General features: G+C 45.3%; 57 protein-coding genes and 1 pseudogene (1 of these 58 only partly in view). 17 read left to right on the plus strand and 41 right to left on the minus strand.

Annotation, left to right across the window (positions count from 1 at the left end; all coding sequences use genetic code 11):
* Nucleotides 1–1,323, plus strand: partial view of a DUF5689 domain-containing protein gene (locus tag ABXS70_RS20890; protein ID WP_342556239.1) — the final stretch only. 1,428 nt of this gene lie to the left of the window's left edge; only the last 1,323 of its 2,751 coding nucleotides appear in the window; its start codon lies beyond the left edge, outside the window; the stop codon is at nucleotides 1,321–1,323.
* Nucleotides 1,324–2,433: 1,110 nt separating this feature from the next.
* Here the strand turns inward: ABXS70_RS20890 and ABXS70_RS20895 are convergent.
* From ABXS70_RS20895 to ABXS70_RS20915, 5 genes are all read right to left on the minus strand, one after another.
* The gene (locus ABXS70_RS20895) at nucleotides 2,434–2,694 is read right to left on the minus strand and encodes a hypothetical protein (protein ID WP_342554455.1); all 261 of its coding nucleotides are present in this window, start codon (nucleotides 2,692–2,694) and stop codon (nucleotides 2,434–2,436) included.
* 421 nt (nucleotides 2,695–3,115) lie between these two features.
* A complete protein-coding gene (gene phnE / locus ABXS70_RS20900; RefSeq protein ID WP_342556238.1) occupies nucleotides 3,116–3,925 on the minus strand; it encodes a phosphonate ABC transporter, permease protein PhnE in 810 nt (269 codons plus the stop codon).
* Nucleotides 3,925–4,782 carry a phosphonate ABC transporter, permease protein PhnE gene (gene phnE, locus ABXS70_RS20905; RefSeq protein WP_342554454.1) on the minus strand — a complete coding sequence of 286 codons (858 nt, stop codon included), beginning with the start codon at nucleotides 4,780–4,782 and terminating at the stop codon, nucleotides 3,925–3,927. The genes phnE (ABXS70_RS20900) and phnE (ABXS70_RS20905) overlap by 1 nt, the downstream gene beginning before the upstream one ends.
* Nucleotides 4,779–5,576, minus strand: a complete 798-nt coding sequence (gene phnC, locus ABXS70_RS20910; RefSeq protein ID WP_342554453.1) for a phosphonate ABC transporter ATP-binding protein — start codon at nucleotides 5,574–5,576, stop codon at nucleotides 4,779–4,781. Before phnC ends, phnE (ABXS70_RS20905) begins: the two co-directional genes overlap by 4 nt.
* 152 nt (nucleotides 5,577–5,728) lie before the next feature.
* Entirely contained in the window at nucleotides 5,729–6,715 is a 987-nt protein-coding gene (locus ABXS70_RS20915) for a phosphate/phosphite/phosphonate ABC transporter substrate-binding protein (protein ID WP_366290523.1), read from the minus strand.
* A gap of 276 nt (nucleotides 6,716–6,991) precedes the next feature.
* Between ABXS70_RS20915 and ABXS70_RS20920 the strand changes: the two genes are divergently transcribed.
* Nucleotides 6,992–8,614, plus strand: coding sequence for a bifunctional UDP-sugar hydrolase/5'-nucleotidase (locus tag ABXS70_RS20920; protein WP_366290526.1), 1,623 nt, complete (start codon nucleotides 6,992–6,994; stop codon nucleotides 8,612–8,614).
* A gap of 140 nt (nucleotides 8,615–8,754) precedes the next feature.
* On the opposite strand, the gene ABXS70_RS20925 is transcribed toward ABXS70_RS20920, so the two are convergent.
* The 6 genes from ABXS70_RS20925 to ABXS70_RS20950 all read right to left on the minus strand — a co-directional run bounded on the left by ABXS70_RS20925 (nucleotide 8,755) and on the right by ABXS70_RS20950 (nucleotide 16,405).
* Nucleotides 8,755–9,072, minus strand: a complete 318-nt coding sequence (locus ABXS70_RS20925) for a hypothetical protein (RefSeq protein WP_342554450.1) — start codon at nucleotides 9,070–9,072, stop codon at nucleotides 8,755–8,757.
* Between the two features lie 116 nt (nucleotides 9,073–9,188).
* A complete protein-coding gene (locus ABXS70_RS20930) occupies nucleotides 9,189–10,550 on the minus strand; it encodes an MATE family efflux transporter (RefSeq protein WP_342554449.1) in 1,362 nt (453 codons plus the stop codon).
* A 231-nt stretch (nucleotides 10,551–10,781) separates the two neighbouring features.
* Nucleotides 10,782–11,204 (minus strand): MarR family transcriptional regulator, encoded by a 423-nt coding sequence (locus tag ABXS70_RS20935; RefSeq protein WP_342554448.1) that lies wholly within the window; start codon nucleotides 11,202–11,204, stop codon nucleotides 10,782–10,784.
* A gap of 269 nt (nucleotides 11,205–11,473) precedes the next feature.
* Nucleotides 11,474–13,315 (minus strand): ABC transporter ATP-binding protein, encoded by a 1,842-nt coding sequence (locus tag ABXS70_RS20940; RefSeq protein ID WP_342554447.1) that lies wholly within the window; start codon nucleotides 13,313–13,315, stop codon nucleotides 11,474–11,476.
* Nucleotides 13,296–15,089 carry an ABC transporter ATP-binding protein gene (locus ABXS70_RS20945; RefSeq protein ID WP_366290531.1) on the minus strand — a complete coding sequence of 598 codons (1,794 nt, stop codon included), beginning with the start codon at nucleotides 15,087–15,089 and terminating at the stop codon, nucleotides 13,296–13,298. The genes ABXS70_RS20940 and ABXS70_RS20945 overlap by 20 nt, the downstream gene beginning before the upstream one ends.
* Before the next feature lie 263 nt (nucleotides 15,090–15,352).
* Nucleotides 15,353–16,405: a CotH kinase family protein gene (locus ABXS70_RS20950; protein ID WP_366290534.1), complete on the minus strand. Its 1,053-nt coding sequence runs from the start codon at nucleotides 16,403–16,405 to the stop codon at nucleotides 15,353–15,355.
* Nucleotides 16,406–16,748: 343 nt separating this feature from the next.
* Here ABXS70_RS20950 and ABXS70_RS20955 point away from each other — a divergent pair, with 343 nt between their 5' ends.
* The 4 genes from ABXS70_RS20955 (at nucleotide 16,749) to ABXS70_RS20970 (ending at nucleotide 19,655) form a co-directional block, all read left to right on the plus strand.
* On the plus strand, nucleotides 16,749–17,417 hold the full coding sequence (locus tag ABXS70_RS20955) for a hypothetical protein (RefSeq protein WP_366290536.1): 669 nt from the start codon (nucleotides 16,749–16,751) through the stop codon (nucleotides 17,415–17,417).
* A 65-nt stretch (nucleotides 17,418–17,482) separates the two neighbouring features.
* Nucleotides 17,483–17,620, plus strand: a complete 138-nt coding sequence (locus ABXS70_RS20960; protein ID WP_342554443.1) for a hypothetical protein — start codon at nucleotides 17,483–17,485, stop codon at nucleotides 17,618–17,620.
* Nucleotides 17,621–18,976: an arsenic transporter gene (locus tag ABXS70_RS20965; protein ID WP_366290539.1), complete on the plus strand. Its 1,356-nt coding sequence runs from the start codon at nucleotides 17,621–17,623 to the stop codon at nucleotides 18,974–18,976. It begins immediately after the preceding gene.
* Nucleotides 18,977–18,989: 13 nt separating this feature from the next.
* A complete protein-coding gene (locus ABXS70_RS20970) occupies nucleotides 18,990–19,655 on the plus strand; it encodes a DUF2642 domain-containing protein (protein WP_366290542.1) in 666 nt (221 codons plus the stop codon).
* Between the two features lie 112 nt (nucleotides 19,656–19,767).
* Here the strand turns inward: ABXS70_RS20970 and ABXS70_RS20975 are convergent, their stop codons facing one another.
* Nucleotides 19,768–20,508, minus strand: coding sequence for a nuclease-related domain-containing protein (locus tag ABXS70_RS20975; protein WP_342554440.1), 741 nt, complete (start codon nucleotides 20,506–20,508; stop codon nucleotides 19,768–19,770).
* A 242-nt stretch (nucleotides 20,509–20,750) separates the two neighbouring features.
* Entirely contained in the window at nucleotides 20,751–21,644 is an 894-nt protein-coding gene (locus ABXS70_RS20980) for an NAD(P)-dependent oxidoreductase (RefSeq protein WP_366290545.1), read from the minus strand.
* A gap of 277 nt (nucleotides 21,645–21,921) precedes the next feature.
* Here ABXS70_RS20980 and ABXS70_RS20985 point away from each other — a divergent pair, with 277 nt between their 5' ends.
* From ABXS70_RS20985 to ABXS70_RS20995, 3 genes are read left to right on the plus strand one after another with little or no spacing between them, the layout of a single operon-like run.
* The gene (locus ABXS70_RS20985) at nucleotides 21,922–23,058 is read left to right on the plus strand and encodes an endospore germination permease (protein ID WP_366290548.1); all 1,137 of its coding nucleotides are present in this window, start codon (nucleotides 21,922–21,924) and stop codon (nucleotides 23,056–23,058) included.
* Nucleotides 23,015–24,520, plus strand: a complete 1,506-nt coding sequence (locus ABXS70_RS20990) for a spore germination protein (protein ID WP_342554437.1) — start codon at nucleotides 23,015–23,017, stop codon at nucleotides 24,518–24,520. Before ABXS70_RS20985 ends, ABXS70_RS20990 begins: the two co-directional genes overlap by 44 nt.
* Complete coding sequence (locus tag ABXS70_RS20995) at nucleotides 24,517–25,680, plus strand: Ger(x)C family spore germination C-terminal domain-containing protein (RefSeq protein WP_342554436.1); 1,164 nt, start codon at nucleotides 24,517–24,519, stop codon at nucleotides 25,678–25,680. Before ABXS70_RS20990 ends, ABXS70_RS20995 begins: the two co-directional genes overlap by 4 nt.
* A 261-nt stretch (nucleotides 25,681–25,941) precedes the next feature.
* On the opposite strand, the gene ABXS70_RS21000 is transcribed toward ABXS70_RS20995, so the two are convergent.
* Genes ABXS70_RS21000 through ABXS70_RS21010 form a run of 3 tightly spaced genes read right to left on the minus strand, consistent with a single transcriptional unit; the run spans nucleotide 25,942 to nucleotide 27,290 of the window.
* The gene (locus tag ABXS70_RS21000) at nucleotides 25,942–26,445 is read right to left on the minus strand and encodes a hypothetical protein (RefSeq protein ID WP_342554435.1); all 504 of its coding nucleotides are present in this window, start codon (nucleotides 26,443–26,445) and stop codon (nucleotides 25,942–25,944) included.
* A 60-nt stretch (nucleotides 26,446–26,505) separates the two neighbouring features.
* Nucleotides 26,506–26,907, minus strand: a complete 402-nt coding sequence (locus ABXS70_RS21005) for a hypothetical protein (RefSeq protein ID WP_366290553.1) — start codon at nucleotides 26,905–26,907, stop codon at nucleotides 26,506–26,508.
* Between the two features lie 20 nt (nucleotides 26,908–26,927).
* Nucleotides 26,928–27,290 carry a hypothetical protein gene (locus ABXS70_RS21010; RefSeq protein ID WP_342554433.1) on the minus strand — a complete coding sequence of 121 codons (363 nt, stop codon included), beginning with the start codon at nucleotides 27,288–27,290 and terminating at the stop codon, nucleotides 26,928–26,930.
* 128 nt (nucleotides 27,291–27,418) lie between these two features.
* Here ABXS70_RS21010 and ABXS70_RS21015 point away from each other — a divergent pair, with 128 nt between their 5' ends.
* Entirely contained in the window at nucleotides 27,419–27,952 is a 534-nt protein-coding gene (locus tag ABXS70_RS21015; protein WP_342554432.1) for a hypothetical protein, read from the plus strand.
* A 190-nt stretch (nucleotides 27,953–28,142) separates the two neighbouring features.
* On the opposite strand, the gene ABXS70_RS21020 is transcribed toward ABXS70_RS21015, so the two are convergent.
* Nucleotides 28,143–28,427, minus strand: coding sequence for a hypothetical protein (locus ABXS70_RS21020; protein ID WP_342554431.1), 285 nt, complete (start codon nucleotides 28,425–28,427; stop codon nucleotides 28,143–28,145).
* Nucleotides 28,428–28,669: 242 nt separating this feature from the next.
* Between ABXS70_RS21020 and ABXS70_RS21025 the strand changes: the two genes are divergently transcribed.
* The 3 genes from ABXS70_RS21025 (at nucleotide 28,670) to ABXS70_RS21035 (ending at nucleotide 31,839) form a co-directional block, all read left to right on the plus strand.
* Nucleotides 28,670–29,989: an MFS transporter gene (locus ABXS70_RS21025; protein WP_342554430.1), complete on the plus strand. Its 1,320-nt coding sequence runs from the start codon at nucleotides 28,670–28,672 to the stop codon at nucleotides 29,987–29,989.
* Nucleotides 29,990–30,143: 154 nt separating this feature from the next.
* The gene (locus tag ABXS70_RS21030; protein WP_342556237.1) at nucleotides 30,144–31,070 is read left to right on the plus strand and encodes a DUF2268 domain-containing protein; all 927 of its coding nucleotides are present in this window, start codon (nucleotides 30,144–30,146) and stop codon (nucleotides 31,068–31,070) included.
* The gene (locus tag ABXS70_RS21035; protein ID WP_342554429.1) at nucleotides 31,045–31,839 is read left to right on the plus strand and encodes a MerR family transcriptional regulator; all 795 of its coding nucleotides are present in this window, start codon (nucleotides 31,045–31,047) and stop codon (nucleotides 31,837–31,839) included. Before ABXS70_RS21030 ends, ABXS70_RS21035 begins: the two co-directional genes overlap by 26 nt.
* A gap of 100 nt (nucleotides 31,840–31,939) precedes the next feature.
* Here the strand turns inward: ABXS70_RS21035 and ABXS70_RS21040 are convergent, their stop codons facing one another.
* From ABXS70_RS21040 to ABXS70_RS21065, 6 genes are all read right to left on the minus strand, one after another.
* Complete coding sequence (locus ABXS70_RS21040; protein WP_342554428.1) at nucleotides 31,940–33,235, minus strand: galactokinase family protein; 1,296 nt, start codon at nucleotides 33,233–33,235, stop codon at nucleotides 31,940–31,942.
* A 404-nt stretch (nucleotides 33,236–33,639) separates the two neighbouring features.
* Nucleotides 33,640–34,131 (minus strand): copper amine oxidase N-terminal domain-containing protein, encoded by a 492-nt coding sequence (locus ABXS70_RS21045; RefSeq protein WP_366290559.1) that lies wholly within the window; start codon nucleotides 34,129–34,131, stop codon nucleotides 33,640–33,642.
* A 74-nt stretch (nucleotides 34,132–34,205) separates the two neighbouring features.
* Nucleotides 34,206–34,460, minus strand: a complete 255-nt coding sequence (locus ABXS70_RS21050; protein ID WP_342554426.1) for a helix-turn-helix domain-containing protein — start codon at nucleotides 34,458–34,460, stop codon at nucleotides 34,206–34,208.
* Nucleotides 34,441–34,620, minus strand: a complete 180-nt coding sequence (locus ABXS70_RS21055; RefSeq protein ID WP_342554425.1) for a YvrJ family protein — start codon at nucleotides 34,618–34,620, stop codon at nucleotides 34,441–34,443. Before ABXS70_RS21055 ends, ABXS70_RS21050 begins: the two co-directional genes overlap by 20 nt.
* Nucleotides 34,621–35,250 (minus strand): sigma-70 family RNA polymerase sigma factor, encoded by a 630-nt coding sequence (locus tag ABXS70_RS21060; RefSeq protein WP_366290564.1) that lies wholly within the window; start codon nucleotides 35,248–35,250, stop codon nucleotides 34,621–34,623.
* A 243-nt stretch (nucleotides 35,251–35,493) separates the two neighbouring features.
* Nucleotides 35,494–36,264, minus strand: coding sequence for a hypothetical protein (locus ABXS70_RS21065; RefSeq protein ID WP_366290567.1), 771 nt, complete (start codon nucleotides 36,262–36,264; stop codon nucleotides 35,494–35,496).
* Between the two features lie 83 nt (nucleotides 36,265–36,347).
* Between ABXS70_RS21065 and ABXS70_RS21070 the strand changes: the two genes are divergently transcribed.
* From ABXS70_RS21070 to ABXS70_RS21085, 4 genes are all read left to right on the plus strand, one after another.
* Nucleotides 36,348–37,067: a hypothetical protein gene (locus ABXS70_RS21070; protein WP_366290570.1), complete on the plus strand. Its 720-nt coding sequence runs from the start codon at nucleotides 36,348–36,350 to the stop codon at nucleotides 37,065–37,067.
* Between the two features lie 214 nt (nucleotides 37,068–37,281).
* Nucleotides 37,282–37,881: a sigma-70 family RNA polymerase sigma factor gene (locus tag ABXS70_RS21075; protein ID WP_366290573.1), complete on the plus strand. Its 600-nt coding sequence runs from the start codon at nucleotides 37,282–37,284 to the stop codon at nucleotides 37,879–37,881.
* On the plus strand, nucleotides 37,829–38,803 hold the full coding sequence (locus tag ABXS70_RS21080) for a DUF4367 domain-containing protein (RefSeq protein ID WP_366290576.1): 975 nt from the start codon (nucleotides 37,829–37,831) through the stop codon (nucleotides 38,801–38,803). Before ABXS70_RS21075 ends, ABXS70_RS21080 begins: the two co-directional genes overlap by 53 nt.
* Before the next feature lie 479 nt (nucleotides 38,804–39,282).
* Nucleotides 39,283–40,128 (plus strand): DUF4367 domain-containing protein, encoded by an 846-nt coding sequence (locus tag ABXS70_RS21085; RefSeq protein WP_366290579.1) that lies wholly within the window; start codon nucleotides 39,283–39,285, stop codon nucleotides 40,126–40,128.
* Nucleotides 40,129–40,288: 160 nt separating this feature from the next.
* On the opposite strand, the gene ABXS70_RS21090 is transcribed toward ABXS70_RS21085, so the two are convergent.
* The 18 genes and pseudogenes from ABXS70_RS21090 to ABXS70_RS21175 form a co-directional block, all read right to left on the minus strand.
* The gene (locus ABXS70_RS21090) at nucleotides 40,289–40,420 is read right to left on the minus strand and encodes a hypothetical protein (RefSeq protein ID WP_366290582.1); all 132 of its coding nucleotides are present in this window, start codon (nucleotides 40,418–40,420) and stop codon (nucleotides 40,289–40,291) included.
* Between the two features lie 72 nt (nucleotides 40,421–40,492).
* On the minus strand, nucleotides 40,493–40,666 hold the full coding sequence (locus tag ABXS70_RS21095) for a hypothetical protein (RefSeq protein WP_366290584.1): 174 nt from the start codon (nucleotides 40,664–40,666) through the stop codon (nucleotides 40,493–40,495).
* 77 nt (nucleotides 40,667–40,743) lie between these two features.
* Complete coding sequence (locus tag ABXS70_RS21100; RefSeq protein ID WP_366290587.1) at nucleotides 40,744–41,211, minus strand: hypothetical protein; 468 nt, start codon at nucleotides 41,209–41,211, stop codon at nucleotides 40,744–40,746.
* A 57-nt stretch (nucleotides 41,212–41,268) separates the two neighbouring features.
* Nucleotides 41,269–41,907, minus strand: a complete 639-nt coding sequence (locus tag ABXS70_RS21105) for a hypothetical protein (protein ID WP_366290590.1) — start codon at nucleotides 41,905–41,907, stop codon at nucleotides 41,269–41,271.
* Nucleotides 41,908–41,921: 14 nt separating this feature from the next.
* Nucleotides 41,922–42,233 carry a hypothetical protein gene (locus ABXS70_RS21110; RefSeq protein ID WP_366290593.1) on the minus strand — a complete coding sequence of 104 codons (312 nt, stop codon included), beginning with the start codon at nucleotides 42,231–42,233 and terminating at the stop codon, nucleotides 41,922–41,924.
* Nucleotides 42,234–42,393: 160 nt separating this feature from the next.
* A complete protein-coding gene (locus ABXS70_RS21115; protein WP_366290595.1) occupies nucleotides 42,394–44,838 on the minus strand; it encodes a DEAD/DEAH box helicase family protein in 2,445 nt (814 codons plus the stop codon).
* Nucleotides 44,822–45,148 carry a nucleoside triphosphate pyrophosphohydrolase gene (locus tag ABXS70_RS21120; RefSeq protein ID WP_366290598.1) on the minus strand — a complete coding sequence of 109 codons (327 nt, stop codon included), beginning with the start codon at nucleotides 45,146–45,148 and terminating at the stop codon, nucleotides 44,822–44,824. The genes ABXS70_RS21115 and ABXS70_RS21120 overlap by 17 nt, the downstream gene beginning before the upstream one ends.
* A 190-nt stretch (nucleotides 45,149–45,338) precedes the next feature.
* Nucleotides 45,339–45,824 (minus strand): hypothetical protein, encoded by a 486-nt coding sequence (locus ABXS70_RS21125; RefSeq protein ID WP_366290601.1) that lies wholly within the window; start codon nucleotides 45,822–45,824, stop codon nucleotides 45,339–45,341.
* The gene (locus ABXS70_RS21130) at nucleotides 45,824–47,056 is read right to left on the minus strand and encodes a WXG100 family type VII secretion target (protein WP_366290604.1); all 1,233 of its coding nucleotides are present in this window, start codon (nucleotides 47,054–47,056) and stop codon (nucleotides 45,824–45,826) included. The genes ABXS70_RS21125 and ABXS70_RS21130 overlap by 1 nt, the downstream gene beginning before the upstream one ends.
* A gap of 124 nt (nucleotides 47,057–47,180) precedes the next feature.
* A pseudogene (locus ABXS70_RS21135) lies at nucleotides 47,181–48,917 on the minus strand (DEAD/DEAH box helicase family protein); the annotation flags it as partial.
* A 333-nt stretch (nucleotides 48,918–49,250) separates the two neighbouring features.
* Nucleotides 49,251–50,279, minus strand: coding sequence for a hypothetical protein (locus tag ABXS70_RS21140; RefSeq protein WP_366290607.1), 1,029 nt, complete (start codon nucleotides 50,277–50,279; stop codon nucleotides 49,251–49,253).
* Nucleotides 50,280–51,059: 780 nt separating this feature from the next.
* Nucleotides 51,060–52,091, minus strand: coding sequence for a hypothetical protein (locus ABXS70_RS21145; RefSeq protein WP_366290610.1), 1,032 nt, complete (start codon nucleotides 52,089–52,091; stop codon nucleotides 51,060–51,062).
* A gap of 32 nt (nucleotides 52,092–52,123) precedes the next feature.
* Nucleotides 52,124–53,125, minus strand: a complete 1,002-nt coding sequence (locus ABXS70_RS21150; RefSeq protein ID WP_366290613.1) for a hypothetical protein — start codon at nucleotides 53,123–53,125, stop codon at nucleotides 52,124–52,126.
* The gene (locus ABXS70_RS21155; RefSeq protein ID WP_366290616.1) at nucleotides 53,100–53,690 is read right to left on the minus strand and encodes a sigma-70 family RNA polymerase sigma factor; all 591 of its coding nucleotides are present in this window, start codon (nucleotides 53,688–53,690) and stop codon (nucleotides 53,100–53,102) included. Before ABXS70_RS21155 ends, ABXS70_RS21150 begins: the two co-directional genes overlap by 26 nt.
* A gap of 276 nt (nucleotides 53,691–53,966) precedes the next feature.
* A complete protein-coding gene (locus ABXS70_RS21160) occupies nucleotides 53,967–54,452 on the minus strand; it encodes a hypothetical protein (RefSeq protein ID WP_366290619.1) in 486 nt (161 codons plus the stop codon).
* The gene (locus ABXS70_RS21165) at nucleotides 54,452–55,498 is read right to left on the minus strand and encodes a hypothetical protein (RefSeq protein WP_366290622.1); all 1,047 of its coding nucleotides are present in this window, start codon (nucleotides 55,496–55,498) and stop codon (nucleotides 54,452–54,454) included. The genes ABXS70_RS21160 and ABXS70_RS21165 overlap by 1 nt, the downstream gene beginning before the upstream one ends.
* Nucleotides 55,499–55,767: 269 nt before the next feature.
* Nucleotides 55,768–56,007 carry a hypothetical protein gene (locus ABXS70_RS21170; RefSeq protein WP_366290625.1) on the minus strand — a complete coding sequence of 80 codons (240 nt, stop codon included), beginning with the start codon at nucleotides 56,005–56,007 and terminating at the stop codon, nucleotides 55,768–55,770.
* Between the two features lie 18 nt (nucleotides 56,008–56,025).
* A complete protein-coding gene (locus ABXS70_RS21175) occupies nucleotides 56,026–57,240 on the minus strand; it encodes a WXG100 family type VII secretion target (RefSeq protein WP_366290628.1) in 1,215 nt (404 codons plus the stop codon).
* Between the last annotated feature and the right edge of the window lie 431 nt (nucleotides 57,241–57,671).

Genomic DNA, 57,671 nt, shown 5'->3' on the forward strand with positions numbered 1-57,671 from the left:
CCAGGCACGAATGGTAATGCCAGCTTGCGTCTTCGCCTGAACGGCAGCAACCTGATTACCAATGCGGTAAGCATCGCCAATGTACCTGCACAGCCGCTGCCGGAAGAAGAGGGTCCGATTCCAGCAGCGATCTCTGTTGCGGAAGCACGCACCAAAGCGGTTGGCACTACAGTAACCGTTGAAGGTGTTGTGACCACCAAACCGGGTTCTTTTGGCGGACAATCCTTCTATCTTCAGGATGAAACAGCCGGAATCTATGTTTTCCAGCACACGAGCGGATTCGATGTAGGTGACAAAGTGAAAGTGACTGCACCAACAACGATCTACAATAGTGAGTTCGAGTTAACCGACGTGGTTGCGATTGAGAAAACAGGAACAGCTGCTGTTCCTGCTCCGACTCTCGTTACTGCGATTAATGATGCCAACCAAGGGCAGCTCGTCCAGTTGAAAAACGTAACGATCCAAAACATCATCAGCGCCACGCCTGCCGGTTCATTTGAATTTGATGCGACAGCTTCTGACGGGACAAGCACACATGTGCGTGTGGATACACGTACTGGTGTAAGTGAAACGACTTTCCCTTATACGGCTGGTGACAAGATTGATATCACAGGCATTTCAGCTATTTTCAAAGACGTATTTCAATTGAAACCGAGAAGCTCGAATGACATTGAAGCTGCGGAAGAACAAGGTGGAGGCGAAGGACCTTCCACTCCAGCTGAAGGAGCGCCGGGCAAACCGGTACTTTCTTCCGATAACGGATATGCGAGCGGCTTGTCCGACGGTTCATACAACGTTAGCATGAATCTGTGGTGGGGCGAAAACGCAGCCGAGTACAAGCTCTACGAGAACGGTGTGCTGGTGGATACGCAAAAATTAACGGCTGCTTCACCTGCTGCACAGTTTGCTAAAACGGCGATTACAGGTAAAGCCAACGGGACTTACACCTATGTTGCTGAGCTGATCAACGATAAAGGTACAACCCGCAGTGACGAGCTGACGGTTCGGATCGCGCATGCAGCTCCCGGTAAAGCCGTATTGTCTCAGAACAACTGGGATGGTGATGGCGAATATACGGTTACCATGAACCTCTGGTGGGGTACCAATGCATCCGAATACCGTCTCTATGAAAATGATGTACTCATTGATACCCAAACGTTGAATGCTGCATCACCGTCTGCTCAAACGGCCAAGACGGATCTAAGCGGTCGTGCGAACGGAACGTATACGTACCGTGCCGAGTTGATCAACGCCGCAGGTATGACCAGTACCGAAACGGTTACTGTTCAGGTGAACAAAGCAGTTTTGCCTTTGGCAAGCTAGTTTAGAAATAACAGCAAGATGACGAGTAGAATAGGAGCAGTATTAGACAGTATGAGGATTAGGTATAGGGATGGGAGTGTACGCAGAGACGTCAGCAGTAATGAACCAAGCAGCAAATCCAGTAACAAGTTTAGTAATGAGTAAAGTAACAAAGACTGTTACCAATAGTGACAAATAAACTAAAGAAACGATACGAAGACATTAAGGTAGATCGTAAGGTAAACAGTAAAAAAAAGCATCAACAAAAACCGTAATGTAAAAAAACGAAACTACACAGTCCGTGAAAAAGGCAGTGTTGGTTTCGTTTTTTTCGTTACACATCTAATGCTGGTGCTGCAAATTTTATGATAGTTTTACGAATTCAGCGCTAGCGTCGCGAAATCAGTGAGAGTGCTGCGAGTTCAGCGCTTGTATCACATAATCAGTGATACACATCTTTATAATCTTTTCGCAACCGCTTGAAGAATCGTTTAGTATTTATTTGCAAACGTCAACAGACGCTGAGTCATTGAGAAGAAGCGAATCACCATCTAAACAGGCTCCCTCCGCGCTAACGATTCTGAAAGACCTTATTTGCTCGTTTTTGCCACATTTCAAATCCTAACGATCTTCAGCGACGCTATTTGGTTGTTTTTCAGCTCCTGGAGGGTGAAAATGGGCTAAATGCAGCAAATAGCGTCACTACGAATCGTTAGAATATTAAAGAGAGCTTTTTGGGCTAAATAAGGCTCCTGGAGATCGTTAGCGGTCACCTAGGTATTAAAATAGACCACACCCTCCTCCTCCTCAAAGGCTAGCTCACCAACTAGTTTCATACTCCCCTCATCCTCAAACACTGACTCATCTGGTACTCCGCACCCGCAATCCATCTACTCTGACATTCTAGCTGGGAGCACAATTAGACTTCGAACCATACTTTAGCTCACCCTAACTCACCTTAACTCACCTTACTTTTTGCAATTTTCTTCGTTACTTCACTTCACTTAACCTCACGTCACACACCTTGCCTTTTTTACTAACCGATTGCTTCGATCTGTCTATAAAGTTACTCCTTACGTTTCACTGCTAAACGCGCTGCACAGGATTCTCTTTCATCCGAGTATTAAAAAGTCATTTCAGGCGCAGTTTCTCATCACTTTGCCTTACAAATAGGATGCTGTTCCATACTGCACAATAAGCAGCTAAAGCCATCACACCAATGACAAAAAACAGGTTCATCTGCGTGAACGAATAGCTGCTCCCGGTAAAAACAATGAGAACGGCACTAATTCCGATGTTCTCGCGATTATATTTTTGAAACTTCTGAAAGATCATTCTGTAGAGCAGTAAAAGTGCCATAAACATGATCCATATCAAATAAAATATCCCCATATGCCGGGCCACCTTCTCTCAAACAACTTGGGTCTTTAAAACCTAAAACCTTATAATCAACAGCTCCATATGTACGTTTCAACCAGCTCTATGCTAAAATCATCTGACCTCGCCATTCTGACCTTTTTTCTCATCTTTCCCCTCCTCTATCAAAAATGTATAACTCTACCGTATCATAATTTCAATGTACTTCTAAACTATAATTCCGAAAAAGTTTTTAAATAAATCGTTATTTTACAAATGAGCAGAGCTGTTCGAGTCGTGCGCACTCATATCCTCTCCCATAATTAAATGACATCATCAAAGAAGCAGCTCCATGCCGATGCATGGGCTGCTTCTCATCATAGACTGCGGAATGAACCTGCTCAATCAGCCTTCTTCTTACTTTGAATTTCGGATGCCAGAATAGCTGCATGTTCTACTAAACCAGCTTCTTACGAATATATCCCGAGATCAGGTCAATGATGGTGATCATCACAATAATGCCGAGCAGGATGATGCCGACACGCGGCCAGTTACGTGTGCTGAGCGCAAAGATCAGCGGAGTTCCGATCCCGCCTGCACCGATTACACCGAGGATGGTGGCAGAACGCACATTGATCTCAAACCGATACAGCGTATAGTTCAGAAATCCCGGGATGACCTGCGGCAGAATGGCGAACCAGAGCTGCTGCATACGCGTTGCTCCGGAAGCCAGCAAAGCTTCAGACGGGCCGTAGTCCATATTTTCAACCTCATCTGAGTACAGTTTACCGAGCATCCCGATCGAGTGCAGTCCAAGGGCTAACACCCCGGCGAATGATCCGGGACCTACGGCCTTGATGAACAATAGAGCCATAATAATCTCGGGAAATGTACGGATAAAACTCAGCATCATTTTTCCCGCACCCGAGATCGCCCGATGACCGCTCATATTCCGTGCGGACCAGAAGGCAAACGGGATACACAGCACAGCGGAGATCACGGTGCCAAGTACAGAGATCGCGAGCGTATCCAGCAATCCTCGCAGCAGATCCTCTCCTTCAGGCAAATAGACAAAATTCCAATCGGGCGAGAAAATGCCCGCGATAATGGCTTTCATAATCTGCCCGGCTGTTTCCTTGAAACCGGTAAACGGCACGCCCGCAAGAGCCCACGCATAGACCAGAATTAACAGCAGCATGATAAGCCAGCGCAGCGGATTTTTCCGCGGCTTGGATCTTGGCCGAATACGGCTCACTTCATTATTCATCATAACAATTTCTCCCGCAGCTTAGTGCTCACATAGTCGATAATCAGAACGATAGCTAGTGTGAAAATAATAATGGTATTCGTCTTGTCGTACTCCAGGAATCCGAGCGTCGCTTCATAATAAAGCCCAATCCCGCCCGCACCGACCAAGCCAAGAATAGCCGCGGCACGTACATTAATCTCGAAGGCATACAGCACATAGGACGTGAACTGAGCAGCGAGTTGAGGAACGACACCGTACACGATGAGCTGGATCCGGTTCATACCCACAGCAGTCATCGCTTCAAGCGGCCCTTTGTCAATCGTCTCCAGTGTTTCATACGTGAGCTTGGCGATCAGACCCAGCGAGAATACAGCCAGCGCGAGGATACCCGGAACCGGGCCCAAACCAAATACAGCGACGAACAAAGCGGCCAGCAGCAGGTCCGGGATCGTACGAATCAGATTCAGCAGCAAACGGGCCGGATAATAGATCCAGCGGCTTGGCGCCAGATTCCCCGCACAGAGGATCGAGATGGGAATTGCAAAAATCGCACCGATGGTTGTTCCCAGCAGTGCCATACGGATCGTTTCCAGCATCCCCTGCACGATATTGTCAAAATAACTCCAGCGCGGCGGAAACATCTCCTTCAGCAGCTTCCACATCTCCGGAAATCCCGTGAACAGCTCTGTAACCCCGGCACCTGTCTGCTTCGCACTTGCCCACAAGAGCAGCAAGATGATGACCAGCGTCAGCAGATGTTTTGTTTTCCCCGGTGGTTTGGGGCGATTCACAATCTGTCCTAGGCGGGACCCAGGTTCCTTACCTGCACCTGCGCGCCCTTCATGTTCAAGTGAAACGTTGGTTTGTCCCTTCATACCAGCACTTCTCCCTGCTCATGCACGGTCTGCTTGTCCAACAATTCATCGGCGAGGATCGGTCTGCCATAAATTTCAGCAAAGCGCTCATCCGTTGCTTCTTCCACCGGACCGTCAAAAACGACTTCCCCTGCACGCAAACCGACAATACGTGTTGCATACTCTCTCGCCAGATCAATAAAATGCAGGTTAACAATCGTTGTAATCCCGAGATCCTGATTGATCCGTTTCAGGTCATCCATGACCTGTTTCGTCGTCAGCGGATCAAGGGATGCAACCGGTTCATCGGCCAAAATAATTTTTGCTTCCTGAGCCAGCACACGAGCAATGGCCACACGCTGCTGCTGTCCGCCAGACAATTGATCTGCACGGGAATAAGCTTTCTCGGAAATATTCACCCGATCCAAAGCGTCAAAGGCCAGTTCAACATCTTCTTTTGGAAAACGTCCCAAAATGGTACGAAGTGTAGAATGATACCCTACCCGACCAGCCAGTACATTACGCAGCACGCTGGATCGTTTCACCAGATTGAAGCTTTGGAAGATCATGCCGATATCCCGCCGGATCATGCGCAGGCGCTTGCCCTGCGCCTTGGTGATGGAGCTTCCGTTGATCAGAATTTCACCTTCACTGATATCATGCAGCCGGTTAATGGATCGCAGCAGCGTGGATTTGCCTGCACCAGACAACCCGACCACGGCGATAAATTCTCCCTGCTTCAATTCCAAATTTATGTTGTTCAGGCCTTTCGTGCCGTTTGCATACGTTTTGGTCACATTGTGAAGCTCAATCATCCCGTTACTCCTTCTTTCATCCATAATATTTATATCGTTTCCGTTGTTCCCAGCAGAAACTTGTAATAACGGCACAAGCCAGAACAGCGTCAATTACGCTGAACTGGCCTGTTCACTGTGCAAAAGTCACGAATGGCTTGTTGGATCGAAAACTACTCGGTTTTCACTTTCTCGTTATACTGGCGCACGATATCAAACTTGCTGTCATCGGACTCCACATAACCTTCGTGCGTGTAGATTTCTTTGATGATCTGGTGACCTTCTGTATCTTTGCCGATATCGATGAAGGCTTGTTTGATCTTCGCTGTCCAATCTGCGTTCATGTCGGTACGAACGGCGATCGTATCGTTAGGAATAGGCTCAGTGAAAGCAAGAACACGTGTGTCTTTGAATACATTCGGGTAGTCTTTGGACACCGTGTTACGGGCATCCTGGAAAATCGCTGCTGCATCTACATCCCCGTTCAACACGGCAAGAACAGCTTGGTCATGGCCTTTAACGGTTACAGGCTGTACGTCTTTCAAAGGATCAATGCCGCGATCCAGCAGCAGGGCTGCCGGCCATACATAACCAGCGGAAGACGTCACGTTCTGGTACGCCATTTTTTTGCCTTTCAGATCCTCAACCGACTGGATCGGGGAGTCTTTTTTCACAATAATCATGGATTTATACGAATCGGCCAGCTGCTCTGTCGGAGCACCCGTCTCATCATTAACGCCATAACGCTGTGCCTGCAGAATAACTTGTGCTGCCCCTTTTTCCTTCGCTAGCACATAAGCCGTTGGAGGCAGGAAACCTACATCTACTTTTTTGGAAGCCATAGCCTCAATGATCGTGTTGTAATCTGTCGATACGCTGACTTTCACCGGGATACCCAGCTTGTCTCCAAGCAATTTTTCCAGCGGTTTAGCCTTCGCTTCAAGGGTGTCTGCATTCTGGGAAGGAACGAATTGCACCGTCAGTTCCGTAGGTGCATAACCTTCAGCGGTCTTGTCTTTCTCTGCCGTTTCGGTTGATGTGCCGGACGCGCTTGAATTGGCTTCCGCGCCGTTTGACGAATTGGATGCAGCGTTAGACCCACATGCACTCAGGAACAGTACCAAAATCAACAATGGTAAAAATAAAGCAGACTTCTTCAATCGAACACCCTCCAAAAGTTTTTCTGATTTTCATTACTTGTCTACTATAATTGGCAAATATTTGCGTGATGTGAAACGGAATTTGGAGTTTTGTAAAGTTTCCTGTCAGGCTGTCAGCGGGACATTCTTCTGTTAAAATAGGCTCATTATGGTCGATCATCAAGGACGAAACACGTATAAAATAAGGCCTGCTGCCTGTCGTTCAGGCTGTTTCTCTTTGCTGTATCTGCTGTTTGAACCATATATCTAAACTTATATATTAGAGGAGATTGTAAAATGACACGCATTCCCCCTACAGCCAGCCTGGATATTCTGTTCACCAGTGACCTTCACGGGGCGATTCGCCCGATCCATTACAATACCAACGCATATCGTCATACCGGTCTTGCCCTGCTGGCTTCTCTGATTCGCCGGGAACGCGACCGCTCGCCTGAACTGCTGCTCATCGATAACGGAGACCTGCTTCAAGGGGCTCCTCTGGCTTCTTATGCAGCCTCCCACACACCTAAAACCCAGATTCATCCTTTCATTAATGTGTTAAACGAGCTGGGTTACGATGCCGCAGTACCGGGCAATCATGAGTTCAACTACGGGCAGGAAATGCTGCGCCGAGCGATGGCAGACTCCTCGTTTCCATGGCTTTCCGCCAATATTGTTGAAGAATCTGCAGCTGCCCCTGATGGGAAGGATATTCCTGCTTTTGGACATCCATATGTCATCAAGATACTCTCTTCGGGAGTTAAACTCGCACTTCTCGGTGCCACCACACATTACATCCCTAACTGGGAGCATCCGAAAAATATTGAAGGGCTGCACTTCCTGGACGCACTGGAAACCATTCGTACGTGGGTGAAGTATATTCGTGAATATGAACAGCCCGACGTACTGGTGGTCAGTTATCATGGAGGTTTTGAATGTGATCTGGAGACAGGTGAACCTGCAGAGCGCTTAACCGGGGAAAATCAGGCATACGCCATCTGCCGGGAGATCGAAGGGATCGACGTGCTCCTGACGGGTCATCAGCACCGCCAGTTAACAGCCGAAATCCATGGTGTAACAGTCATTCAGCCCGGATTTAATGGCAGCGGAGCAGGTCATGTATCCGTACAGCTTCAGCAGTCTCCAGACGGCAGGTGGGAAGTTATGGGCAAAACAGCACGGCTGCTGCTGCTGGAAGAACATCCTGATCTACAACCTGATCCGGTCGTTATGAAGCTGACGGATGATCTGGAAGCGATGGCACAGACATGGCTGGATCAGCCCATCGGCGAAGCAGCTGCGAATGAGGATTTATCGATATCCAGTGCCGCACAGCTCCGGCTTGAAGCACACCCCTTTATTGATTTTGTACATCAGGTACAGCTGGAGGCGACAGGGGCTCAGCTTTCCAACACCGCTATGCTTAGCGAAGAAGCCCGAGGATTCGGTAATCAAATTACGGTACGCGACGTGTTATCCAACTTCATCTACCCCAACACGCTGACTGTGCTTGAACTTAGGGGACGGGATATTCGGGAGGCTTTGGAGCAGACTGCACGTTATTTCGAACTGGACACTTCCGGGAAGGTGATCGTAAACCCGGCATATTTGCAGCCCAAACCGCAGCACTATAACTATGACATGTGGGCTGGCATCGAATACGAGCTGGATATTTCCAAGCCTGCAGGCAGCCGTGTCGTGAAGCTGGAGCGTGGAGGCAAACCGCTGGAGATGGATGGCACGTATTCTGTGGTGATGAACAGCTATCGTGCGGCAGGCGGAGGAGATTATGCAATGTATCCGGGGAAAAAAGTACTGCATGAAGGTGCCGCAGATATGGCTGCACTGGTGGAGGATTATATTCGCAGACATCAGCCTCTTGAGGTCAGATCCAATCATAATTGGAAAGTGATCTGCTGAAATTTGGCGGAGAGTAACGTAGGCAGTTATGAAGAAAGGACAGAACCGTAGTTTACCAGGTTCTGTCCTTTCTTACTTGCATAAGCAATTTAATTAACGAGGGCTAAGCCTATGTTTAGACGGGTTAGAGCAGCATGTGTTTACTGAAACATCGTATCCGAGATCAAGACCACAATGAGAAAAGCAGCTGCCCAGACCAGCATCAGATTCGCTGTTGCTGTTGCCCATTTGCTTTTGCCAGCATGATAGAATACCCAGCATATCAGTGAGAATAACACACCAAAGGGATATGTGGCCATCAGGATGGCTGCTGTGGTATCCAAGAATGGATGTGTACCGGACTCCCGAAAGGCATACAAGTACAAGCTCATCATCAGCACGAAGGGATAGGCAAACAGGGTTAGACCGTAAATAATATTGAGTAATATAAGTCGATATGCCAGTTTAGGATTTTTCAATTGAGATACAGCCCTCCTTGTGAACTCCGAGCTCATACCAGTATATCACTTGTTCACACCAAGTCATGGTATACTTTTCCATTTTACGATTAATATTTATCCCTATACATCTTCTTTCAAACAGCGGCCCGTTCCTGCAGCCTATCAATCCGTTTGTAATGATAAGCGAACAGGATGAGGCCCAGCACACTCGTAATGACCTCCGTTACTGTCATAGACCAGATGATGCCTGTAAGACCGAAGGATTGGTGGAAAATGATAATGACCGGGATAAACAGCGTGCCCTGACACACAGCCATGATATTCGTTGGAATCCCTTCCCCTACTGCTTTGAAGATGCCGGTAAACAGTCCTGTTAATCCGGTGAACAGAGCAGAGATCAGCATTGCCACCAGAATCGAACCTCCGGCCTCCAGTACTGCGGCATCCGTAGAGAATAACCGGATTATAGATTCTTTGAATACATAAACGACACCTATAAAAAGAACAGCAATTCCGATGATATACAGCGCGGCCTGCTTATATGCAGCTTTCAAACGGTCGAACTTCTGACTCGCGAAACTGTGTGCGACCAGCGGAATAATCCCCATAAAGATTCCCATCGTAATAAACTCGGGAAGCTGTACAATCCGTAAAGCAATGCCAAATCCAGCTACAATGCCATCTCCATAGATCATTGCGTAGTGGTTGAGCAGCAGCGTAGATACGATAAGAAAAGAGGTCTGCAGCAGTTCAGATACACCGATCTTGAATACTTCCATTTGATCTTTAACTTGAAGTTTCCAATGTCCCAGAAATCCTCTTAAATTCTCGCTGCGGCGGGATAAAAACCAAACATAATAGGCTGCGGAACAAGCATTCGCTAATACAATGGATAAGGCGGCTCCAATCACATGCCAGTTCAATATCAGAATAAACAGGACATCCAGAACGATGCTGGCTGCAATGCTGATGAACATGCCTATCATGGATTCTTTTGAAGCACCCTCCGACCGAACCAGCTGCTCCAGTGTGAAATTGAGAATAACGATAGCTCCGCCTGCCAGAAGTGTAATGGCATATTGACTTGTGTACTCATACACAGCTTGATCTGCACCTAATCCATGGACAATGGGAGAGGTAAACAGCCAGGCAATCAGCGCAATCAGCAGTCCAATACCCACGCTGGAATAAAAGGAATACCCTGCGACCCGCTTCGCTTTTTCCTTCTCTCCCATCGCTGCCAGTCTTGTAATGAATGTGCCCCCGCCCACGCCGAACATATTGCCAACAGCCATTAATACCGTAAAGATCGGCAATCCGAGGGTAATTGCGCTAAACATGCCCGTATCATGCACCAGACCGATAAAGAACGCGTTGATAAGGTTATATAACGTTCCCGCAGACATGCCAAGCATCATCGGGATGGACAGATGCATAATCGACTTGTGTACAGGCGCTTTGTCCAGATAATAAGAGTTTGAATGTTTTTCTTTCATTAGTAACTCTCCACCTTTCTTAACTCTTTAACAATTAGAATTCTAAGTATTAATTCAAAAAAACGTACCACATCAATATCTTTTCACTTCAGCGTATAAAAAAACTACAGATCACAGGGCATCTCCTTACATCCACAACAGATTAGTAGAATGTTAATAGTTTGAATTCTAAGCTTTTGGTTGTGAGCAGTTCACCTGCTCTGTTCGTACCTTGATCATCTTTGACCGAACTTATAAATTCTGATTAACCTTAGTCAGCAAACGCATTAATAGTGCCTGTTCTTCATCCGTCAAACTTTTCACAATCTCACTCTCTACGGCAGCAAACATCCGCTCAACGTCATGGATCACCTGCTCGCCCTTGGGCAGTACGTACAGATTTTTCTGCCGTTCATTATCAGCAGGAATTTTACGAACGATATAACCGTTCTTCTCCAGTCCTTTTAACATACTTGTAATCGTTGCATCTCTGCGGTTAAATACGTCAGCTAATTTCTTCTGGATTAATCCTTCGTCCTGATGTTCATAGATATAGCCAATAACTCTTCCCTGCTGCGCATTTAATCCCAGTTCGTTGACCTGATCATCAGCTTTGCGTTTGATCTTCATACCAATGGTTTGAAACAAGTCCGAATACGGTGTGTTTTTACGCATGCATCTTCCCCCTGTTCTTCTTATGTTTACGTTTAAAATATCACATCCCAATCGGGTTCAATCCCTAAATATTAGATATCTAAGTGTTTACGAACTAAATATACAGCGCCATTTCCTCTCTGTCAAGCAGCACCGATCTCTTTTTCTTTCCTGCACAATAAAAAAAGGATTGAAGCCCCTTTCGGTCTTCAATCCTTCTGTTGTTAAACTCCCCGTTCTGTCTGCGCTTCAGTCCTGCATCGGGAGAACAAGCAACGCTCTCGGGCCGCCTATTGCGCCTTCTTCCGCAGCTGGCTGTGATACAGCTCACTATAAAATCCACCCTGCTGAAGCAGCTCCTCATGTGATCCCTGCTCCAGCAATCGTCCGTCCTTCAGCACCAGAATCCGGTCTGCTTGACGGATCGTGTTCAGCCTGTGAGCAATGACAAAACTGGTGCGGCCCTGCATCAGACGCTCCAGCCCTTCCTGAATTTTGATCTCGGTCACGGTATCAATGCTGCTGGTTGCCTCGTCCAGTACCAGAATGGACGGATCAGCAAGAATAGCGCGGGCGATGGCAAGCAGCTGCTTTTGCCCCTGGCTAATACCGCTTCCATCGGCCTGAAGCACCCGATCATAACCATTCTTCATCCGCATAATAAAGGAGTGCGCATTCGCCAGCTTGGAGGCAGCTTCCACCTCTTCATCGGTTGCATCCAGGCGCCCGAATCGGATATTTTCCCGAATCGTTCCCTGAAACAAAAATGAGTCCTGCAGTACAAATGCCATATGAGAGCGTAAACTTTCACGCCGAATGGTCGTCATATCGTGTCCGTCAACCGTAATTGTGCCGCTGGTTGGATCATAGAAACGGGATAGAAGCTGGATCAGCGTTGTTTTCCCTGCCCCTGTTGGGCCGACCAGCGCGATCATCTCGCCCGGCTTCGCTTCAAAGCTGATACCGCGCAGAATATCACGCCCTTCATCATATCCGAATGACACCTGATCAAACCGGACACTGCCCTCCATGTTATCCAAGGCTGTGGCCGCCCCTTCATCCTTCGTTTCCTCATCCTCATCCAGCACTTCGAACACCCGCTCCGCCCCTGCAATCGCAGACAGCAGCGTGTTCCACTGATTCGCCAGATCATTTAACGGGCGTGTGAATTGACGCGCATATTCTACAAAGATAATAATGACCCCTACCGTTACGGAGCCTTGAATTGCCAATATCCCCCCAATCCCCGCTACTATGGCAAAGCTCAGGTTATTGAGTCCATTCATCAGTTTTGGAATAAAACCGGATATCGTCTGTGCCCAGAATGCGGAGATCCGGATGCGCATATTCCGTTCCTCAAAACCGCGAACGACGCGTTCTTCCTGTGAGAAGGCTTTAATAATGCGCTGCCCGGATAACGTTTCCTCGATATACCCGTTGAGTTCCCCAAGATTGCGCTGCCGCTCTTTGAAAAGCGGACCTGTTCTGCGCGTAATCCAGCGCATACCGAGAGCCATAAGCGGCACAACGATGAAGGTGAGCAGTGTCAGCAGCGGGCTGAGCCACAGCATCACACCTAATGTGCCGACCAGCGTTAGCACACTTGAAAAAATCTGAATGGCCGAGCTGTTCAGCGTGCTGCTGACATTCTCGATATCATTGGTAACCCGGCTCATAATCTCGCCCTGCTGACGTCTGCCAAAGAACGGAATCGGCAGTTTATGCAGATGAGCAAACAGATCAAAGCGCATACGGAATACCGTCTCCTGAGCAATCTCGATCATCCATATATTCTGCAGCCAGGATGTAAGGGAAAAGAGTATATACACCGCTGCCAGACCCAGAAGAAACCAGGTCCAACTGGAGCTGTTCGCCTCACCAGCGATGAATTGGTCAACTGCTGCGCCGACCATATAAGGTCCGAGCAGAGCCAAAGCGGAGCTGGCAAACACCATCAGCAGTACAAGCGAAAGCTTGACCTTGCGGCGAGAGAGGTAACCCCAGATGCGTCCAAGTGTGCCCGACCAGTTTTTGGCTCGCGCCTTCGGTTTGCGCTGGCCTCCTGAACGGAGTGACTCCGAATCAAGTGCAGGCCGAGGCTGGCGGAACGGCTCAATGAGTGCTTTGAACATACTGTGCGCCCTCCCCGTATTGTGATTCATGAATTCGGCGGTACAGCTCCGACGATTCCATCAAGTCTTCGTGTTTACCCTGCCCGATCAGCCGTCCGTCATCCAGCAGCAGAATGAGATCTGCCGAGGTGGTCGAACTGATCTTCTGCGTAATAATAAACGTGGTACATGAAAGCTCCTCCAGTGCGTTCAGCAGTCGCCCTTCGGTAGCTACATCCAGTGCGCTTGTGCTGTCATCAAGTATAAGAATGCTTGGGCGGCGCACCAAAGCTCTCGCAATGGATAAACGCTGTTTTTGGCCACCCGACAGGTTGACTCCACGCTGACCAAGCTGTGTATCGTATCCATTCGGCAGCTGCTCAATAGTCTCATGAATCTGAGCCCGCTTTGCGGCTTCCACAATCTCTTCCATTGTGGCATCTTCTCGTCCCCAAGCAATATTGTCTCGTACAGAACCAGTGAACAGAACAACTTCTTGCGGAACATAACCGATGGACTTGCGAAGCGTCGGAAGATCCAGCTCTGACGCATCCACAGCATCAATACGAATTTCACCCTGTTCTTCCGTATACAGTCGTGGAATCAGCTGTACCAGAGAGGATTTCCCTGATCCAGTTGCCCCCATAATGGCAATTCGCTCCCCTGCTTTGGCTGAGAACGAGATGTCTTCCAGTACTTGGATCTCACTATTCGGATAACTGAAGCCCACTCCGCGGAACTCAACTGCTCCTTGTACAGTGCGCGGCTCTTGGCTATTTCGTGCAGAGCCGTCGCTGTCCGAATAACGAAAAGAGTTTGTGGAACCCGTACGCTCCGTCTCTGACATATCCTCCGTTTCAAACACTTCATTCAGACGCTGTGCTGAAGCGCTCGCCCGTGAAAATGTTACCAAAATCCAGGAAAGCATCGATAACGCTCCAATCGTACGCAGCAGATAATTAATGACCCCGACAACTTCACCAACGGTAGCCGAATTCGAAACAATATCCTTGCGTCCAAACCATAACACGGCGATGATACAGCCATTCATCATCAGCAGCATGAACGGCATCGTTGTCTCCGTGAGACGCAGCGCGGAGATTGTGCCTTTCATCAGCTTGCCGCTGTATCCGGCAAATCGTTCAATCTCGTGGCCCATCCGCACGAACACACGGATCAGCCGAATGCCTGTCAGATTCTCCTGGATGATGCTGTTCACGGCATCCAGTCTGCGCTGCACATTGCGGAACAGCAGCGCTGCCTTTTTAATCATCCAGATGACAACCACGAGCAGCACCGGCACCATGACAACGAGCAGCAGGCCCAGTCTCGGATTCACCACTATAGCCATAATCATACTTCCGATTACTACGAGCGGAACACGGGTCATGAAACGCAGACTCATGAAGATCGTATCCTGCACCTGAGTCACATCCCCGGTTAAGCGGGTGATTAGCGATGATGTGGCAAATCGGTTGAACACCGCATAGGAAAACGTTTGCATCTTGTCATACAGCTTCTCTCTTAGGTCATACCCAAACCCCAGACTGGCATGGGAGGCAAAAAATGAGCTTGCAATCCCGGCGGCAAACGCGATGACCGCACTGCCAACCAATACACCACCCCACATCCAAACGACGCCCAAGTCTCCCTGCTGGATGCCGCTATCAATGATTTTGGAGATCAGATACGGCTGCGCCAGCTCCACCGTTAATTCAATCAGCATCATGACTAACGCTGCAATGGCGGCGACCCGGTACTTTTTCAAGTGAACAAACAGCTTGAGCATTCCCATTCCTCCGGCCCGGAGCACGTTACATGGCGATACTGCATCATATTTACACCATAAGCTCCGTTATTCTCTTTCTTTAAAGCTATGTAAAATTTCACGTAACCCATACGACTATTATATCGCATTTTCCAGCTGTACATCGTTACGTTCTTCTCATTTTTAGTATTAACCTTAATTTTTAACCTGAAATCGACTGCACATTATAACATGCTGACTATAAACCAAACAAAATACCCAAGTCAGCGCTGCCCGCTGCCTGGGTATCTTTAGAGCTGATTCAACGCAGTGCCCACATGCTCCCGGCGCTCCTTCACATACGTACGAATCTTCTCGGGTTCATTCAGAAAGACGTTCATCGGCCATTTCATGTAAGGGTCATTCTTCACATCTTCCTTGATCTCATCGTGCAGACGGTATACCAGCGGCATGACCTTCTTCTCCGTAAATGCATTCTCCAGAAGCTGATGCATCAGCCTCTTATACTGCCCACGATACACACGGAATGCCAACAGCCTGCCCGTCAGTTTGTTGTATCCCTGAATGCGAACCAAATTCGGATTGACCTTTACACCGTAACAATTTCTTCCCCAAGTCCCTTCGTAGTCCCAAGGCAGAATGCCGTATTTTCGATTCCTGGCTTGTTCATACCATGTATAGTTCTGATGAAATCCGTCAAAGTTGCCTGTCAGCACAGCCCCGCTTAACCAGCGCATATAGTTGTCAATATCCACTCTCGATTGCAAAAAACGGAATAAATCCATTTTCGACTTGGCATTTAATTGTTGTATAAATCTGCGCAGCCTTCTGCGATCCTCCATACTGCCCCGAATCAGGCTGTATCCCGACAGCACGTTTGTTCCCGATTCAGATGAACTGGAGGAGTGTGCAAAGTCGGCACGGTCGTTGACGGCATAGAAAATACTCCGGACCGGCATTCTCCTTTGACGAAAAAAAGAGGACTTCACCCCTTCGATTCGTAAATACACCCCTTCAAGCTGGCCATTGAGATATAGTACACAGTGGCGCGAAGCAGGGGCTGGTACACGAATCGATTCAAAAAATTGGAACGAAAGGGCGTTCCGCAGCAGTGACGGGTCATCGTATTCTGCATTGAAGTGGTACGTGCGGCTGGATGTACGAACCTCGAATGATTTTTTGACATAAGCACGTGTATGTCCTCCCCGGTACCGAATTCGAATGGGAAGCTGCTTACCATCTATATGCATCGTTCCATTTACAAACGTTTCTGACCATATATTCGATGTTAACTGCTGGTATTCGTTCGCAGAGACATGGATGTGGTAGACAGGTAGAGTCATTTCCATCCGCCTTTCGATCACTTGTGGAATTAGCCCGTAGACTGTTACACCATCCTATGCACATACACATCAGGACGGAAGGGCGATTGTACAGCCTTTTTTAGGAACCATATGCAAATTCATATGTAAAATTAGCTGATAAAACGTAACAGCAATCTATAAATTACCATTTCTTTCATAGATTCCTGCCAATTTACTATATAAATAGTGTTCTGCTGGTTCCTCCGATGTTACGTACACATATGATTAAACTACAGACAGACTCCAATGACGAGTGGAAGGGATTCATATAACAACCGTCATCGGCCTATCTGAACTTATATCAGGGAAGGGGCAATATACAATGTCTATGAACGGTCATGGATTGAGAGGTTTAGTCGGAAGAGAAGTCAAGGTCAATCGTGGAGGACCCGATTCGGTACAAGGTACGCTGATGGATGTGCGCTGGGACTATATGGCAGTGAGCTGCAAAGAAGGTATCGTGTATGTAAATGAATCTCATGTCAAAAGCATTACGGACACTGGCCGTTCCGGCGGAGTTAGAGGACCCATGGGGAATCCGATTCCATCCAACACATTCCTTGGAGTTATGCAGGCACTTCGCTTCCGCCAAGTACAGATCAACCGTGGAGGTCCTGAAAAAGTGGAAGGTATCCTGGCCGATGCCAACCAAAGCCAATTGATTCTGACTTTAAAAAATCAGGAGATCATTCGTATTCCGCTGCAGCACGTAAAATCCGTCTCTCTGGTTCGCGGAAGCAGCAATAATAACAACAGTAACAACACAAGCCAAGGGAACAAAACACAAAATACGCAATCCGGCGGCAATCGTTCCCAAGGGAATCGCAGTACGGGCAGCCAAGCTTGCAGAAATAAATCCCAAGGGAACAAAAATCAGGGAACTAAATCAAACAACAAGTCATGGGGAAACCAGTCTCACGGAAATAAGTCTGGTGGCAGCAAATCACGGGGAAATCAATCTCGTGGAAACAAGTCTGGTGGCAAACGTTAATTCAGCAAGGTAGTTCAACGATAATGAGGAGTTAATTTACTGCCAGTTTAAAGGGGGGAATGATCATGCTGATCTTTATTGCAATCGTCTTGACAGGTGTGCCTTTGTACTGGATCGTTATGCCGGGAAGGCCTGCCCCGACTCACGAACATCTGATTCCATCTTCACAAGGACTTCTCCCCCTGGGAGGTGAATCACAGTAAATGCCAGATTACCAGTTGTGGTTAACCTTCGGGGTATTCATCATCACGGTTATTTTTCTCATGTGGCGGCCGGGCGGATTAAATGAATCTATACCCACTTCGCTTGGTGCCCTGCTTCTTGTTATAACCGGTGTGAGCAGTCTAACTCATATCCTGGGTATTTTCGAAATTGTATCTGGTGCAGCAATCACGATTCTCTCTACCATTGTTATGTCCATCATTCTGGATAGTATCGGCTTTTTTCGCTGGATTGCTGTCAATATGATTGAAAAGGCACGCGGCTCCGGCTTCCGATTATTCTGGCTCATTCTATTACTCTGTTTTCTCATGACCATCTTCTTTAACAACGACGGCAGCATTCTGATCACTACCCCCATTATCATTCGAATTTGTGTCATGCTGCGTCTGAAAATGCATCAGCAGCTGCCCTACCTCATCTCCGGTGCACTCATCGCTACAGCTTCCAGTGCCCCCATCGGACTAAGCAACCTTGCTAACCTGATCGCCTTGAAGATGGTGGGATTAAATCTGAACACCTACACTCAGATGATGTTTATACCATCCATGCTCGGGATTACCGCCATGACTCTCCTGCTGCTCTACTATTTTCGCAAAAGCATACCCAGAGCTATCCACCATTTTCCGATATCTATGCAAAACGCATCTGGTTCAGGTTATCATCCGCTTCAGACGACTGAATCCGACAACTTCAAAAACAATGTAGACTGGTGGTTGTTCCGTGTCTGTATCGGAATTGTAGTGTTCATCCGGGCAGGATATTTTCTGGCGGAACAATTCGGTATACACATGGAGATCGTCGCCATCACCGGTGTGGTTCTCATGCTTGCTGTACGATGGTACCGTACACGCTCCGGACTGAAGGACGTCATCACGCAGACGCCATGGCATATTCTTCTCTTTGCCTTCAGTATCTATATTATCGTGGATAGTCTTCACCGAGCCGGAATGACAACATGGATTACTGAATTCACAGGTCCGATTGCAGCGAATGGAAATGCCAGTCTTATTGCTGTATCCGGTTTACTGCTGACGGTGCTGTCTAATTTGTTCAATAATCTTCCCTCGGTCATGATCGGAACATTTGCTGTTACTGACCTTCATTTGAGTGATGCCCAGCTGCATCTGGCGTACCTTGCCAATATATTAGGCAGTGACATTGGAGCATTATTGACCCCTATAGGCACACTAGCTACCTTAATTTGGATGTATATATTACGGACTCACCATATTCGAGTTTCATGGAAACAGTATATGAAGGTGACCTTCATTGTGATACCCATCAGTTTAATAATCAGCCTGTTTTCCTTATATATTTGGGTGGCTGTACTGTTTTGAGAGGAGGTATACTGTGAAACTTGCAGCGATGTTAGGTAAAAACATTGAATTTGAGCTATCCGGCTGTAAGCTGCTTATCCAGGGTGAGGTCATAGATGCAGGTGAAGATATCATGGTCGTGTATGGTAATCAACGCTACATTTATGTGCCGCTCCATCATCTTCAAACGTTGCGTTTTATGAAATCAGAAGAAAATTCAAATCATATGGACATGCCCACACCAGATCCTGAAATGGATCATGACAATATCTCTTATCGAAAAGTGCTCATGAATGCTCGCGGAAAATTTAGTGAAATCTCCATCGGTGGACGAACGCTGCACGGCTATATTACCAGCATCATGAACGATTATTTCATTTTCTATTCTCCTTTGCACCAATCCGTCTATGTGTCTATCCATCACTTGAAATACATTATCCCTTCTCCTGCCAACAGCAGACCTTATGCAATGGATTATCAGCATTTCCCGATACAGCCCTCTTCGATCTCGCTGTCTCGCACCCTCGATCAACAGCTGCAAAAAATGACAGGAGAACTTGTCATCCTGAACCTGGGTTACAAACCCGAACAGACAGGATTGCTGAAAAGTATAAGCAATAGAATGCTTGAAGTCATTGATGCCGAGGGTTCCGCACGCTTCATGCATACCAGCCATGTTCAAACCCTTCATCTACCTTGATGGGAATTAGAATACCAACAGGGATATTCCGGAGATTGGCATTATGCCCCGGAATATCCCTGTTATATGTTTGCTGAATCCGAAATCGAGACTCCTGTCATCTGACTGCTGATTACTTGATCCCTTTCGCCTTCGCCATGTGCTCGGCCCGAATCAGATGATCCGTTGAATTCGCTGTGTTCAGTATGTTCCAGATCGCCTGAATATCCTGCTCTGGGTACAAAGTTTCAGGGAGCTCTGTCTCCAGCCGTTCTGTCTTGCGCTGAATCGTCTCCACCAATTCATGATCGTAGATTACCATTTCATCGGAATTGACATACCTTACGGCTGGATCAACGCTGATTCGGCAGCGATTCGTGAATGTCACCATGGAGACAAGTCTCACACGTTTGTACTCTCCAAGATGTGCTTGAATGGCTTCAACATGAGCACGGTGCTGCATCAGCGGATTGTACATTTTGACACGACTGCTGCTCACCGACCAATTCGCTTCCCGCCGGCCGCCGCGAATCTCTCCGGTTGTCAGGTTCCGGGTTTCGATGACAAAGATTGCCCGCGGCCCAATGACCACATGATCAATCTGTGAATACCCCGAACGCGACTTCGGGTTGGTAACCAGAAGATCATTCAACACTTTATATTCACTGGGCAGACCAAGCAGAAGCTCGGAGGTCGTAGGTTCTTGCGGCACACTGATCCAATCCATATCCGACTTTTTCTTCTTGCGCCGACTGCGTACAAGACGTGGAGGAACAGCAGCTGCGGTTGACAGAGCTGAAGCTGTAACAGCATCGGTAAGTGGGCTCACAAGCTCTGGCTGCGTCTTGAACAGAGAACGAATTTTTTTGAACATGGGCAGACTCCATTCGATTTAGAGTGGCACATCCATTATGTAAACTTCTATTTCTTATGTCGGATTAAGTCGAACGAAAGTAAAGATGTTTTCCCTAAATTCATTTTTTACTTAAAAGTGCACGATATAATATACCCAAATCTGTGACTTTAGACACAGGTATATGTTCAAAATATAAAAAAAAGGCAGCATTCCCTTTTCCCTAAGCAAAAGAGTCCGCTGCCGTCTTCACATGTTGGCTTCTAGGCCTGGAGATAATACGTGTACAGCACTTGTGTACCTTTCTCATCCAAGCCGTTCTTCGATATTTCCTGATAGAGCGATTCCGCCAGAGCCAGTCCCGGTGTTTTCATGCCCATCGCTTGAGCAGACTCCAGTGCAATCCCCATGTCTTTGATAAAATGTTTCACATAGAATCCAGGCTCATAGTCGCCTGCGATCATACGCGGACCGAGGTTGCTGAGGGACCAGCTTCCGGCCGCGCCCGTCGCAATACTTTTCAGCACATTCTCCGCGTCCAGTCCCGACGTCTTGGCATAGGCGAGTGCTTCGCATACGCCGAGCATGCCAGAGGCGATCGCAATCTGGTTGCACATCTTGGTGTGCTGTCCGGCGCCCGCCTTGCCCTGCAGCACAATATTGGTGCCCATCTGCTCAAAGAGCGGACGAACTGCTTCAAAAGCTTCTGCGTCACCACCCACCATAATGGACAGCCTGCCGTCCCGTGCGCCGATATCACCGCCGGATACAGGCGCGTCCAGTGCATGCAGCCCTTTGGCGTTCGCGGCTTCGGCAATACGTGCAGCCAGCAGCGGGCTGGATGTGGTCATATCAATCAGATATGAACCCGGTCTGGCATGGGCAATCAGCCCTCCTTCTCCGAGGTATATCTCTTCCACATCTTTCGGATAACCTACCATCGTAATGACGACATCACACGCTGCAGCCAGTGCGGCAGGCGTTTCATGCCAGACAGCTCCCTCATTGACCAGGGCTTCGGCCTTGGCGGCAGTACGCGTGTATACATGGAGCGGATATCCCGCACGCTGAATATGACCCGCCATACTTTTGCCCATAACGCCTGTTCCGATAAACCCTACTTTAATCTCTTGAGGTGATTTTGTTGATTGTGTCATCGCAAGTTTCCTCCCTGTTCCTTGAGTAGTCCAAATGCTGCAGATGCTTGTCTGCAGTTCAGTTAGTATCCAGCATAAGCTAAACCAATCGTAAAACAATGAGTATCCAGCAAGATGAGCTAAGCCCGAGTCTGGCTCTTATACCGTATATGTTATAGCTTTCTTTCCACTACGTCCATCTCGGGCTGCTTTTTCTGTGAAAAAAATTGAAAAACGAATCATTATCTCATAGACTGTACAACCTAACGCAAACAGTTTGAAACGGAAGGGGATTGACATGAGTCAGGATAAAGGACAGATTACCATCTGGTTATCCATCTCCATCATTTTGCTCAGTGCCGGACTTGTCTGCCATGTCTTGTCGGTCCCGGCAATTCTGGATGCGGCCGGAAGGGATGGATGGCTCTCTGTTCTCGCAGCTGCACCACTGTTCCTGCTGTTCCTGGGTATGATGTACATCATTATCCGGCGGATCCGTGGACAGCGGTTGACCGATTGGATTGCCCGTGAGTTTGGCTTGGTGCCTTCGTGGATCTTTCGCATTACTGCGGCCTTATTATTGTTCTCGCTAGGCACACACACCTTATATGAAACCACGAACTGGACGGTATCCACTTACCTGCCCTTTACCCCAACCTATGTGCTGGCTGGTGGAGGCGCTTTGGTTGCTGCATGGTCCGCAGCCAAAGGCATCCGCTCGATTGCGATGACTTCCAGCATCCTGCTGCCTTTGGTGATTCTGCTTGGTTACTTTGTCATGTCTGCCAATATGAAATACAAGGACTACAGCGAGCTTTTCCCCATCATGGAACACGGCTGGACTCCTGTTATACGAGGTATGGTTTACTCCCTAGCGGGACTCATGGAGATCTGGGTGCTGATGCTCTTTCAACATGATATCAAAGGCAAGCTGCGCTGGTGGCATGTGCTGCTGCTTGGCCTCTTTATGATCAGTATGGCCATGGGGCCTACAATGGGAGCTATTGTCGAATTCGGACCGGATGAAGCTGCAAAACAGCGAAATAGTCCCTATGAACAGTGGAAGCTCGTCAATATCGGCAAGCTCTTTCAGCACGTTGATTTTCTTTCGATTTACCAGTGGCTCAGCGGCTCATTTGCCCGTGTTGCCATCTCTATATATCTGATTGTTGATCTGCTGGATATCCGCAGACCCAAAAAACGCTATACTGCCATTCTCTGTCTCACACTGATTATGTGTGCCCTGGCCATCCAGTGGTGGCGGATTGATTATGTCGATTATTATGTCGATCACATCCAATTTCCAGCCATGCTCTACTACGTGGCAGCAATCACCATTATTTTGACACTAGCCGCTCTGATTCATAAAAAGGACAAGGAGGCCCCTGCTCATGGCACAGCCGCCGCGAACAACACCAATCCGTCCGGAGACTGAACCGTTCCGTATCGATCAGCATTATTTGACGACCTATTTTGCAGGGTCCGATGACGTCATCATCGACAACCACTGGCTGGGTGACGGTCAGATGAAACTGGTTGTCGCTTACTGCAGCGGCATGGTCGATACTCAGATTATTCATGACATCATCCTGCCTGAGATGAAACGCACTTACGAAATCACACGTTTCATTCGCGTATCTGACATTGAAAAAAATATTAATCTGCAGTGGAACATCGTTGACCTTCACGATCCGCAGTACGGAACGGAACTTGTATCCCTTCGTGTTTTTGAAGGACACCTGCTTCTGTGTCTTCCTTCCCTGCAGGTTATGTGGAGCATTGATATTTCCAACATGCCTGCACGAACACCGGAAGAATCTACCACAGAAGTGTCAATCCGCGGAGCGAGGGATGGTTTTATTGAACCTCTTGCAGTGAATGTCGCTTTGATTCGGAGCAGACTGCGTACCGCCGAACTTGCCTGCAGCATCGAACTTATCGGATCGCGGTCAGCAACCAAAGTCGCTTTGATGTACATGAAGAACATCGCCAACCCGGAATTAATCAAGGATGTAAAACACCGTCTCAGCGCAATTCAGACCGAACGACTCATGACAGCAAATGAACTGGAGGAGCTGCTGTCGCCCGCCAAAATCACCCTGTTTCCACTTACTCATTACACCGGGAGACCGGATTTCGCAGCGGAATGCCTGCTGAATGGCCGCTTTGTTCTGATCGTGGACGGTAATCCCAGCGTAGTGATCGGACCCGTGAATCTGTTTTTGCTGCTCAAATCACCAGAGGATGCCAACTTTCCTTTTCTCCCAGTAAATATGGGACGGATGCTTCGGTTCATCGGTTTGTTCGTGACGATATTTTTGCCCGGTTTCTATATCGCCCTGACTTCTTTTCATATGGATCAAATTCCGTTTCCGCTTGTCGCTACGATATCCGTCGGTCGTATGGGACTGCCCATGGAATCTGGCATCGAGATGTTTCTCATCATGCTGCTGATGGAGCTGTTCCGGGAGGCAGGCGTGCGCCTGCCCAGTGCAATCGGACAGACGCTGACCGTGGTTGGCGGCCTGATCATTGGAGATGCTTCCATCCGGGCCGGTATGGTTTCTCCGCTTATGATTGTGGTCATTGCGGTCACAGTTGTGGCCGGTGCGACTATTGTCAATCAAGTCATGACCAGCTCTATTCTCATTTTGCGCTTTCTATGCTTTATCTTGGGGGCATCACTTGGGATCTACGGATTCATCTTGTCGATGATCCTGTTTTTAATCTACCTGACTGATCTCAAATCGTTCGGCATCCCATATCTGACTCCCGTAACACCGCTCAATATCAGACAAGCCATTACCTCCCTGTTCAAAGTCCCGACAGGCATCAGGAAACGCAGACCCGTCTACCTTGAAACGCAGAAACCGCGCAAGGACGGCAAAGGCCGATGAGCCGCATGCTGCGCCGCTGTCTGCTGGGTATATTGAGTCTGTCACTCTGTCTCATGAGCACGGGATGCTGGAGCGCATACGAGATTCAGCAGGTAGACTATGCGAAAGCAATCGGTATTGAATTTAAAGACGGGATGTACCACGTCTATGTACAGACTCTTGACTTTTCGAGTATCGCCAAAAGCGACAATTCTAGTAAAACGGCTGAATCTCCTCCAATCTGGGTTGGACACGCACAGGGAAAAACGATGAGTCTCGCCATGAACGAATTATGGCGGGCTTCCCAGCTTCACATCGCCTGGGGACATGTTACAGCGATTGTAATGGCAGAAAGTGTGCTGAACAATCGGCACATTAAGGATGTATTCGATATGCTCGGGCGATTTCCAGAAGCGCGGTACACAACCTGGGTATACGGTACACGGGAGCCTTTGCTGGATATTTTGAGCACCGCATCAATCTATAACATGTCTCCACTGGACAGTATCCTGCATAATCCGATGCCCAGCTATTTGGAGAATTCGTTATTTGCCCCTGTACTCAGCTTCGAACTGATTGCCAAGCATAATGATCCGGCAACGACAACATACTTGCCTGCCATTGCTTTGAACAAGGAGCTTTGGCTGCAGAACAAGAAGGAGCATGAATTGTTTATTATTGAAGGCGCCTATTTCGAGAGGATGGGAGAACGATTTCGGTTTCTGCCGCGAAGCGAACTGCCCGGATATCACTGGCTGATCAAAGGAATGCGCCGAGCTCCGCTGCTGATCCAGAAAGGTGATGTGATCTATGGAGCACTCAGCGTTGGCCTGCCTACGATCAAGATTGAACCCATTATTCGCGGGGAACAGGTCACCTTTCGAATCGATGCCAAATATCTGACCGCGCTGTATGAATATCTCATCCCCATGACATACGACGAGATGACCCGGGTAAGTGAAGCGGCACTTAAGGAACAGATCATGGAAACCTATCGGAATGGCTTGAAACAGGGAGTGGATGTATATGGACTGCAGGAAAAACTGTATCGCAAAAACCCCAAGCTGTGGCATAAGTTATCCGGTAACGGGGAGAATTTGATTCTCACGGAGGATTCGATTGAAACGTTAAACATTCACCTCACGGTCCCTTATACAGGGAAATACAAAAGGAAAGTGTAACTAGAGAAGCCCTCCTGCTGATGACGAGACATGTGCAGCAGAAGGGCTATTCAGCCGCAATATCTGTCAATGCAGACTAGGGCGTGTCTTGAAACCTACTGAAGTGCATCTTTTACCCTCTTTCCGCCCCCTGCTGCGTCACTTCCCCTTGACGTGCCCCGGCACGCCTGCGGGAAACTTCCTTGCCTGGAACGAAAATTTGGCAAAATCTGCTTTCTTCAGCATTTTCAGACACGCCCTAGTGAATAATATATTTCACCATCACGACTTAGAGCGTGAATGCTGCACCTGTTCCAGCACCCAGCCTACGATTACAGAAAACGATACGCCAAACAGCAAAATGGGAAAGTTATAGTACAGTGTATTAGTATATTGATTCAGCCAGCCAAAGCGGTATACCGCTGATTCCGGATCATGTGTATAACCGTTAAGCTGCACACGCAAGTCCTCAAAAAAATGGATCTCCCAGAAGACGGACAGCACACATAATGCCAAGGCTGCAGTACAGATCACTGCATTGCCCCATCTCCCCCAGTACTCACGTTGATCACACATCCACCATTTGGTCAGATATGCAGTCCAGTAACATAAAATCAGAAAGGTAATCAGCGCCGGAACCAAAGCCAGAATGCCCAGATTACCATTACCGGATACCCCTTTACCCGCCTCATGCTGAATCGTCATTCCATGGACTGCGAAGACCATAAATATATTCCATAATAAAAAGATAAGATAGCGTTTATTAATCCGTTTAATTATCTTCATCTGTCCCCTCCCGTCTCTCCTGGTTCAGAGAGGAATAGACTACGCTGCCTGCCAAATGATTTATTGTAAAAAAGGTACTTTTGAAATATCCGTTCCCAGGTAATCAACCGCGATCCAGGCAAGGATCCATAACAAGGGCAGCTGCATGATCCAGTAAGGAAAGATATACCTCTTGATATAATAAGAGTACCAGCCTGATAGCAAGGCTGCAATAACAGCGATGGGATACGACATGAGAAGTTCCCCCATCAAACGACCTGCGACTTCAAACTCTGGAGGGGTCGGTGCAGCAAGGGACATTCCCATGGCAAATGCGATGAATGGCCACATTAGTAAGGTTAATCCGTAGATCAGCGTGAACATCATAATGTATATAAAACTTCTCTCTTTACTTCTGTTTATGGATTCATCAGGCAAAATCATAGCTCCCAATTCGTCATAGTAATTTTTTTTATAAAACAACTGTGCTTCTTTTCTCCAGCTCACTTCCCATAATAATGCATTACTCTTATTCGTGTAATGAGAATCAGCAGTTGCGGGATACACACAAAGATGATATACATCAGCACGATCAACCACAGATGGGCGATAAAATTTTCTGCGCCGAAGGAAGGTTTGGGACGTTCGATAAAGTACCACCACGCCGGAATGGCGGCGACCCACGTCATTGTTGTTGAAGCCAGCATGTCTTTCACATCACTCCACAAGAAACAAAACAAGGCGGCAAAAAATACAGGAAAAATCCATGAATCCAAAATAGGTCCCCAGGTTTGGAACATGAAAATGATCGCAGGATACATAAGTATAATCGCCCAGCGCCAGTATGGATTTTTATAAATCGTCATGTTTCCTCCCTTTTCCAATCATTTTATTAATTATATAAAAAGTTGTTTAGAAAGCTGCCTGAGATAGGCATGTTTTGGGAAGTATTAGCTCATACTACCTTCAGGAAAATACGGAAGGAGTGGACTGCATGAATTTAAAACGCACAGCAGTCATTGGTACCATCCTCGCTTGCACCTCCTTAATATGGGGATGCGGCAATGGTAACAATAATACAAACCATTCGGCAGTGAGTGAGTCTCGCCAGACGGAACAGGCCCAAAGCTGGGGAGACCCCAAACGTCTGGAAGCCTCTCATCTTGAAGCTCTCGAACGCATGGAGAAAGATCACATTCATCGCATGGTTTCCCTGAGCGCAAGTACCGATGGAGACCAGGTCATGACGACACTGGAACGTTCAAGCCAAAAACTTGAAGAGATGAGACCTCTCGCCGAGATGCTTCAATATGAAGGCCACCCTACGCTGCTTCAGCGTATTCAAGATATGTCAGGAGATATCGAAGGCTCCAAAAACGCTCTTACCCAGATGAAAAGCACGATAAAGACGGGAAAAATCAAAATTCAATCCGCGAAGACGGACGCTCTTCAGCATATCAACAGTTTTCGCGACTACCATGAATATGTAGAAGGTCAAGCCGTCAAGATCATGAGTCAAGATCAATAAAAAGTAAAGCCGGGCTTGTACCCCTCTCATGGCCAAAACAAACAGTTAGACTCGGAGATTTACATCTGCCGGTTCTAACTTTTTTTTATTTCTTATGCCTAGATAACAACATGAATGATAAAGGAATATTATTACAAATATAGGATGATGAAGGATATGTTGCCCTGATCGCTTTTGCTCTCACCTTGCCTTACTCCACCCAAAGGGATACCCAGATAAATGCACAGAAAAATACAACAGGCGCAAGTGCTCCAGTGGCGATCCATATCCAGAGTTTCCCCGGTTTAGCACTGCTCCATGAGTTCCTGATCGGGTTCAAACACTCTCTACACCACTTGGCAAACTTCAACTGACGGATCATACGGCTCATCACCCGCTCCCGCTCTTTCCCTTCGGGTACGTCCTCTAAAATACCGCGCAGTTCCTTATATAAACGAGCCTCTTCCTGACGGATCTTTACATGCGGCGTGCTCATGTCAATCCTCCTCATAATTAGAATGCTTAATTCCTTATCGTGGCTAATACCTCAATTAAATATAACACGGCAAAATGCAAAAAGTTTGATCTTAAGAAAATGGAGATCATATATCGATTAGGCTTACAAAATCAGGATTGAAATCCATTTTACAATAACATACATTGGTATTATAGCAAATTCACAGCCCTATCCTGCCTCATAAAAAGAAATCGACCTGCATCTACGAAACGGAGGAAGTAATGAAGATTGAATCCAACGCTGCGAAACATAATTACGCCAAGCTGTTCGGCGCATTTTCTCTTACTTTTCTAGGAGATGGATTAACTCTGGCCGCTGTACCTTGGCTTGTCTCTACTCTTACAGCAGATACGTTATATGCATCCCTTACGATGACCGCTTTACGGCTGCCCTGGCTCATTTTCAGCCTTCCGGTAGGAGTGCTTATTGACCGGTATTCACGCAAACATATGCTGGTTGGAGCCAGTTTTACCCGCATGATGTTTTTATTGATGTTAACGATATGTATCTGGGGAGGCTGGATCAGCATACCGCTGCTTGCCTTATTTATGTTCGGTATCGGTCTGAGCCGGGTTGTCTTTGACAGCACGGTACAGACCATTATTCCTCAGATGGTGGAAGAGAAAAAGCTGGAAAAGGCCAATGGCCAATTCACAGCAGGACAGCTGATCACCAGCGATATATTGGGCGTAGCCCTCGGAGGATTTATTATTACGATGCATATCGTCTATCCTTTTGCCATCGACACGGTAACGGCTGTCATCTCCCTGCTCTTATTAATGGGTATACGCGGCAGCTTCCGGCCTGCGAACTCGAAAGCTTCCCAGGCTCAGGAAAAAGCAGCGGAAGCTTCTAAGCAAACAACCGAAGATGAGTCAGAGCACCAAGCTCGTCCAATGAAAAACTGGAGACGTGAGATGTGGTCGGGCATCCAATATGTGTTTCAAGACCGTTTTCTACGGGGTCTGGCCATTTTGTCGGTTACGATTACACTGATGTTTTCGATGATTCTGGTGACTCAGATTTTCTTTGTACGCGAGGTGCTGAAACTTGAAGCTTATGCCTTCGGCATCCTGATCTCGATTGCAACGATCGGCAGCATACTCGGCAGTCAGGCTGTGGCTTACATGCGGAAACGCTGGAGTTCCAAGCAGCTCATTCTGTTATCCATTCTGTCGATGGGGCTGATGTATGGAGCAGTGGGTCTAACCTCCAATGCTTACATTGTCGGCGGTCTATACTTCTGTGCGGCCTTTTTCATCGTTGTTTACAACGTGACCCGTTCATCCATCCTGCAGCGCTCCGTCCCTAATGAACTGCTTGGGCGTGTAGGCAGCGTGTTTCGATTTCTGTCCTTTGGCATCAGTGCCATCGGCACCTTGCTGGGTGGATTACTCGTTCGGATGAGCGAAACATTTTTTGATCGTCTCTTCTCTCTGCAGCTGCCCTATCTGCTGCTCAGTGCCGTTTACATCGCGGCCTGCTTCCTGTTTGCATCCAAAATGCGCAATGTGCCTGAAAAACAGCATCCATCGATATAAGTATGAGGTTCGCCCTGTAACCCCTCAGATAAAACCAACCCATCCGGAACCCACAGCGGTTTCGGATTTTTATTACGCAGACATCCTTGACTGTCACGTAACGTTATCCCGGATAATGTGCTTAATCAAGTACAAAGGAGCAGATTAAATGTCTATAAAAATAACGGCGTTACGTTCAAATCAGGTCTACCGCAGCATCATACGAGCTGAACCGGCGGAAAAAGTGGAATTGTACCGTCAGGAGATGCTTCGTCCTTTTATGGGAAAATGGAATACACAGCACATCCCTTTCCACGCTCAGGAACCTGGCGGATTCGATGTGCTCACCATGAACAACTGGATGAATATCGCCCCTGAGGCGATCACATCTGACATAAACGAATCTTTGACGGCCATCTCTTCCGAGGCATTCTGGAAGCAGTGTCATGAGGCGGTTGAGGCAAGTCTGGGTGCATTTATGAAGGATGGCATCCCCCTTAACGTGTCCAATTATTTATACACCATTTTATTAGGCAATCCGGAGAGCCCGATGCTCGCAATGAATGAACGTATTAGCGGAGATGGCGGCATCCCCGGTTATATTATTGCGACTCTCGTCCCAAACGCGTATACTCTACCTCGCATTCCATCCGTGCTTGCTCATGAGTGCAATCATAATGTGAGATACCAGCATATCCAGTGGAATCAGGCAATTACGCTTGGAGAGATGATTGTCAGCGAAGGTCTTGCAGAGAATTTTGCCGCTTTCCTGTACGGGGAGGAGCTGCTTGGGCCATGGGTTACCAAGACAGATATGAACATGTTAAACACCATTATTAAACCGAAGATCAAAGATCAGTTACATGTGACCGGATTTGATCAGATTCATCCGTATCTTTACGGCGACGAGCTTGCAAGTCTGCAGCACTTTACACCTGTGGGCATGCCGTATGCGGCTGGATACGCCTGCGGGTATCACTTGATTCGATATTATCTGAACAAAACGGGCCAGCCGATTACGGAAGCCACCATTACACCGGCAAGTGCAATCCTTGCTGAGATCGAGGACTTTTGGCATGAAGAAACGATATTTCACCATTAAAGAAATCATGCAGATTACGGGAGTTACCAAGCGCACCCTGCATTATTATGATCAGACCAACCTGCTCAAACCGAGTAAAGTCGAAGCGAGCGGTTATCGGCTATATGATCAGGAAGCCATCGGCAGGCTGCAGACCATTCTGCTGTTCAAAGAAATGAATTTCTCACTGCAGGATATTGCGTCCGCGCTGAAACGATCCATCGATGAACAAAGGGAAATGCTGCGGACACATCGGGCTGCACTAGTTGAACGCAAAGTAAAGCTTGAAGCCACCATACGTCAACTCGACAATTATGTGGATGGGACAGATATTACTCAATTGGAGCTGTTCAGCGACTCGCCTATTCAGTCCATCCAAACACAGTATGAATCCGAAGCGAAGCTGATCTATGGAGAAACACAGAGGTTTCAGGAATATGAAGCCAATACAGCCAAACTTTCTGCAGTAGAAAAAGAACAAGCGTATCAGCAATTTGGTGCAGATCTGGAAAAAGTATTTCAAAAGCTGGCAGCACATCAAAGCTTCCCTCCTGATGCGAAAGAAGTACAAGAGGTTGTTCAGCAGTGGGCAAGTGCTCTCTCCCGCTTCATGACCTGTGATGCCGAGATACTGCGCTGCATTGCAGCGGTTTATACGACGGATTCACGGTACATCACTTATTTCCGCCAATTTGGCGATGAGAGTTTTTTACATTTTCTGGTTGAGTCCATCACAGCATTTTCAGCAGCACCCAATGATACCCTGGACCTGCCGGAATTCCAGAAGTAAATAAACAGCTGTGTGTATTTCTGGGTCAAATGAATTAAAAATGAGCAAAAAGGCGGTCAAGAAGGAATTCCCTCTTAACCGCCTTTAGCTGTATTTACTTTTATGCCTGTTTCAGAACGGCATTCAAGCAGATTGAACCGTGCTGACGCACGTTAACGACAATAACTGGAGTATCCAGCATACCGCGCATCCAGTTCATATATTCATCTGCTTTTTCATTGGGTACAATGGCCAGAATAACTCCTGCAAATCCACCACCATGTACACGACATGCGCCATCGCCAAGATTGCTCAGGTAGTTCTCCGTCAATGCGAGTGCCACAGAAATTTCCTGCTCACGAACTGCCCCGCTTTGATACACGTTCTGCAGCCATTTCCAAGACGAGTTACCGGATGCAGTGATCAAGGACAAGAAGTCATTAAAACGTCCTTCGCGCAGCGCAGACACCTGTCCGTCCACGCGTTTATTTTCTTCCAGGAAGTGCAGTGCACGCAGTACCGCCCGGTCTCCAGCATCCTCACGAATCGCAGGCAGCTTCGCATAGATGTTCTCCTCTGTAATTTCGCGAACATATTCAGCACCCAGTGCCTTCGCAACGGCTCTCATCTCGTTTGGAACAGCCGCATAATCTTCTGTCAGATCGGCATGGTTGCCGCCTGTATTCACGATGACCAAGGAATATCCGTTCTCTTGGAAATTCCATTCCACAGGTTCAATCACAGGTTCAGCCGCATTGGCAAAATCGATCGAGATCAGGCCGCCATACGCACAAGCCATCTGATCCAGAAGGCCGGATGGTTTGTTCCAGTAATGATTCTCGGCATACTGTCCAATCTTCGCCAGCGTAACCACATCCAGCTTGGCATCATTGTAGAAGTGATTCAGGATCGTGCAGATCAGCATTTCGAAGGAAGCAGAAGAACTTACACCGGAAGCAGCAAATACGTTGCTGGAGATATCTGCCTTGAATCCGCCGATCTGATATCCCATCTCTACAAATCCCGCAGCCATACCACGAATCAATCCGGTTGTACCGTCATCATTGTTGTTTGGTTTTAAATCTGCCAGATCGATAACGTACTTTTTATCATATCCCTCGGAGTAAAACGTAATTACGGAATCGTCTGTCGCCGCTGCCACTGCAATCGTATCCAGTGTAATGCTGCCGGCCAGGACTTTACCATGGTTATGGTCCGTATGATTGCCGCCAATCTCGCTGCGTCCCGGAGAACTGAACAAATGCACCTGCTCCTGCTCACCAAAATGCTCACGGAATGAAGCATCCAGTTTCACGTATCGTGCGCCCTGTTCCTCGGCATGCTGTGGTCCATACATTTGCGCAAGCAAAGCCTGTCCCTGTTTCGACTGAATGAGTTCTGTTACCTGTGTGGTCATCTCTATTCCTCCCATTTCATATGCAAGCGGGTTGTAACCGCTATCTCTTATATCGTCTAAAATCCCGGTTCGGGATTAGCCATCCCCATTATCTCAGCTTCCGGGCCGAAAAGGTAGGGCAGAATTGAAATTTTGTAAGCGTTTTTTGAAACATGTGTCTATTTGGAAAAAATACGTGATCCCAACTTTGAAGAGAATAGTTGTTATGGATCTGGATGATGTATTGGCTTCCATATTTTTGTTGGAAAGTCCCGGTAATATACATATCGATGTATAAATTGGTTTCATTTTGAATCTGTTGTTGTTTATTTGTACTCCCTAAAAAAGAAAAAACCTTCTAGACAGACTCCTGCTCCATTAAACAGGGACGTCTTCAAAGGTCTGGCTTGGAGCAGCATCATGCATTATTGAATGCTGGACATTTGCGCGGATATGGAAATATTCCCTTCTTTTATAACAACCTCATTGAAGAAAGGTTCAAAGAAGGCAGTAGGCACATACATTATGCCTTTCCTGGATTGAACGGGTACAGGCAGCTCTACATCCTGGTTCAAATTGATGACTTTTAACTTGCCCGTAAACTTGGCCTGTGTACTGCCCTGCTTCAATAAAACAGACTGTATGCGATCTTCAACACGCACGGCCTTCTCCGCCGCGATCCAGCTCACCTCATACCCAAGCGATTCAGCTGTCGCTCGCAAAGGTACCATAACCGTGCTTTTATGCTCAAAAGGCATCTGCTCTGCGGTATTAACCTGAACTGCTCTTCCATTTACAGTTAACGTGTACTCTGAGGCTCCGGCTGCGCTGACTTTCGCGGCTGATGTGGATGCATACAAAGCCCCGGCTGCCGTTACAACGCATAATGCAGCGATGAAGATCATTATCTTTTTCATAGAAGACCCTTCCTTTCTTGTTACACAGCATGGTTTAAGCTTTAGACGTTAAATGCGGTCCATTTGTTTCATATCTATCTATTATTATCCATTATTTGTCTGCAAAACTCTGCATATGTAGGAACATTGTCTAAATTGTAGTTTTTAATTTTAATCATTAGTCCCTCTACAATGCTCTGAGACAAATCATCACGTTCTTGTGGACGAACCTGATATCTCAACCGCTGAATTATTGGCTCGAATGCATCAATGATCTGCTGCATACTTTCTTGATCCCCATTCTGTGCTTTCCGAACTGCTTCATAAAAATCAATACTGTCTTTGTTCATCTTTAATCACCACGTTGAAACCTTCTGTTAACTTGCCCAACTTAACGAACAACTCGTCCAGCTTTTTCTCAAAACGGATAAATAAATACAATGTCATCATAACCGGACTTCCGACTTGACTAAGTCTAGCTCGAAAAGCTTCAGTTAGGCTGCTCTCCATCTACGACCCCTCCCCTACTAACATCGTTCTCATCTTTTTCAAAGCGTTACCCCTTGTCTTGGCTACAGCCTGCTGGCTGACCTGAAGCTCCGCTGCAATTTCATGATCATGGTAACCTTGCCCATAATATAACGTTGTTACATGCTTTTGTTTATCTGTTAATTTCTCATAGGCGGACTCCAACCGATCATCTGTCAATTGTTCCTTCAGAGGCAGCACGCTGCTGTTCGAATGGGCAGAATCAAGGGAAGTCTGATAAGTACTCCTTGCTTCACCGATAGACATACTCGACTCATCAGAGGATGGCTTATCATAGATCAGTACATTTCGGGCAGCATAACGCTGATTACGCCGCATCTGATCAATGCTCATAAACTGCAGCAAAGAAGTGACATAGGCTACAAAACGAATGTGAAAATAAAACGTGCGGAAAGACTCATTGAGTGCTCTTTCCTTGTCGTACTCTCCATTGATGAAACCCAGCAGCAATTGCCGATTACTCTCCTGTTTGAAAAAATTGATGATAACCGGATCACGAAACAAATCGGGGTGTTTCTTCCGGTAATCCTCAAATGTTAATTGCACTCGATCGATCACATAATCATACGTCGCTTTCTCCAGGGTACTCATCTTGTGCCCCTCCTTTTTCTCTTGTTATATGAGAAAGCGTCGTTTGTGTTAGAAAAAACAACCCAAACAGGAACATTTGTTCTTATTTATTATACTACATTTATTTCCATTGCGTACATTTGTTTTAAACAAGAGAAACGTTTTTTTGAATTAGAATAGCAAAAAGACATCAACACTTGGCTGATGTCTCATCTCATCTACTAAAGAACGTCCACATTGTCTTTGATACATTTACCTTAGCTTTTACTCAAAGCTTTGTGACCCTGCTCCAGAATATTTATTCAGTCGCTTGGATGCATCGATCTTGATCGTTATTTTCTTGGTATTTCGATCTTCAGATGAAAACCATCTTTCTAAAGCAGTGTATTCATTCGTTTCTAATGCCGCAGTTTCAATAATGAAATGGTTATTATCCTTCCAATAATACGAAATGATCGGCCAGGTTGGTGTTAGCATAAACTGCTCTTCGAGTTTGGAAGAAGAGGATCCTATCCATTGAAATGATTGTAGATCAATTGCTGCAGCAAGTTGTTTATAGACTTGTGAACCTTCACTGTATGCGTAACGAATCAATACCTTTGTATGATCAGGAGAAAGTTTATAATCTTGAAATATGCCAGCGGGCAAATTCAAACTTTTATTTTTTTTCCCGTCTGATTTCACCAAAATGGTTGAACAGTCTTTATTTCCGCAATTATACTTCAACAAATTAATCTTTTCCGCGATGGAAGGTACGTCCAAGGTTACGAATTGAGTGCGATCAATCTCCGATTGGATATCTTCTTCATGAAGTAAATAATTTTTGTATTCAGGAATATCCTCAAGAGGCAGTTTTAATGTCTTACCCTCACTGTAAAGTTCGATTTCACTAGGCAGAGCAGATAAATCTGTCTTCCCCTGTCCAAGTGCTGCGTTATGAATTGTCTGGCCCGAAGCATCATGTAATTCGTACCAGACTATACTTCCTGATCCAAAGATCAGCAGGATTAATACGAGGGTTACATATTTTCTCATAATGTATTTCCTCACTTCAGGTTGTTTTTGAGCCTGCTTCATTCACTTTATGAGTATTCCCAAACATAAGGAGATGAAGAAGCATGGCACTGACAGACAGCTTAAAGGACAAATTGTTAAGAAACACTGGATTCTTCGAAGGAAACAATGGATATTCAAACGTCTCAGGTAATTTTGATGGACAGGGACTATCCTTTGGTATCATTCAGTACAACTTTGGCCAGGGGACACTTCAACCCCTACTGAAAGAGTACATCAAGAATAACGAAACGGAGTTTAAAGCAGTATTCGGCACTTCTAAAGCAGCTACCTTGAAAGATATCGTGAATAATAAAACAAAATCTCAACAAATTGCTTGGGGTGATAGCATATCAACAAGTGGTGGTAATGTCGTATCCGAATGGAAAACCCTTTTTGAAGCTATGGGAGCCAAATCCGCTAATCAATCACTTCAGCGTAAGTACGCCGAAAGCTATTTTGAACGTGCTGTTAGTTTTGCTGGTAAATTTGGCATTGTAAGCACTCAGGGACTAGCCTTTTTGTTCGACCATGCCGTTCAATCCTGGAGTATATCCGGAGAAAGCTCCATTATCGCCGAAATTCAATCTCTTGAAAAAGCATGGAGAAACAGTGGCGAAACGACGCGATATCCGGACAAAGACCGTCTCTTTTCCGTATTGAAAGGCGTTAACGGCTCTGATCCCATCGCCCGCAGAACGGCTATCCGCAGTGGTTTAGGAACAGTACATGGAAAAAGCTATAACATCTCGACCTTCGGTTTATCGTATTCAACCAACTTTTGATATCGTAACATGGACACCCCATTAGTGGGGTGTTTTTCCATTTATATGCATTATATCTTGATTAGCTGTTATATGTTGTTTCAGTTTGGTATCAAAATCGGCTGTAAGAGAAGCAGTATTGTAACAAAAGAGATCATTCCTTAACTTTTCCTTATCCCACCTGTCACATTTCTCCCCTCTCGTTCCGTCATACTATATGTGAGGGGGGAATCACTTGGAAGAACCAATTCATCAGATCATCACGGATGTGCTGCAGGGGAATAAAGACAGATATGCCCTGATTGTCATCCGCTGTGAGAAATTCATTTTCAATTACTGTTATCACATGCTGGGGGACTACGGAGAGGCGGAGGACTGCAGCCAGGAGGTATTCCTGAAAGCCTATCGCGGACTGCACACCTATAAGCCTGACCGGCCTTTTGAAGCCTGGCTGTATCGCATTGCCTATAATCATTCCATTGATATGCTTCGCAAGCGCAAGGTCACGAGATTACTGCCTTTTCTGTACAAAAATGACCGGGAGAACAATCATGTCGATCAAGCGATTGATCACAAATATTATAATCCGGCTGTCCTACACGCCCTTGCCGCGCTGTCCGCAGAAGAACGAAGTCTGCTGATTCTACGCTGTGTCGAGGACAAAAGCTACAACGATATCAGCCTTATTCTTAATCAGAATGCCGCCTACCTTCGAAAGAAATTTCAACGAGCTGCTGCTAAATTCAGAAAGAACTACGTCAGTCAAGAGGAGGAAAAGCCAAATGAGTCACAACGATCCCGGACAAGACCTGAAAGCACTATTTCAAAAGGTTGAACCGCTTGACCAGACCCTGCAAAAGCGGATCATGCACGAGATTAACCAGGAATTTGTCCCAAACGAACGCTTTTTCGTTAAACATCGTGTCGCTGTGTTTCTCCTCGTTGGGCTGCTGCTGACCGTATCCACCGGGATTGTGGCAATAAAGTATCAGTCGTTATTTAACGACAATGGGGATGTGCTTTTCGAGGAAAAACCGCTGTCTGCTGATCATACCTATGAGCTTGATGCAGAAGAGCAGGAACGCATTCATCGCATGAATGAAATCTGGGTGAATGAGATTGAACCGGGGCAAGCCGCACTGATCTATGTCGTACCGAATAATCCACATCATCAGTTTGATATCAAGTCAAACCCATTCATGATCGATAGCTTTGAGGAATTAACCCAGATGGTTCATGTCCCGGGCATACCGCTGTATCAAGAGCTCTCGGGAGCTTCACGTACCTATGCTTTCCAGAAAGCCAGCGTGTATATGGAATATGAGCAGGATCTATATGAGCTTTCGGATGAGAAAAAGGATGCCTTGGTCCGCAAGCTGCGCCTTCAGGCTGAAACTGCCGGGAAAGATTATGCGCTCATGCCGGTTGCATTCACCGATGAATTCCAGCTATCTTCCATCACTTATACCAACGGTAAAAATGAGATTTCACTAAGCGTGATGAACAGCAAGGATACCGGACCACTGATCGCTTCTTATGACGATAATCTGAATACCACCAGCCGTAAAATCAAGATACACGGACAGGACGTGATTGCGAGAACATACGGGGGGGATGTTACAGAATTAATGTGGGTGTATCAGGAGCCTGAAACCAAGTACGCATACCACTACACGCTCGGTGTTCGTGAAGGTGTCATTCCTCCGGAAGAATTAATGCATATTGCCGAGACGCTTATTCCAGCATCCAGGAATTAATCTTATTCATCCACGTTATATGAAAAATAAGGCTTATCCACTTCAATCTGTTGAAGCATGATAAGCCTTTCTTCTATTCTTCATCTACTTTTATCTCCATCTACTTCTAAATCTAATCCTTCACTCTTCATTAGCTGGCGGTACCGCGATCATTCTTGCTGGTGTCCTTACACTTATAAACATTCTGCAGACGACATTTTTATCTATTTTTAAATATAAAACCATAAATTTCAATTTTTAATGATTAAATTGTCACATCTTCAGTACACCGTTCCGTTATACCAAGTGTAAGAAGGGGGGAAGCACAAGATGTTATCTGATCCTGAGTTAGGAGGGAAAGACCATTGGAGCACTTGGACCCCGGGCACGACCTGAAATCCCGATTTCAAAGAGTCGAACCCGTAGATACTGCACTGCATCACCGAGTAATGAGCCAAATTTATCTTGAAGTAGAGCCAAAACCAAAGGAGAGATTTTTCGTGAAATACAAAGTCAGTTTACTGCTTGCTCTAGGTTTATTATTGACCGCGTCAACCGGATTTGCTGCCGTGAAATACCAGTCTCTGACCAACGGTAACGGAGATGTACTTTTTCAAGAAAAACCAATGACCCACGTAGAATCTAATCGTACCGAAGACGATGACAAAAGAATCCGTCTCATGAATAACATCTGGGTGGATCAGATTAAACCAGGTGAAGCAGCGATCATCTACATCGTGCCTAATAATCCGAATCAGGAACTCTACCTGAAAGCAAATTCTCATATTATTAAAAGTTTCACCACCCTGCAAAAGATGGTTAAAGTTCCGGGCCAACCTCTAGCTAAAGAGATTGCTGGCAAAGGAAAAGAAAACTATACGTTCAAAAAGGCAAAGGTGCACATGGAACACGGTATGGACCTCAACAAGCTCTCGGAGACGGAAAAACAAGACATCGCCGCCAAGCTTCTTCTGGAAGCTCAGGCTTCAGGAAAAGACTACGCCTTGATGCCTGTTCCTTTTACAGACGAGTTCTGGCTCACCACCCTGACTTACACCAGCGGTAAAAAGGAAGTTGCTCTGGACATTCTGAACAGTCAGGACACCGGTACAGTCACTGCCTCGTATCAAGATAGCCTGAAAGTCACCAGTCATAAGATTAAAATTAACGGGCAGGATGTCATCCAGCGGAAGTATAGCGGCGAGTCATCAGAGTTCATATGGGTATATGAAGATCCAAAAACGAAGTATGCTTATCATTACATGCTGAGAGACGCTAAAGGTAACATTTCCGATGAAGAGCTGCTTCGCATTGCTAAAACGCTGGTTCCGGCTGCGAAGGAGTAGAGATTGATTTGCTTGAAATGCACTTAAAGAAAGCTTATCTGCTTCGCCAAGACGAAGTTAGATAAGCTTTTCTTAGTTTGATTATGTTTAATACCTATCCGCGCATACAGTCCATAACTCCTCTAATAGAAGTTGAGGCGGGCCTTTGATTTATACTTATTTATTTGTTGAATACGATATTCTGCTGTTCACTTTCAACAATCTTATTCTCATATATCTGCCAGCACAAATGATAATCTCCATCATGATCATCGATCAAAAAATATCCTGTTACATCTTGAATGTTAGCCATCTCAGAAAGCTGCTTTTTCATAAAATCAAGATGATACTCTCTGACATCTGCCCCATAAAATACATAGGCTGTTCAATTAATTTGCCTCTCCGGGAATGTCCAGCCCGACTGATACAGTACCAATTTATCTTCTTCTAGTAGACCTTCATTAGAACTCGCTATGAAATCATCTCTTATCTTTTTCACTTCATTAACTGTATTCTCATCACACTCTAACCAACCTCTAACAGATACATACTTTCCCATGTCCAAAACTCCTTTGGCCAGTAAAAATCATTACGTCCAGAACTACTTTAGGTGACAAAAGAATCTCCCCCTACTCACTAATTCGGTATGGTGGGTGGATAGAGTTGTTTATGCTCCAGCTCAAACCATTGCTCAATATGGTTGCATAATAAAGGAATATCTTGAATTGCCAGTTCACAGATGTCCTCATACGACGCTTGAAGCACATCCCGCAACTCCATATTTACCTGATATGTCTCGGCTTGTTTTGCATAATATACATCAGCAGGTTCAACAACATAATTTTGATGTCTGGTTACAGGACTTACATGAATTATCCATTTCAAGTTACCTTTGAACTCCTTAATACATGCCTTTAATTGTTCGTAAACCTGATCGGCATTGTGAAATCTGAAATAAAAACCAGCAGGCCGCTCATACATCCGATTTGGTTTGTACATCTCTGTCCTACTCCATGCGTAAGATCCTAATTTGGCCAATGTATAAGCCATAAGTTCCTCTGGTAATAACTCATCTTTGTTTTTTAAATAAATACTCTTTGACATCCTCTCCACCAACCTCTAGCAGATTCCCACTTCCCCTATATCTACTTTCCATTTATGTTATGAAGCAAAGTAATTACTCAGAATTTTTGTTTGTTTATCATTTCCAAGCTCAATATTGGTCAAGTGGTCTATAAAAAATGCGTGGATATGTTCTTCTTTGAATAAACTCAAATACTCGAATGCAGTTATCAACATATCATCCTCTGAATAGGTATGCTCTACCAGCCTGGTTTTGGCGAACTGAATTACTTCGTATATGAACATGTCACACTTCGCGTGTATTAACATATTAAAAACAAAGTAAATCTCATCTTCGTTGTTACTCTTCAGAATATCTTTAATTTCGAACGCTTCTAATTCTGCGAGATAAAATCTGGCCTTAACTTGTCTAAAAGCGCGGAGAGCCCTTGGATCATCACTATAAAACTCTTCCCAAAATGGGATATAAGCGAAATCTCCGGGAACTCTGGCAGATAATTGATTAGACTTGTTTAAGACCGTCCATTCACCATATAACTTATCTGAAACTAAAACAAATAAAGTTGAATCATACGGAACAACCTGCTTCGCATCATTTTCAATTCTATAATACGTATTTCCTGAAGCCGTAGATTCTATTTCATATACGATATAGCTTCGATCCAATGATAAATTGGTTTGTAATGTTACTGTATCTTTAAGCTGTACTCTCTTCATCTCACTCCAATCCGTTATTCTTCTATGGATTGAATCGCGTACTCGATATCTTGCTCCATATCCAGGTCGGGATATTTCTTTTGCAGCTCTAACAAACAATGTATGAATGCTTGACTCTGAAATTTCGCAGACAAATCTTCAAGTATCTCACATAACCAATACAATTCCGTTTCCTTACTTTGCTCTAAAAATGCAATCGCACTTTCCTCATTGCTTTTTAGCAAATTCACCAAGTCATGCCACATTAACTGAATTGCCGGATCATCAGGATGTAAGTTCCCTCTCTTCTGTACTAACGAATTTACTTTTCTAAGAGAATCCACCATGTTGTAGTCTCCTTAATGGTTGCCTGGAGTTATTGAAGCAATTGTTCCAATAATGATTCAAATGAGTTTTCAATCGAATTTTCATCATAAAAACATAAGCAGCAACGAAGCCCATTTTGTCACCGCTTCACTGCCACTTATATCTCATCAATATATATAATTAGGGATTCCCTCGTTCAAAATAGGCATGCAACCGATACAGACATATTTCCCGTGTCCAGTGATATAACACTGCTCTTTCCTCCGAATTCTGCACTTCTACATTCAGCGAGAACACGCCATCTTCGAACCGCGTCATACTTCCCTTTGCCCCGCTCCACTTGGACATGGGCATATCAATAATCAGATCTTTGATCTCATTCTCCGTCTTCTCATTCCATTCCGTGAGTGCGACCTTACCTTTATCCGAGAAGTCCTTTCGTTTCCGATACTCCTTTTCCGTCAGATAAGTATAGAAAAATTCAGCCATTTCACCCGGTGTGATGGGTTCCATCCAGTGCGCCTCGCCTCGCTCCAGCATATAGAGCAGCACGACCATTTTATAGCTTTTGTTCATGATCGTCTTCTCTACATCTCGCAGCCATGCCTCGTGCCGAACATATATCTCCCCCTCAGCTGGGGATAACAACTCCGCCCAGTAAAGGAAACCGACATATGAGCCAAATTCGCTCCGGTATCCAATACTTTTAGACTGACTCATAAGATGAAGCTCCAGATAAGTCGGGATGCGACCGAGCTCACGTTTGACGTTTAGAAAATCCTGATACAATTTCTCGCGGCGTGGCATCCGCTTGCGGCTTAACTCCTGAAGCAGATTCACCACTTGGGTATCCAAATAAATGCCGCAGTTATCCGGAACTTCCGGTATAGCCGAGTCCAGCGCTTTTCCACTACGTTCCTCGTCTCCACGCACGTCCAGCAGGCTAAGCTTCACATCCGCATTGCGGTAATTCCCGATCAGGTCGATGATAACACAGTGTGACTTCCCTTCCGCTAACCTCAACCCACGGCCTATCTGCTGGGTGAATACCGTAAGCGACTCGGTTGGACGCACGAAAAGTAGCGTATCTACGCTAGGAATATCCGTTCCTTCGTTAAACAAATCTACGGTCAGCACAACTTCCAGTTCACCCGCACCCAGCCGCCGGATGGCTTCCTCACGCGACATTTCCGATGTACGTGAATGCAGACTAAGCACCTTCACCCCCTGACTGCGGAAATACGCAGCCAAGTAGTCCGCTTGACGAATGGATGAGCAGAAACCGATGGTTCTCGTCTGCTTATGCCGCATCCAAGCCACATAGATCGTTTCCACATGCTCCTCTTGCAGCTGAACGGACATAAGCTGTTCTTCATCATATTTGGTGCCGATCCAGCGAATCTGCGAATAATCCGTATCGTCGAATACACCGTAATACTGGAATGGCGCCAGCCACCCTCGACGAATCGCTTCGATAAAATGCATCTGGTACGCGACATTCCCGTCACACAGTGCATATACATCCTTACCATCTAGTCGATCCGGGGTTGCCGTAATCCCCAGCAGAAACTGCGGACGGAAATATTCAATGACCTTCATATACGTCTTCGCCGCCGCATGATGGAACTCATCCACCACGATCAGATCAAAGGCATCAGCCGCAAACACATCCCGATGTCGTTGCAAACTCAGTGTATAGATCGAAGCGTACACACAGTCTGCCTCTCCATCCTTTTGTTTGCCGTTATATATCCCATGGCTCCGCTCAGGCATGATCTGCTGAAATGATTTTTTCGCCTGATTCAGAATCTCTTCCCGGTGAGCTATGAACAAAATTCGCTCAAACCTTTGGGCGAAAAAGCCCGCCAAATAGGTTTTTCCAAGTCCCGTAGCCATCACGACCATGGCTCTTTCATACTGCTCCTCCATCGTGGCGTTCAATGCTTCAAGCGCATCTAACTGAGCAAATCGCGGCTGAATAGGCAAAAGAGACAAGACAGCAGGCTCTTGTTCAGTCTCCTCATCTGGCAGCCTCGTACCAAACTCCGCTTCCTCCATCTCGGTGATCCGCTGGATCATCTCCGGGTTCTTCTGGTGATACTGCCGGTACTCTTCCTCGTACAACGCGATGGAATCCGGGTTCACTGGCAAAGTAGTCTCGTGATAGAAACTCTGCATGAACTTCTCCAAAGCCGACTGAAACGTATACGGCTCTGCCTCCGCATTCATGGCCAGATTCCATTCATACCCCGTTTTCAATGCCGTGAATGAGAAATTCGAAGAGCCAACAATCAACATGCCTTCTCCATGTTCATGATCAAACAGATACGCTTTCGGGTGAAAAGAAGTACCCATGCTTCGCCAGAGCCTTGCTTCGATTCGTGAATCAACTTCACAGAGCGCCCGTAATCCTTCAGGCTGTGTGATATATAGATAATCTCCCGCGAGCATCCGTACCTCTGCCCCGCGTTCCGCCGCTCGTTTCAAATGCGGAGCAAGCAGCTTGACTCCAGATTGCATAATAAAAGACGTCATAATATAAATCCCGGACGCATGCTGCATCCGGGTAATAAGTTCATCGGCCAGATTGTCGGTAATGAGTTTTACATTAAGCTTCGTCGACATCGATCAGATACACTCTCTCCTGAAATCCTCCGCGTGCCTCGGCTTTATCTGCACGCAGCTTGTCCAGCTGCGCCGCATTAGCTCCATGTACCTCTGCCAGCGCCCGGATCACTTCGAGCATATCTGCCAGTTCCTCCAGCGCTTCCTGATTGCTTCCTGCACTCAAGTATTCTTCCGACTCTTCACTCAGCTTTGTTCTCAATTCTTGCTTATATTCCTCCGGGTCCAGAATGCGCGTCCGGCACTCCTTACCGCTGGATGTGATAATATGCGGAATTTTGTCCCGCACCAATTTGTTGTATGTAGGCATGTGGTATATCATCCTCTCTACTGTGGAAGCTTTCCAGCACCACGCCAGAATCTCCCTTTTTGCCATTATACCATTTGCCATGGATGGAGAGAGGTGGATTTTGTAAAGTGGTGGGAGCGGATGAAAAGTAAAAAAGCCCATAGCTACTCGTTTAGAAGTCGATATGGGCCTACTTCGAAATTCGTGTTACCTATAAGGAGTTCGGGTTCACATAACACCAATCAGACAGATTAGAAGTTTTCAAAGCTCTCTCCAGATCAGACAATGTATACACCCAATCTTCCTCTATCCAAACTATCATCTGTGGGTGTCTCGCAAGAAAATGATACAGAAAGGTTAGCGTGACCTCTTCATTTTGATAAACCTCATCAATAATAAGTGTGTTAAAGTATATCTTCCCATCCTCTCTCCATTCCAATTCTCTGTATTGATGTACGGCAGGTTCATCATAAACATCAACTCTAATCATATCATTCGCCACACTACTGTCTGAATCTTGTTGGTTTGGACGTGAAATACCCAAGGCACAATGTTTCATGTTCTGTTCTGAATCTACATCTTGAATTCCATCAATGGATTGCAGGTTTGATTCCAGACAAACTTGTCGTATATCTTTCACCAAACGATCTATGGATATATTACTTTTCTCTTCTACCAATACAAAAGCCGATGCCATTATTTCAGTACCTCCCTTAATTCATCCAACGAGTTAACTACTTTTACGCCCTTACTTTTTGCATAATCGATTTTCCCAGATGCAATTGGACCCGTATTTTCCAGCGGTGCGTCAATATATAAAACAACTTCCTTCTTATTATGATTAAAAAACTCTTTATGATTTATATCCACGAGTCTATCGATTTGGTCTATTTTCACTGCTCCCGCTGATTTTTTCACTTCAATAATTTGCGAGTTTGTAACAACATCCAGATCCGTAACTCTTAATTTATTATCCACATTTTTAACTTCCACTCCAAATCCAGTTACCCCAACATGACTTTCTACAAATTCACCGACTTTCCCCTCAACAACTTTACCTGTATCACGGCTATTTTTTGCAGCATTTATAGCATGAGGTATATTTTTAGGATTTTGCTCAACCCATACAATTCTGTTACCAGCATGGTTAGTATATTGTACTTCTAATCCTTTGTTCGTTTTGCTGAGTATAGGGTTATCATTCAATGTTTTGTTGGGAACGTGACCGGGCTTCGCTACTACATCCTTTGATAACTTCAATCCATTTTTCGGAACCTTATAGCCCCTTTTATACATTCCCGTAAAAGCCATCAACATATTACTGGCTTGCAGGCTGGTTATAAGCAGCCTAGCCCTATTCTCGGAAACGGGTTCTCCTGAGAATGGGTATACCCCATTCTTCAATTCATTGACCTGATACTGCATGATATCCTCACCCTCAGGCTCAACATCAGGTGCAGATTTCATGTCCAGTGACCCGGTATCTCTCTCATACGCACGAAGTGTCTCTGGTGTTACATTACCGTCTTTATCCGTTGGCATCATTTTACGGAATTGCGTATTATATACCATCGTGTACTCTGTTTTATCCGAATTGTGGTTTGAATTAGACACCATTTTCTGCAATGCGATCGAACCAGCAACTGCCCCCACGCTAACCTGTTCCTGATCCGCTTGTTTGAACCTCTCGGCAATGATCTTGAGATCCTGTGAAGATTTAACCATACTTTCCAGTGCACGATCCAGTACAGGACGAGATTGCAGAAAATCATAGAAAAACCGTTCCTGTGTGGCTCCCGTCCATTGTGACTCGATGAAACCGATCCGTGCAATAAGGTCACTTCGTATTGATTCCAGTTGTTGTCTTCCTTGCTCAATTTGTTTAGATACATGTAGTAGTTGCTCTGGTGTTACTTTAATTGTACTCATAGGGTTCTCTCCGAAATATATAAGATTTAACTATGTTAGCAGAAGTAAAAGATACATACATCCGTCCAATATCCTGATTTTTCCTTATTATAAAAAGCTTTCACTAAGTACCTGTACTCTTGGCGTTGAAAACTTTAGCCATATATAACGCATGGTCCACCCCTACGCAGAAACCAAGTCCTTTCACCTCATCCAGATCGGTTACATATCGGTTCAGGCTCTGCATGATCTGATTGGCTCGGATTTTGTTATGGGTATACAGTTTCTCTAATTCGTTCAGGTCATAGCCTTTACGCGACCACTTCACCTGGGACAGATCGACAGTATCGGTAACGCCAAAATATTGAAACGGACTCAGCAGCTTCCGATCAATCGCATCAGTCAGACGAATCTCGGCAGCAATGGTATGATCGAAGTAAGCGGTAATGTCTTTGCCATCCATTCGTTCTGGCGTGGCAGTAAGTCCAAGCAGAATTTGTGGTTCGTAGTGAGACAACAGCTTCTGGTACGAAGGCGCGGCAGCATGATGGAATTCATCCACAATGATGTAGTCGTAATAATCTGGGCTGGTGATCTCCGTCAGCTTCATGGAGTTCAGACTCTGTATGCTGACAAACAGATGCTCCAATGCCTCCGCCCGGTGACTCCCGACATGCAGCTCGCCAAAGTTCATATCCTTCAAGATATACCGGAAGGTGTCCCGGCTTTGCTTCAAAATTTCTTCCCGATGTGCGACAAAAAGGAGCTTGGCTCCCGCATAGCTGGCGCGGAATCGCTTGTAATCGAAGGCAGAGATGACCGTTTTGCCAACGCCTGTAGCGGCGACGATCAAGTTACGGTTTCGACCATACAGTGTACGCTCGGCATCGAGCTGTTCCAGCACTTCCTTTTGATAATCATAGGGCTGGATGTCGAGGTGGAAGTGGTTGGACTGATCTTTTTTACGATTCAGAGCTGCTCTCAACTGTGCTTCATGCTTCTGATCCTCTGGGATGTACCGCGTAAATTCGCGGTCATTCCAATAACTTTCGAAGGTCGCTTCAATCTTGCGCAGCACATCGAGTGAATCCTTCTCCGTCACCTTGAGATTCCACTCCATACCACTGGTCAGGGCTGGATTGGACAGGTTCGAAGAGCCGACATAAGCGGTGGTGAATCCGGTATCGCGGTGAAAAATATATGTTTTAGCGTGCAGCCGGGTGACCTTGCTATCATACGAAATCTGGATTTCAGTATTCGGTAATTTGCTAAGTTCGGTAATTGCTTTGAGGTCGGTTGCCTCCATATACGTGGTTGTGATGATACGCAGCCTCCCACCGCTAGCCGTAAATTGTTGCAACTGTTCCAGCAGAAGGCGAAGCCCACTGAACTTGATAAATGACACCAACCAGTCGATCCGATCGGCTGTCACGATCTCCTTTTGCAGCTCCAGTAACATACTCGGCTCGGACTTTGCACCTGTGAATAAAGAGCTCTGGGAGATGGGCGTATCTGGACGTACGATTTTGGTATCCCGGACCGCACGAATACTGTTCAGTTTGGAATACACATGCGTCAGCACCTCACCCTGCTCGTCCAGTTGTAACTCGTTGTATTCTTCTTCCCCAAGCGTGCCTTTCAGGGTGGCAATAATCTGATTACACGTTCGAATCTGCTCCAGCACTGCCGATTTATCTTCCGTCTGTTCCCGCGCAATCTTGAGCGCACGCCGGGTCACGGCCGCCAGATATGTAGACAGCAGCTTGCGCGCTTCCTCTGCATCCAACTTCTCAGTCCCAATGTTATACACATCTGGGTCGAGTGCCGAAATCTCCTGCCTGGTGATGGTGTTGATAAGCTGTTCATATATGCCTTGTTTCATGAATGTACCTCGCGAACGTTAGGATGGTTGTAGATATGTAGTAAAGATCTTACTAGATATTTCTGGGTATTGGTAAATTAGGTCTCTACTCTATTATCGTCCAGCGCGTGAAATATTTCATGCGTTGTTTGATCAAGGAAACAAACATAAATATGGCACCCTCCTCGGAATCCGAAAAGGGTGCCACAAAACAATGGATAAGCAACATAATATGAAGAGTTGATCTAGAAACAGCCCGCTATTTCCAGACTTTTATTGTTACACTGAAGTATAAGAACGAATTCAAACCACAGTGATTAACATAGGATTCATTGACTACTCATTAAATGTGTATCATAGCTGTATAGGGTCTGTAGGTAGCACAATGCTGTTGTATTTCGAGATGAAAAACGTGTGGAAAGAGCCATTACCGGTGAAACTAACTTGTACATCTGGTGCTCCCTCCTTAGAAAAGACAAGTACATCATTTCGATATTTATCTTTTGCAACGTTGTATCCGTTCAGGTCCAGCTTCATAATGGTCTCAGCCTCTTGTTTTGCTGCTTCACCCAATGTATTGATATCGAGGCTGTTGATTTTCTTTTGCTCGGTTTCATAATCTTCTTTCTTGCCATTTGACAGAATGTTCTCATCCATGCTAACTCTTACCGGTACGAGTGAATTTTCTTCCATGTCAATCCGTACCTTTCCCTTGTTCGTCGTATATTCAAAACCATACACCGAGGACTCGCCCGGTCTCTTTACTACGACCTTTAAGTTCCGTCCGGTTTTGGTTAGCCCTTTCCCAATGCGTTTCAAGACTTGATCTGCTGCCTCGAGCGCATCAGGTGATATCTCCTTCTCCTTAGCATACCAACCCCCATACGACAGCTTTCCGTCCTCCAAAGCGATCATCCCCTTGGAATTTGAAGCCTTCACCTGAGTGTCAAAGCCTGTAAACATATTAACGTTGACATTTTGCAACGGTTCATCTTCATTCGGGAACAGCTCAGTCCATGCCTTGTCCAGCTTCTCCTTGAGCTTTGTCTCTTTCAGGTCATTGTAGCCGAAGGTTAGAGATAAGTGAGCAATCTCACCCTTGGAGGATACTAAAATACTATCAGACTTATTGTTTTTGGTTTTGAACATCATAGTGCTTTGGTCTTTTCCAGCGAAAACAACCTCATAATCATTTCCGGTAATTTCCTTAATTTTGGCTTTAGCGATTTCTAGAGCCTCTTGCTGAGCATCGATAGCCTTAGTGGTACTGCTATCTTCCTTTGGAGCTGCATATAGCACACCCCCATTTGGGACTGCAGTCGCCCCGAACAGTAGCATCCCACCTAGAATGGGCAGAATTATTTTGGTTGTCATCTTTGTCATGTATTTCATCCTCTTTTCTTATCATGATTAAACTACTGAATTTTGAAGTAATAGAACAGCGTTTATGAAGTGAAGGATCGTTCACCGTAGGGAAGCCGTCGAAGGCAACAAACAAACTCACTGAAGCTAAGACCGCAGCTGTAATACCTGTTTTTCTACCAAATCCTCGCCTAACCCTTACTTACTTCTTGCTTTCTCTTCAGTACCATTCCCAGAATAACTCGTTCCTCCAACTTGAATTACAAGGGTTTAGTTGATTTGGTATACACTGTATGGTGTGCACTTCAATATGTTTTTCCTCCGTTGTTAGCAGTCTTATCCGATGTTGGATTAGAAGAGTACTCTCATTCCATCGAGTATAGCTTTGAACATGCTTATAACGCTCCGAATACTTAAACCAGCGTTTATTTCCTCTAATCTGATTAAGGCAATAGTGGTATGACCAAGCCTAGAAGGAAACTGTAGGTTGATACTTCTTACATCGGTTTTTCAAAGTGCCTGATAGTCTCATTAAAATCCTCTTTATCCCCTTCTTTCGTTCTCCTAACCAACATCTCGATCTGTTCTAGTTCTGCTCTATATTTCGTGCTCAGCCTGCCCAGAATGGCACTCCCTCATCTTCACATGGTATAACACCAACACACCTCTTCGTGTGACACGGTTTTTAATATCGTTTTTATTTTGGTTTTTATAAAATTTCCGGACTTATACTGAAGTATAAGTTCGAATTCAAACCACAGTGGTTAGCATGGGGATCCTTGACTACTTATTAAATGTGTATCACAGCTTTACAGGGTCTGTAGGTAGCACAATGCTGTTGTATTTCGAGATGAAGAACGTGTGGAAAGAGCCATTGCCTGTGAAACTAATCTGCACCTCTGGCGCTCCCTTCTTGGTAAAGACAAGTACATCATTTCGATTTTTATCTTTTGCAACGTTGTACCCGCTCAGGTCCAGCTTCATCATGGTCTTGGCCTCTTGTTTTGCTGCTTTACCCAATTTGTTGATATCGAGGCTTTTAATCTTCTTTTGCTCGGCTTCGTACTCTGGTTTCTTGCCGTTGGACAGAATGTTCTCATCCATACTAACTCTTACCGGTAAGAGCGATTTCTCCTCAATGTCTATCCGCACCTTTCCCTTGTTTGTCGTATATTCAAAGCCATACACCGATGACTCGCCCGGTCTCTTTACTACAACCTTTAAGTCCCGTCCGGTTTTAGTAAGCCCTTTACCAATGCGTTTAAAGACTTGATCCGCTGCCTCTAGCGCATCCGGTGATATCTCCTTCTCCTTCGCATACCAACCTCCATATATCAGCTTTCCGTCCTGCAAACCGATCATTCCCTTGGAATTCGAAGCCTTCACCTCAGTAGCCATGCCTGTGAACATATTAACAGTGACATTTTGCAGCGATTCATCTTCATTCGGGAACAGCTCGGTCCATGCCTTGTCCAGCTGCTCCTTGAGCTTTGTCTCTTTCAAGTCTTTGTAGCTGAAGGTTAGAGACAAATGAGCAATCTCACCCTTGGAAGATACTAAAATACTGTCAGATTTATTGTTTCTAGTTTTGAATTTCTTAGTACTTTTGTCATTCCCAGCGGCAACAACTTCATAATCATTTCCGGTAATCTCCTTGATTTTGGCTTTAGCGATTTCCAGAGCCTTTTGCTGAGCATCAGTAACCTTAGTGGTACTGTTATCTTTCTTTGGAGCTGCATATAGCACACCCCAATTCGGGACTACAGCCGCCCCGAACAGCAGCATCCCACCTAAAATAGGCAGAATTATTTTGGTTTTTGTCATCTTTGTCATGTAGATCTTCCTCTTTTCTTATCATAATTAAACTACTGAATTTCGAAGTAATAGAATACCGCTTCTGAAGTGAAGGATGCGTTCACCGTAGGGAAGCCGTCTTTGGTAAACTTCAGCATATTGAACGGAGAGTCCGGGCGAACCACCTCATAATCCGACAAGTCCAGATTCATCCACACTTTAGCTTGCTCCATTGCCTTTTTTTGCAACCGGCTAAGCTCCAGATCCTTCGTTTTCTCGACAAGTAAACGTCGGTCGTCCGTACTATTGATTTTATAAAACCGTTCCGATAGAGGCTCGGCAAACAAGCGAATAATACGATTCGTCCCCTCCTCCACATCCATCTCAATGGTTCCTTGCTTCGTTGTATACCAGAATGTGTACATAGGTTTATGTCCAGGCTGTAGAATTTTATGTTCAACGGATCGAATGTTATCTCCAAGATCGCCTACCCTGTCCATAGCCTGATCAGCAGCCGTTTTTACAGATTCGGGAACCTCATGTTCCTCAACACGCTGCTTAGCATGGGTCCACTGTCCATTGCTTATGTACAAGGCACCCGTCTCATCGCTCATTTGGACAATAATCTCACTTTCCGAAGGGTGGAAAAATTTAATGTGATCCACTTGATCACGATTGGTTTGAAAAGCTTCATTCCACATGTGTAATAACTGGTATTTGAATTCCTCATCTTGAATGTTCTCAAAGCTCGCTTGCGAGGAAATATCCTCACTATTCAGACCTAATTGCGTAACGAACATCCTCACATGCTCAGATAATGGAAGGTTCTGCATGACTTTAGCCATAGCGGGAGACAGGAACGTACCAAACAAAATCACTGAAGCTAACACCGCAGCTGTAATGCCCGTTTTTCTAACAAATCCTCGCCTAACTCGTAACTTACTTCTCTCTTTCCCTTCAATACGATGAATGATCTGTCCGCTGAAGCTATTCTCTGGCGTTTCCGTTCCCAGAATTTCTCGTTCCACCTGTTTAAATTCCAAGGGGTTAGTTGAATTTGGCAAACGATGCATGCTGTGTCCCTCCTTCGTCCATATTCTCAACTTGTAGCTTCTTGCGAATGCGCTCGTATTTTTTGCGGACTGTAGCTGGCTTGAGGTTCATCATCTCGCTAATCTCATTAAAGTTATAAAAATAAATAATTCGAAGAAGTACGATATGTTTCTCCTCCGCTGTTAGCAGTCTCATCTGATCTTGGAATAGGAGAGTACTCTCATTCTCTCGAGTATGGGTTTGAACATGTTTATAGCGCTCCAAAAACTTATACCAGCGTTTTTTGCCTCTAATCTGATTCAAGCAATAGTGGTATGCGATTTTATATACCCAAGCTGAGAAGGAAACTGTGGGTTGATACTTCTTGATTCGTTCATAGACCTTGATGAAAATTTCCTGAAGAGCATCTTCTGCTTCTTCTTTGCTTCTAAGCATATGATAGCAATAGATATACATCGGTTTTTCAAAGTGCCTGATGATCTCATCAAAAGCCTCTTTATCTCCTTCTTTCGTTCTCCTGACCAACATCTCGATCTGCTCTAGTTCTGTTCTATATTTCGTGCTCAGCCTGTCCAGAATAGTCACCCCCTCATCTTCACACGGTATAACACCAATTCAGCTCTTCGTGTGACACGGTTTTTAAAAATATCTTTTTAATGGTATACCATCATAAAAATTACGGTAGATACAGACCACATTGTCAGATGTAATTTATTTTATGTATTTTTATATGCTAATCTACGTCTCTTACACTGGAGGAAAACATTTGCTCTAACTAGATGAGTCACCTGGAAGTATAACAAAAAGACAGGTCAATCATGGTGGTATCTGACCATAATCGACCTGTCTTATGAAAGCAATTTAATCTCGGGTGAAATCTTTTGGATCATTATAACACCATTCATTGTCAAATGGTTTACTTTTAATTTTTTCTAAATCTTCTATTGTATAAAACCAGTTATCTTCAATCCATACTTTTGCAGACGGATATACTTTTAGAATTCCATAAAGTATCTTAAATAATAAATCTTCATTCTCATAGAAGTCTTCAGATACTAATGCCTTAAAATACTGGCTTTTGGAATCATCCCAATTAAAGTCTACGTTTTGAAATTTATAAGGCTCATCATACAAATTCCAAGATATTTGCCTTGAATAATTGTCTTCAAACGGAATGTCACTAATATAAATTGAGCAAAACTTTAATTTTCCAGTTTGATCATACTCGTCATAATTGTTAGAAAAGTAGAGCCCGTAATTAATAGATATTTCTCTAATATTTTTTAATAAATCGCCTGCCGAGATACTTTCTCCTTGCCTAAATAATACAAAAGTTGAAATCCCCATTATTTCAATACCCCTCCTAATTCATCTAAAGAATTCACAACTGTTACATCCTTGCCTTTTAATTCTTGAATTGTATTGATTACATTAGAATTAGACATATCTAAAGCTTCATCAATATAAACAATAACTTCTTTACCCTCATAGTTAAAAAACAGAGGATTTTGAGGATTTGTATACTTATCAATTTGTTTCATATCAAGAGCCGAAAATGACTTTTTAACTTCAATAATTTGTCTGTTAGTTAAAACATCTATATCGCCTGCTATCTTCTTATTTGTTACATCTTCTAATTTTAAGCCAAATCCTATAGCATCTGTTTTTTGCAGTACATAATCACCAACTTTTCCTTCGATAGCCTTTCCAGAGTTTGAACTATTCTTTGCACTTTCAATTGCATTTGGAATATTCTTAGGGTTTTGTTCAACCCACTTTATTTTGTTACCGTGCGGATTTACAAATTCAACTTCCATACCTTTATTCGTTTTTGTTATTACTCGATCATTGAATTTACCCTTCCTCTCTTTCCCATTCCCCTTCTCCGGCTCCTTCTTGCCATCACCTGATCCACCCGATCCGTGATGACCCTTCGAATGCAAAGCCTTGCCGAAGAGAAAATAAGAGAGGGCTTGGCCTACTACCGCTCCTTTATAGTACCCTGACTCGTCCTCACTCAACTGTTTTTTCTGCTCGTTTACAAACTGCTCGATGTCGGATCTTGCTGTTCCTGTGCCCCATGCGGTATCCCAGGCAAATCCTATTCCGCGTCCAACGTCGACGATTTTACCAACCGTCAGATCATAGCCCAGGCTGCCCAATGTACTGCATGGATTATAGAGGAATGCCTCTATGGTCTCGCCAATGCCTGTAACCGTATCGCCGATGGCTTTATCAATCAATCCCGTGGTAAAACTCGGCCCCAGCTCTTCTGGCAGCCGAAGGACTTCCTCTCCTGAACTGTCTGTGCTTCTGAATAAACTTGCTGTCTCCTGTAACCTATCCTGAAAGTAAACACAATATATATGCCCTATACTATTTCTTTTGTACATGTGGAGATTGTGTCCACTGCTCAGGATTGAATCATTAGATTAAAACTAAATACGTACTCTAACCAGATACCATCCAGCTGCATTGAATAAAAGAAAAACAGGCAAGAAAGGTGGTATCTCACCATAATCAACCTGTTTTTGAATCGGATTTATCATTTAGTTTTTTCCACCGAAAAGAAGATAAACATTTAATTATTTTCTAAAATGAGTTAATACTAAAATTCGGAATCATCGGTTACAACGGGTATTAATGGAGACAACAAAAATGGTTATAATTCTGGATCAAGTATATATCTTTTCTTTAACTTGTTTTGTTCGTCAAACACATAGATCGTTTCACAATTAGGACAACGCCATACACTGTTTCTTGGATTAGGTAAATCTATAATATCTGTAATATCACTCGTAATTTCATCCCACTCACGATCGGTATAAGCCCAAATAGTTACCTCGTCGGGTGCTTGACTATTTGAAAGTACGAATCCACATTTACATTGAAAAGACGCCATTTATTCCATCTCCTTTTATTAATTTTTAATAACGGATCCGTCATTTATCCAAATCTCTGTATTTCCTTTTCCTCCCGTCTTTCTATTGATTATTTCTATAATCCGTTTTGCATCCTCAAGCGTATATCCAATCTCTCTACCGTCTATTACAACATTTTCTCCTTGTCTATTGATTGCCTCAATGGCTTTTTTAGAAGTGGTATTTATATTTCTACTTTTAGCTGTTTTTGCTTCAATAATTACTTCATCTACATTAAAGTCAGCACCCGGAACTAAGTTCCCATCCTTTCCCTTAACATCAGCTAACTTTTCCACATTCTTCCCTTCTCGGAGCCACCTATCAGCTATTTTAAATTCATCAACGTTCTTAAACTCTTTCACGCCTGATATAGTTCCTGTCCATTTTTCAGGACTAATAACTCCATCACGTGCTCTTTGCATTAGAGTATTTTTCTCAAATTCAGTCAAATGTTTAAAAGACTTAATTATTCCCTTTTGTGTCTGAACAGTGCTGGCATCCCCCTCTTTCCCACTCCCCTTCTCCGGCTCCTTCTTACTTTCCCCTGACCCACTTGATCCACCCGATCCGTGATGATCCTTCGAATGCAAAGCCTTGCCAAATAGAAAATAAGAGAGGGCTTGGCCTACTACCGCTCCTTTATAGTACCCTGACTCATCCTCACTCAGCTGTTTTTTCTGCTCGTTTACAAACTGCTCGATGTCGGATCTTGCTGTACCTGTGCCCCATGCGGTGTCCCAGGCAAATCCTATTCCGCGTCCAACGTCGACGATTTTACCAACCGTCAGATCATAGCCCAGGCTGCCCAATGTACTGAATGGATTATAGATGAATGCCTCTATGGTCTCGCCAATGCCTGTAACCGTATCGCCGATGGCTTTATCAATCAATCCCGCAGCAAAATTGGGCTCCAGCTTATCCGGGATTTGCAGCATTTCCCCTTCTGAATGGTCTGCTTTTTTGAATGCGCTTAATGTCTCCGTTATCTTATTCTGAAATTTATCCAGCAGCCCAAGTGTAGAGGGGAATACATGCTCTTTAATATTCATAAAATCCCAAAAAAACCTCTCGCTCGTCACACCCGACCATTCCGATTGTAACAAATACATCGTCTTGTCCAATTCATAGACAATTTTGCCGAGCTGCTGTTTACTCTGCTGCAGCAGACGGGCGTTTTTTTCCAGCTCATCCGGGTGCACCTGAATCCGTGTCATGCCATCTCACCGCCAACCTGATCATAGTCGTTATCCCTAAATTTTAACAAAACCAATTTCACATTGGAATTGAACAGAAGAAGCATTTTTCCTTCATCTATTCAGTATTTAGGTAACTACTTCAGGCAGCCAAGCTTGCACATGTACGCATACTATACTCTATTTGTTTCAAGAATAAACTATAAACTCCTTATCAGAAAATAGAGCCCTAGTATCGTTATCGCCCATTACATATTTTTCACACGGATCACTCAATAATAGAATAACTTTTCAATTGCAAGTTGAATTATTATAGGCAAAAAAACGGCTCCTATCACAGATTCGGTTCTTACACTTTCTCGGGATATTGTTATAGCGTTTTTGTTGAAGAATGTCTCGTTTTTTAAGGAGTGAAGAGTTGTTTTTAGTTTGCTCGTATTCTTCAGATTCAC

It is taken from the genome of Paenibacillus sp. AN1007, from assembly GCF_040702995.1.
GTDB lineage: Bacteria > Bacillota > Bacilli > Paenibacillales > Paenibacillaceae > Paenibacillus.

Coding starts and splice junctions, on each gene's coding strand:
- ABXS70_RS21000 (WP_342554435.1), bottom strand. CDS start 26,445: ATGAAGATAATTAAACGGATTAATAAACGCTATCTTATCTTTTTATTA.
- ABXS70_RS20985 (WP_366290548.1), top strand. CDS start 21,922: ATGAGTCAGGATAAAGGACAGATTACCATCTGGTTATCCATCTCCATC.
- ABXS70_RS21080 (WP_366290576.1), top strand. CDS start 37,829: ATGAGTCACAACGATCCCGGACAAGACCTGAAAGCACTATTTCAAAAG.
- ABXS70_RS21015 (WP_342554432.1), top strand. CDS start 27,419: ATGAATTTAAAACGCACAGCAGTCATTGGTACCATCCTCGCTTGCACC.
- ABXS70_RS20945 (WP_366290531.1), bottom strand. CDS start 15,089: ATGGGAATGCTCAAGCTGTTTGTTCACTTGAAAAAGTACCGGGTCGCC.
- ABXS70_RS21055 (WP_342554425.1), bottom strand. CDS start 34,620: ATGGAGAGCAGCCTAACTGAAGCTTTTCGAGCTAGACTTAGTCAAGTC.
- ABXS70_RS20895 (WP_342554455.1), bottom strand. CDS start 2,694: ATGGGGATATTTTATTTGATATGGATCATGTTTATGGCACTTTTACTG.
- ABXS70_RS20965 (WP_366290539.1), top strand. CDS start 17,621: ATGCCAGATTACCAGTTGTGGTTAACCTTCGGGGTATTCATCATCACG.
- ABXS70_RS20935 (WP_342554448.1), bottom strand. CDS start 11,204: ATGCGTAAAAACACACCGTATTCGGACTTGTTTCAAACCATTGGTATG.
- ABXS70_RS20950 (WP_366290534.1), bottom strand. CDS start 16,405: ATGACTCTACCTGTCTACCACATCCATGTCTCTGCGAACGAATACCAG.
- phnE (WP_342556238.1), bottom strand. CDS start 3,925: ATGAATAATGAAGTGAGCCGTATTCGGCCAAGATCCAAGCCGCGGAAA.
- ABXS70_RS21175 (WP_366290628.1), bottom strand. CDS start 57,240: ATGACACGGATTCAGGTGCACCCGGATGAGCTGGAAAAAAACGCCCGT.
- ABXS70_RS20960 (WP_342554443.1), top strand. CDS start 17,483: ATGCTGATCTTTATTGCAATCGTCTTGACAGGTGTGCCTTTGTACTGG.
- ABXS70_RS20980 (WP_366290545.1), bottom strand. CDS start 21,644: ATGACACAATCAACAAAATCACCTCAAGAGATTAAAGTAGGGTTTATC.
- ABXS70_RS21065 (WP_366290567.1), bottom strand. CDS start 36,264: ATGAGAAAATATGTAACCCTCGTATTAATCCTGCTGATCTTTGGATCA.
- ABXS70_RS21105 (WP_366290590.1), bottom strand. CDS start 41,907: ATGAAGAGAGTACAGCTTAAAGATACAGTAACATTACAAACCAATTTA.
- ABXS70_RS21045 (WP_366290559.1), bottom strand. CDS start 34,131: ATGAAAAAGATAATGATCTTCATCGCTGCATTATGCGTTGTAACGGCA.
- phnC (WP_342554453.1), bottom strand. CDS start 5,576: ATGATTGAGCTTCACAATGTGACCAAAACGTATGCAAACGGCACGAAA.
- ABXS70_RS21130 (WP_366290604.1), bottom strand. CDS start 47,056: ATGAGTACAATTAAAGTAACACCAGAGCAACTACTACATGTATCTAAA.
- ABXS70_RS21125 (WP_366290601.1), bottom strand. CDS start 45,824: ATGGCATCGGCTTTTGTATTGGTAGAAGAGAAAAGTAATATATCCATA.
- ABXS70_RS21070 (WP_366290570.1), top strand. CDS start 36,348: ATGGCACTGACAGACAGCTTAAAGGACAAATTGTTAAGAAACACTGGA.
- ABXS70_RS21060 (WP_366290564.1), bottom strand. CDS start 35,250: ATGAGTACCCTGGAGAAAGCGACGTATGATTATGTGATCGATCGAGTG.
- ABXS70_RS21095 (WP_366290584.1), bottom strand. CDS start 40,666: ATGGGAAAGTATGTATCTGTTAGAGGTTGGTTAGAGTGTGATGAGAAT.
- ABXS70_RS20955 (WP_366290536.1), top strand. CDS start 16,749: ATGTCTATGAACGGTCATGGATTGAGAGGTTTAGTCGGAAGAGAAGTC.
- ABXS70_RS21115 (WP_366290595.1), bottom strand. CDS start 44,838: ATGTCGACGAAGCTTAATGTAAAACTCATTACCGACAATCTGGCCGAT.
- ABXS70_RS20975 (WP_342554440.1), bottom strand. CDS start 20,508: ATGTTCAAAAAAATTCGTTCTCTGTTCAAGACGCAGCCAGAGCTTGTG.
- ABXS70_RS21120 (WP_366290598.1), bottom strand. CDS start 45,148: ATGCCTACATACAACAAATTGGTGCGGGACAAAATTCCGCATATTATC.
- ABXS70_RS21025 (WP_342554430.1), top strand. CDS start 28,670: ATGAAGATTGAATCCAACGCTGCGAAACATAATTACGCCAAGCTGTTC.
- ABXS70_RS21110 (WP_366290593.1), bottom strand. CDS start 42,233: ATGGTGGATTCTCTTAGAAAAGTAAATTCGTTAGTACAGAAGAGAGGG.
- ABXS70_RS21170 (WP_366290625.1), bottom strand. CDS start 56,007: ATGGCGTCTTTTCAATGTAAATGTGGATTCGTACTTTCAAATAGTCAA.
- ABXS70_RS21165 (WP_366290622.1), bottom strand. CDS start 55,498: ATGTACAAAAGAAATAGTATAGGGCATATATATTGTGTTTACTTTCAG.
- ABXS70_RS21160 (WP_366290619.1), bottom strand. CDS start 54,452: ATGGGGATTTCAACTTTTGTATTATTTAGGCAAGGAGAAAGTATCTCG.
- ABXS70_RS20940 (WP_342554447.1), bottom strand. CDS start 13,315: ATGTTCAAAGCACTCATTGAGCCGTTCCGCCAGCCTCGGCCTGCACTT.
- ABXS70_RS21050 (WP_342554426.1), bottom strand. CDS start 34,460: ATGAACAAAGACAGTATTGATTTTTATGAAGCAGTTCGGAAAGCACAG.
- ABXS70_RS21140 (WP_366290607.1), bottom strand. CDS start 50,279: ATGACAAAGATGACAACCAAAATAATTCTGCCCATTCTAGGTGGGATG.
- ABXS70_RS21020 (WP_342554431.1), bottom strand. CDS start 28,427: ATGAGCACGCCGCATGTAAAGATCCGTCAGGAAGAGGCTCGTTTATAT.
- ABXS70_RS21150 (WP_366290613.1), bottom strand. CDS start 53,125: ATGCATCGTTTGCCAAATTCAACTAACCCCTTGGAATTTAAACAGGTG.
- ABXS70_RS21090 (WP_366290582.1), bottom strand. CDS start 40,420: ATGGCTAACATTCAAGATGTAACAGGATATTTTTTGATCGATGATCAT.
- ABXS70_RS20995 (WP_342554436.1), top strand. CDS start 24,517: ATGAGCCGCATGCTGCGCCGCTGTCTGCTGGGTATATTGAGTCTGTCA.
- ABXS70_RS21145 (WP_366290610.1), bottom strand. CDS start 52,091: ATGACAAAGATGACAAAAACCAAAATAATTCTGCCTATTTTAGGTGGG.
- ABXS70_RS20930 (WP_342554449.1), bottom strand. CDS start 10,550: ATGAAAGAAAAACATTCAAACTCTTATTATCTGGACAAAGCGCCTGTA.
- phnE (WP_342554454.1), bottom strand. CDS start 4,782: ATGAAGGGACAAACCAACGTTTCACTTGAACATGAAGGGCGCGCAGGT.
- ABXS70_RS21100 (WP_366290587.1), bottom strand. CDS start 41,211: ATGTCAAAGAGTATTTATTTAAAAAACAAAGATGAGTTATTACCAGAG.
- ABXS70_RS21035 (WP_342554429.1), top strand. CDS start 31,045: ATGAAGAAACGATATTTCACCATTAAAGAAATCATGCAGATTACGGGA.
- ABXS70_RS20990 (WP_342554437.1), top strand. CDS start 23,015: ATGGCACAGCCGCCGCGAACAACACCAATCCGTCCGGAGACTGAACCG.
- ABXS70_RS21040 (WP_342554428.1), bottom strand. CDS start 33,235: ATGACCACACAGGTAACAGAACTCATTCAGTCGAAACAGGGACAGGCT.
- ABXS70_RS20920 (WP_366290526.1), top strand. CDS start 6,992: ATGACACGCATTCCCCCTACAGCCAGCCTGGATATTCTGTTCACCAGT.
- ABXS70_RS21010 (WP_342554433.1), bottom strand. CDS start 27,290: ATGACGATTTATAAAAATCCATACTGGCGCTGGGCGATTATACTTATG.